This window comes from Gordonia caeni (genome assembly GCF_039537105.1).
Classification (GTDB): domain Bacteria; phylum Actinomycetota; class Actinomycetes; order Mycobacteriales; family Mycobacteriaceae; genus Gordonia; species Gordonia caeni.
On the sequence record NZ_BAAAZW010000002.1, the window covers coordinates 458,679 to 508,287 of the forward strand.

Genomic DNA, 49,609 nt, shown 5'->3' on the forward strand with positions numbered 1-49,609 from the left:
GGGTGGTCGCCTACGACCATCGTGGGCAAGGGGCGAGCAGCACCGCGACGCGAGCCGAACAGACGATGGACGAGCTCACCGCGGATGCTGCCGGGCTCATCGAGGCGCTCGATCTGCCGCGCGTGCATTTCGTGGGCAATTCGATGGGCGGATTCGTGGCCCTTCGGCTGGCGGCGCGGCGCCCCGACCTCCTCAAGAGCGTCGCTGCGCTCGGGTCCTCGGCCGAGGAGGAGTATCAGCTGGAGGCGTTCGCGCCGCTGGTGGAGCAGTTGGGTCTCCGCGGGGGTGCCCCCCTCATCGACAGCCTGCTGCACATCATGTTCGGGGACTCGAGCCTGGCCGCCGGCGGCAGCCTGATCGAGCACTGGAGCGGCAAGATGTCGGCGCTCACCGGTGCGATCGGCGACTCGGCCCACAATGTGATCTATCGCGAACGCATCGTCGAAGAACTCGCCGACTGCCCGGTTCCAGTGATCGCGATCGCCGGCGCCGAAGACCATGCCTACCCGCCCCCGATCTCCGACCGCAACATCGCGGCCGCCACCGGCGGCGAGCACCATGCGGTACCGGGGGCAGGGCACTCGGTGGCCCTGGAACAGCCCGGGCCGGTGGCGGAGATCCTGCTCGCGTCATTGCCCCGACGATCAGTTCAGGACTGACGGTCAACGCAGGTCGCGGCGGAGCGGATGGTCGTCGGGGATCTGCACCACGATCAGGCTCCGTCCGTCGGGGTCGTGCACGGTCATCTCGATCAGGCCCCACGGTTTGGTCTCCGGCTCGGCGGCGATCGGCACACCGGCCGCGGCCAGTTCGGCCCGGGCGGCGGCGACGTCGCGCACCTGCAGCCACAGCATGTCGCCGGCGGCCGGGGTGTCGGCGGCCAGGTGTGCGGGGATCTCGATCAAGCCGGCACCGGCGTAGAAGACGATTCCACCCGGGTACTCGCGGGCCACGGGCAGGCAGAGAACGTCGCGGTAGAAGTCGGTGAGGGCCTCGGGGTCGGCCGAGCGCAGCAGGACCCGGCTGGTCACGATCTCCATGTGTGCCACCGTAGGCGAGACCGGCGCCGGACTACGGTGGATCGCATGGCCGAGCACAGTGCGGGAATCCTGCTGTACCGCGGCAGCGGCGACGGACTGCGTCTGCTGCTGGTGCACCCGGGCGGCCCGTTCTGGGCGCGCAAGGACGAAGGGGCGTGGTCGATTCCGAAGGGGATCGTCGAGCCCGGTGAGGATCCGCTGACCGCGGCGCGGCGGGAGTTCGCCGAGGAGACCGGACAGGCGGCGCCCGTCGGGAAGGCTATCGACCTCGGACGGGTGCGGCTGCGCAGCGGCAAGTACGTGACCGGCTTCGCGTTGGAGGGTGACCTGGACCCGGCGGCCTTGCGCAGCAACACCTTCAGCATGATCTGGCCGCCCCGCTCGGGCACCGTCGCAACGTTCCCGGAAATCGATCGGGCCGAGTGGTTCGACGTCGAGGCCGCGGTCCGGAAGGTCAATCCGGCGCAGGTGGAGTTGATCGAGGCTTTGCTCAGCATCGTCGACGCCGCTCGGTAATATCGAGCCGCGAACGGTCGGGGGATCCGGCAGCGGGTCAGGGGAGGATCACACATGGCCCGGAGTGGACAGATCGGAGTTCCGGCGGCGACCGCGATCGGTGTCGGCGGCATGATGGGTGCCGGGCTGTACACCCTGGTCGGTCTGGCGGCCGGCACCGCCGGTGTGTGGATCTGGGTGTCGTTCTTGGTGGGCGGTCTGGTCTCACTGTTCAGCGTCTACTCCTACGCCAAGCTGGGTGCGCGCTTCCCCAGCCGCGGCGGCGCCGCCGAGTTCCTGATCCGCTGCTTCGGCGACGGCATCGTGGCCGGCGGCCTGAACGTCTTCCAGTTCCTCGGCTGGATCATCGCGATGGCGCTGTACGCGAGTGGTTTCGCCGGTTACATGCAGCACCTGACCGGACTCGACGACAACGAGTTGGCCGGCAAGGCCATCGGCGTCGGCCTGGTCCTGTTCCTGATGGGCGTCAACTTCATCGGCGCCAAGACCGTCGGCCGCACCGAGATGCTGGTGATCGGCGTCGAGCTGATCATCATCGTCGGCTTCGTGGTCTTCGCGTCGATGAAGGCGCAGCCGTCGAACTTCACCGATCAGGTCGGCGGGGACGGCGTGCTGGGCATCCTGATCGCCGCCGGCATGCTGTACGTCACCTACGAGGGATTCGGCGTGGTGACCAACTCGGCGGGCAACATGGCCGATCCGAAGAAGCAACTGCCGCGGGCGATGTACTCGTCGCTGGCGATCGTGATCGCGGTGTACGTGGCGGTGGCGGTGGTGCTGGTGATGGTGATGAGTCTGAAGCAGATCGACGCCGACGCCGGGCACGTGCTCTCCGATGCGGGCCGCGCGGTCCTGGGCCAGACCGGGTTCATCATCATCAGTGCCGCGGCGCTCCTCGCGACGGCCTCGGGCGTCAACGCGACCCTGTACGGCAACGCGAACCTGGCTTTCACCGTCGCCAAATCCGGGGAGATGCCGGCCGACTTCGCGCGCGGAGTGTGGCGTTCGGGCACCTGGGGCCTGGTGGCCGCGGGTGTTCTGACCTGCCTGTTCGTCGTCTTCTTTCCGCTCTCGGCGGTGGGTCAGATGGCCAGCTTGGCGTTCCTGATCGTCTACGGCTCGGTCAGCCTGGGCCACATCAAGGTGCGCAGGCAGACCGGCGCCAAGGCCTACCTGCTGATCGCCTCGGTGGTGCTCAACGCCGCGTTGTTCGGGCTGCTGCTCTACTACTCGATCACCTCCGGGGAGGCGAGCACCTGGATCACGTTGCTCGCGGTGCTGGTCCTGAGCTTCGTCTTCGAATACGTCTACCGACGGATCACCGGCCGGAAGCTGCGGATCAGTTCGGAGTCGCTCGCCGCCGAGGCCACGGTGGCTCAGGGGCAGTCGACGACGGCGCCGAAGCAGCCCGCGGTCGCCGCCTCGCCGCCGCCGACCACCCCGCCGACGACGCCGCCGGCCACCGGCTGACCGTCACAGGGCGGCGAGGAACCCGCCGAGGCGGGACAGGCCTTCGCGCAGGTCGTCCTCACCCGTCGCATACGACAACCGCACATAGGTCTCGGCGCCGATCTCGCCGAAGTCCTTGCCCGGGGTCAGCGCGACGTGCGCCTCCTCCAGCGCCCGGTCGCAGAACTGCGAGGCCGTCAGAGAAGTGCCCGAGACGTCGACGTACACGTAGAACGCCCCGTCCGGCGCCACCGGGACGGTCAGCCCGATCGCGGCCAGACCGTCGAGAACGAGCGCGCGGCGCCGCTGCAGGATCGCGCGGCGCTGCTCGGCGACGGCGATGGTCTCCGGGGTGAAACAGGCGAGCGCGGCCACCTGGGCGGCCGTCGGTGGGCAGATGTAGAAGTTCTGAGCGAGCTTCTCGGCGACGGGGATCATCTCTTCGGGCACCACCATCCAGCCGAGCCGCCAGCCGGTCATGCCGAAGTACTTGGAGAAGCTGTTGACCACGATCGCCCCCGGATCGGCCGCGGCGATGCTGCGGGGCGCGGTGCCGTCCGGGGCATCGTCGGCCAGGCCGAGGTAGATCTCGTCCACGATGCGCCAGCCCCCGCGATCGGCGACCGTCCCGGTCAGCGCCAGCAGGTCGTCGTAGGGGATCGACGTCCCGGTCGGATTGGCCGGAGTGGCGGTCATGACGCCGCGGGTGCGCGGCGACCAGGCGGCGGCGACGGCGTCGGCGTCGATCTGGAATCGGGTCTGCGGGCCGGTGGGCAGCAGCCGCACCCGCGCCCCGAAGCTCTCGGCGAAGCGCCGGTTGCACGGATACGACGGGTCGGCGACGAGCACCTCGTCGCCGGGATCGATCAGGGCCGCGCACGCCAGAAGCAGCGCCGCCGACGCGCCGGTGGTCACCACCACCCGTTCGGGGGCGATCGGCGCGCTCAGCCGGTCGCGACTGAACTCCGCGATCGCGGCGCGCAGTTCCGGGGTGCCCATCGCACCGGTGTAGGGCAGCGGGCGCCCGTCGCTGACCCGCCGGATCTCCTCGAGGAAGGCCGGCGGCGCACCGAAGTCGGGTTCGCCGATGTTGAACTTCACCACGTGGACGCCGCGGGCCTCGAGCTCGGCGGCCCGCCGGCCGTACTCCATCGCATAGAACGGGGTGACGGCGTCCGCACGCCGGGAGAACTCCATGGCAGCGAGTCTATTGTCCCGCGCCGACGCGCCGGGAGGCGCGCGGCGGCCCGCGATCAGCCGGGAATCCAGTTCATCTCGTCGGGGTCCGGCCCGCGGCGGCGGTCGATGTTGCAGGCGTCGACCCGCGCCACCTGCGCATCGGTCAGGGCGAAGTCGAAGATGTCGAAGTTCTCGGCCATGCGGGCGGGAGAGGTCGACTTGGGGAAGACGATGTCGCCGCGCTGGATGTGCCAGCGCAGAACCACCTGGGCCACGGTGCGCCCGGTCTCGCCGGCCAGCGCGAGCAACTCCGGATCGTCGAGAACGTCGCCCTGGGAGATCGGCGACCAGGCCTGCGTGGCGATGCCGTGCTCGCGGTTGAAGGCGCGCACCGCGTCCTGCCGCAGATACGGGTGCACCTCGATCTGGTTGACCGCCGGCACCGTCTCCGACTCGGCCAGCAGCCGCTCCAGGTGCGGGATCTGAAAGTTGGAGACACCGATGCTGCGGGTCTGCCCAGCGTCGCGGGCCGCCTCCATCGCATGCCAGGTCTGGACGTAGTCGCCGACCGCGGGCATCGGCCAATGCACCAGATACAGGTCCATCGGGCCGCCGAGGGCGTCCACCGAGCGGGCGGTGGCCTCGCGGGCCGCGGCGGGATCGTGGCTGTCGTTGTTGAGCTTGCTGGTGATGAAGAGTTCCTCGCGCGGCAGGCCGGATTCGGCGATCGCCTGCCCCACTTCACGCTCGTTGCCGTACATCTGCGCCGTGTCGATGTGGCGGTAGCCGACCTCGAAGGCCTCGAGCACCGCGCGGGCGGTGTCTTCGGGCTTGATCTGGAAGACGCCGAAACCGAGCTGGGGGATGGTGGCGCCGTCGTTCAGGGTGATGTCTGGAACCGTAGTCATATCCGGTTCAAGTCCCGCGCCGGGCGGGACTATTCCCCGCGGCGAGGTTTCCGCCGGTGACCCACCCGGCTCCGTTCGATCATCCGGGGCCGGCCCGCGTCGGGGTGGGGGAGGACCCCGATCTTTCACCGAGATCGGGCCCGTGCTGGTGACACCGGCACCGATGCAGGGCACGGTGGAGTCATGACTACTTCGACTCCCAACTCCACCGGCACTTCGTTCTGGAAGATCCTCGCGATCGTCATCGGCGTCCTGATCCTGGTCTCCATCGGCTGGTCACTGTTCAAGGCGGCCTTGTGGCTGCTGGTGGTGGCCCTGGTGGTGGTCGGCGCGTTCACTGTCCTCAAGGCCTTCACCAAGAGTTGACGCGCGTCGAGAGTCGACGCCTGCTACGCCGCTGATGCGGCCCGTGCCCTACGGGTGCAGGACGTACTTGCCGCGCGGATGCGGGCCGGCGACGGCCGCGAGCGCGGCCCCGGCCTCGGCGAGCGGGAACGTCCCGGCGATCTCCACGACGATCCGTCCGGCGGCCGCGTCGTCCAGCAGGCCGGGGATCGCCTCGCGGCGCTGGCGCCGGGACCGTTCGGTGCCGCCGCCGATCACGGTGATCCCGTCGCCGGTCCGCCCCCACGCGGCGATGCTGACGATCCGGTCGGGACGAACCAGAGCCAGCGACACGTCGATCGCCTGATCGGTGCCGGCGGTGTCGGACACCGCCGTCACCGGGGCCGGGGCCGCCGCGCGCACCGCGGCCGCCAGATCGCCGTCGTAGGAGACGGGGATCGCGCCGAGTGAGCGCAGATAGTCGTGGTTGGCCGGCGAGGCGGTCGCGATCACCGTCGCACCGCCCGCCAGCGCGCGGGCGGTGACGATCGATCCGACCGAGCCCGCGCCGCCGTGCACCAGCAGCACGTCGTCGCCGGTCACTTCCAGCGTCGCCAGTATGTCCGCCGCGGTGACCCCGGCCAGCAGAAGCGCCGCGGCCTGGTCCTCGCCCAGCCCCTCGGGGCGACGGTGCACGTTCGCCGCCGGGGCGAGCACGTACTCGGCGTAGGCGCCGGCGGCCGGATAGACCACCACGTCCTCACCGACGGCGAATCCGGACTCGGCGCCCGCGGCGTGGACCACGCCCGCCGCCTCTCCGCCGAGCGACAGCGGGAGCTTGTCCGGGTCGGCTCCCATCCGGCCGGTGACCTGCTTGGCGTCGAACGGATTCACCCCGGCCGCGGTCACCCGCACCACCACGTCGCCCGGACCCGGCTCGGGTTCGGGGACCTCGATCAGCTCCACCGATGCGGTGGGCTCTCCGTACTGCGTCGCGACGATCTTGTGGGCCATGCCCCGAGGTTAGCCTCCGCACCGGCGAGGACGGCGGGGGCTAACGTTGAGGCACTGACCGTTCACCGCGAGGAGAGTTCGCATGCTGCCACTGAGCATCCTGGGCTGGATCCTGATCGGCGGGCTCGCCGGCTGGGCCGCGTCCAAGCTGATGAAGCGCGCCGATTCGATGGGACTGCTGCTCAACATCGTCGTCGGCGTGATCGGCGGCCTGGTGGGCGGCTTCCTGCTCGCATGGATCGGCGTCAACGTCGACGAGGGCGGCTGGATCTTCAGCTTCCTCACCTGCCTCGGCGGTGCGTGCATTCTGCTGTGGCTGATGAGTTTGATCAACACCAAGCAATCCAGCTGAAGCGGCCGCCGTCGTGATCCGGCGGCGGCTCGCCGACCCCGTGCGGCCACCTGGCCGACCGATCGGATCCCGCACGCCGTCGACCCCGCGCAGATCTTCGATCCCGGGGTTCTGGGTCTGTGACCGCAGCCGTGACCTGAGTTACTGTGAAACAAAGTCACAGACAGTCCAGTCGTGGCCGCACACAGAAAGGCGGGTCTCGCATGACCAACCGGAAACCCGACTACGACGCAGTGATCGTCGGCGCAGGGTTCGGCGGCATGGGCGCAGGGATCGAACTCAAGCGGCAGGGGCTGACGGACTTGGCCATTCTGGAACGCGAGGACGACCTCGGCGGCACCTGGCACGTCAATCACTACCCGGGCCTGGCCGTCGACATCGCCTCGGTCACCTACTCGTACTCCTTCGCGCCGAACCCGTACTGGTCGCGGCTGTTCGCGCCCGGCGCCGAGCTCAAGAAGTACGCCGAACACATCGCCGACCAGTACGACCTGCGCCGGCACATGGAGTTCGGCACGGCCGTGCAGCGCGCCGAATGGGACGACGACGATCACCTCTGGACCGTCTACACCGATGACGGCGGCAGCCGCACCACGCGCTACCTGGTCACCGCCACCGGGTTCCTGTCGCAGCCGCACACGCCCGACTTCCCCGGGATCGACACCTTCGCCGGGGACATCATCCACACCACCGACTGGCAGGACGGGTACGACTTCACCGGCAAGCGCGCCGCCGTGATCGGCACCGGTGCCACCGCGGTGCAGCTGATTCCGGAGATCGCCCGCGACGCCGACGCGCTCACCGTCTTCCAGCGCACGCCGATCTGGGTGGTGCCCAAGGTCGACTTCCCGATTCCCGCGCCGGTGCAGAACCTGTTCGCCAAGGTCCCACTGACCCAGAAGGCCGCGCGCCTGGTGAACACCTCTCTGCTGGAGGCGCTCATGGTCTTCGGCGTCCTGCACTTCAAGCAGACCAAGCCGGGTAACAAGATGGCCGCGTTGCTGGCCAAGGCGCACCTGCGCGCCCAGGTCCGCGACGCCGGCACCCGCCGCAAGCTGACCCCGGCCTACGACTTCGGCTGCAAGCGGCCCACGTTCTCCAACGAGTACTTCCGGGTCTTCAACCGGCCGAACGTCACCCTGCAGACGTCGTCGATCGCGCGGGTGGAACCGGACGGCATCGTCACCGACGACGGCCACAAGACGATGATCGACACCCTGGTGCTGGCCACCGGATTCAATCTGTGGGACACCAACTTCCCGGCATTCCAGATCATCGGCCGCGAGGGCCGCGACCTGGGGCCCTGGTGGCGGGAGGGCCGGTTCCAGGCGTACGAGGGCATCACCGTCCCGAAGATGCCGAACCTCCTGAGCCTGAACAGCCCGTACTCCTACAGCGGGCTGAGCTACTTCACCACCATCGAGGGCCAGATGCGCCACATCGCGCGGCTCTTCGGTGAACTGCGACGCCGCAAGGCCGACACCTTCGAGGTGACCGAGGAGGCCAACACCGAGTTCCTCGACCGCTCCACGCACGCACTGGACTCGTCGGTGTTCTACGCCGGGGACTGCTCGGGGTCGCGCAGCTACTACTTCAACCAGCACGGCGAGGCCACGCTCCTGCGCCCGTCGTCGACCCGGTCCACCCTCCGGGAGATGGAGACCTTCCCCCTCGACGACTACACGTACGCCTGACCCACCTACGCCTGACCCACCTACGCCTGACCCATGTACGTCTGACCCGCCTACCCCGGATCCCTGTCCTACGACCGGCGGGGTGAGACGTGCGACGGGGCGGACTCGGCCGGTTCGACCACGACGCCCTCGATCTCCGGCGAGTCGACCCCGGGGGCGGCGGCGGGGACGTCGTACGGCGCCGACGACACCGAGGGGCGATGCTGGCGCCGGTAGAGCTCTTCGGCCTCGGACAGCCGGATGATCTTCACCTTGTCGGCCAGGCGCGGATCCAGCCCGTTGTTGCGCAGCAGGTGACGGCGGTAGATGTTCATCAGCGCCACCTGGAAGTAGATCAGCGGGATCGCGAGCAGCAGCACCATGCCGGCGCGCACCATCCACGACGCGGGCAGAAAGCACAGGGCCACGGCGATCGGAACGAACGGGATGAGGCCGCGCACGAAGTAGCGCCAGACGTGCCGGGGCCCGGTGATGTCGTTGGCCACCCAGTCCCGCATGGATTCGGGCAGGGGGCGGCCCAGCAGGTAGCCGACGCGCTGCAGCGGACCGGGGCGGGAGGTGCTCATGAGACGGGCTCCAACAGTTCGGGGCCGTTGTTGGCGACCCGATTGACCAGAGGGGAAACCTCTCGGATGTCGATGGCGTCGGCCAGTTCGGGGGCGGGCGGTTCCAGCAGCGCCGGGTCGACGGGCCGGTCCGGGTCCAGCCAGTCGTGCCAGTACTCGTACGGCATCACCAGCGGCATCCGGTCGTGGATCTCCCGGTGCGCACCCACCGACTCGGTGGTCAGGATGGTGGCCGACGAGATCCAGGCGTCGTCGTCGCCGGCTTCGCGCGCCTCGGGGGAGCGCCAGGCGGCCCACAGCCCGGCCATGTACAACCGGGAGCCGTCACGCGGCGACATGTAGTACGGGATCTTGGTGGGCTTGCCGTCGGGGCCGACCGGGCCCTTGCGCCACTCGTACCAGCCGTCCATCGGGAACAGGCAGCGCTTGTTCTTGGCGGCGGCGCGGAAGGCCGGTTTGGTGGCTGCGGTCTCGGCGCGCGCATTGAACAGCAGCGGACCCTTGCCGAACTCCTTGGTCCACGGCGGGATCAGGCCCCACCGCATCGCGCGCACCCGGCGGTCGACGGGCTCGGCGGCCTCGCCCCTCTCGTGCCGGTCGACGACGGTCAGCACGGTGGTCGACGGTGCGACGTTGTAGTCGGGCGTCACCTCGTCGGTGTCGGGCACCTCGTTGCGGGCGTCGATCTCGGCGGCGAGCTTCGCCGGATCCGTCGTCACCGCATACCGTCCGCACATGTCTGCATTGTCCCACGCCCGCCCGCGGTCCTCACCCCACGCCCGGCGGGGCGGTAACGGACGCGATCACCGACGGGCGGAACAACCGTGGGCACCGCGTTGTTGGGACAGGGGAAAGCCGATACCGGAGGTGAAGGACGTCGTGACTGCGGCAACTCTCGACACGACTGCCCCGCAGCACCCGCTGCGGGACTCGCTAGACTTGGTAGAGCATGTCTTCAGCGAAGGGATTGCGGTGTCGCCAGCCGATACGCCAGCCGAGCCGGCTCCGGAGGAGACTCCCGAGCAGCTCACCGCCCGGTTCGAGCGGGATGCGCTGCCCCTGCTCGACCAGCTCTACGGTGCCGCCCTGCGCATGACGCGCAATCCGGCCGATGCCGAAGATCTGGTCCAGGAAACCTATGTCAAGGCCTTCACGGCGTTCTCTTCGTTCCGGGAGGGCACCAACCTCAAGGCCTGGCTGTACCGGATCCTGACGAACACGTACATCAACTCGTACCGCAAGAAGCAGCGCCAGCCCGCGCAGTATCCGACCGACGAGATCACCGACTGGCAGCTCGCGGCGAGTGCCGAGCACACCTCCACCGGCCTGCGATCGGCCGAGATCGAGGCGCTGGATGCCTTGCCGGACAACGAGATCAAGGACGCCCTCGGACAGCTGCCGGAGGACTTCCGGATGGCCGTCTACTACGCCGACGTCGAGGGCCTCCCGTACAAGGAGATCGCCGAGATCATGGGCACGCCGATCGGCACCGTGATGTCGCGTCTGCACCGCGGCCGCAAGCAGCTGCGGGAACTACTGGCCGACGTCGCCCGTGAACGCGGGATCGGCCGCACCACCAGCGAGGCGACCCGATGAGCGCGAACGAGACACCGTCGTACGGAGAGCAGCTCGACTGCTCGGGGGTATTGGCCGACATCTTCCTGTTGCTGGACAACGAATGCGATGCCGGCGCCCGGGAGCGCCTGCAGGGCCACCTCGAGGAGTGCCCGTCGTGCTTCGAGCACTACGCGGTGCAGCGGGAACTGAAAGCGCTGCTGCAGCGCAAGTGCTGCGAGGCGGCGCCCGAGGGCCTGCGGGAGCGGCTGCGCGTGGAGATCCGCCGCACCGTGGTGGTCCGGCAGACCATCATCACCGACGGCGACCGCTGAGCCCCGATCACCTCGCGCCGCTCCGCTGATCCGTGATGCGCGTCGGCCCGGCCCCGAAAAGGGGGCCGGGCCGACGTGGTCCATGCTGAGCGGAAGGCTCAGGCGTTGGGCCGCTTGCCGTGGTTCGCGGCGTTCTTCTTCCGTGCACGCTTCTTGCGTCCGCGCTTACCCATGACGGGCCTCCTCGAGTCTAGGGGCGAAGTTCACCGTTGATTCTGTCACGACGCTGCAGATCAGCGGTAATCGGATGCCATACGATGAGGGCATGGTCGAAGACGTGGTCGCAGAAATCGTCGCTACGGTTCTCGAGGTCCCCGCCGAGCCGGGCCTGTCGGTGGCCGTCGGAGACACCATCGTCCTCCTGGACTCCATGAAGATGGAGATCCCCGTTCTCGCCGAGTACGCAGGCGTCCTCGCCGAGGTCAAAGTGGCCCCGGGCGACCAGGTCCAGGCCGGCGACGTCCTGGCCACCTACCGCGACTGACGCGGCCGGCGAGGACACCGAGACATGGCGACACTGCACGACCTCCTCGCCGAGCACACCGCGCTCTCCGATCCGGCCGCGCTGCATCTGCAGCGGCTGGTGGCCGAATGGCAGTTGCTCGCCGACCTGTCCTTCGCCGACTACGTGCTGGCCGTGCGCGGCTCCGACGGTCAGCTGGTCTACGTGGCCCAGGTGCGGCCGAACACCGCAGCCACCCTGTTCCAGCACGACGAGGTGGGTCACCGCGTCGACGCGCCCGCCAGCCCCCAGGGAGTCAATCCGCTGGTCGGCAAGGCATTCGCGAGCGGGCGGATCGAGCGCGACGACGTGCCCCGGCGGTTCGCGGGCATCCTGATCGACCGGATCGCGGTGCCGGTGACCTTCGACGGCCAGGTGATCGCGGTCCTGGGCCGCGCCGGCGACGCCGGTGACACGCTGCCGCCGTCCCCGCTGGAATCGGCCTACCGGGACGCCGCCCAGGCACTGTGCGAGATGGTGGTGGCCGGGAGCTTTCCGCTCGACGAGGCCAACTCGCTGGGCCTGTCGACCCCGCGGGCCGGGGACGGGTTCATCCGGCTGGGCCCGGACGGCCGGGTGGTGTACGCCAGCCCGAACGCGCTGTCGGCGGTGCACCGGATGGGCTGGACCGCCGACCTCGGATCGGTCCGGCTGCCCGACGTGGTCGCCGAACTGCTCACCGATCCGTTCGACGCGGTGGACGTCGCCGCCATGCTGACCGCGGCGTGCGGTGCTGCCGGGCAACCCGCCCTGCCCGCCGCCGAACTGCCGTTGCGCATGGAACTGGACGCCCGACGGGCCAGCGTGCTGCTCCGCGCGGTGCCGCTGCGGGGCGCGGGCACCACCCGGGGCGCGGTGGTGCTGATCCGCGACGTCACCGAGGTCAAGCGCCGCGACCTGGCCCTGCTCAGCAAGGACGCCACCATCCGGGAGATCCACCACCGGGTGAAGAACAATCTGCAGAGCGTCTCGGCGCTGCTGCGGCTGCAGGCGCGGCGGTCGGGCAGCACCGAGACCATCGTGGCGCTCAACGAGGCGGTCCGCCGCGTCTCATCGATCGCGCTGGTGCACGAGATGCTGTCGGGCAGCGTCGACGAAGAGGTGGACCTCGACGCCGTCGTCGACCGGCTGATCCCCACCCTGGTGGACGTCTGGTCGCCCGCGGGCGGCGCCGCGGCCCCTCAGGTGCGGCGCGGCAGTCGTCTCGGGGTGCTGCCGGCCGATCACGCCATGCCGTTGGTGCAGGTCCTCACCGAGGTGGTGCAGAACTCGATCGAGCACGGCTTCACCGAACCGGCGGCCGCCGATGCCTCGATCGTGATCGACGGCGAACGCGACCTGCGCGGGCTCACCGTGCGCGTCACCGACAACGGTGCCGGCGTGCCCCCGGATTTCGATCTGACGTCGTCGAACAGTCTCGGTCTGCAGATCGTGCGGATGCTGGTCTCCAACGATCTCGGCGGGCAGATCCGCATCGGACCGGGCCCCGGCGGGCGAGGGACCACCGTTGAACTCGAGATCCCCCTGCACTGACACCGCCGGATCCGGAGCCTGGCCACAGGTGAGGACAGGGATGCACAGAGCCCGGCCGTGAAGAGAACGGCCGGGCTCTATGTTCGTCTCCCGGGAACGGTGTCCGCGGGAAGTGCTCTCAGGGAGCGGAGATTCAGACGACGCTGCGGGCGCGGGTGCGGGCGTTGCGGCGCTTCAGCGCGCGGCGCTCGTCCTCGCTCATGCCGCCCCACACGCCGGCGTCCTGGCCGGTCTCGAGTGCCCAGCTCAGGCAGTCGGCGGTCACCGGGCAGCGCTGGCACACCAGCTTGGCATCGGCGACCTGCGCGATGGCCGGGCCGCTGGTGCCCACCGGGAAGAACAGTTCCGGATCCTCATCGCGACAGATGGCCTTGTGACGCCAGTCCATTTCTCTACTCCTTGGGGCATGACTTCAGGCGCACCACGGTCGTGGCACGATGAAGCTCGTTGGTTTACGGGCTGTGAAACAGCAGGTGCCTCACCTAGCAGGCGCAGTCCCAGGGGGCGCGCAGGGGGTGCTGTTTTGCTGTCTGTAACCGTTGTACTACCCTGTCGAGGGCTTTGGCTAGGGTTAATCCGCGATTGCCGGATAGATCACAAGGGGTTGGCAATCAGCTGAATCCATGCTTACCGGCGGGTAACGAGCCGGTGACCTGCGCCGATGGTGTGGCCGGGCTCACGGAAGTGCGGCGGCGACGTGCAGCACGTTCCGGCGGCAGCCGAAGTTCATCGAGGTGTGGAGACCCAGGTAGTCGCCGTCCATCTGCACGTCGGCGGGCTCGTCGCCGGTGAACCGGACCCACTCGACGTCGTCGTCGCGGAACAGGTGCGCGGCCTGCGGATCGTCGGATCCGCTGAGCAATTTCGATCCCAGCATGATGTTGCGCAGCACCCCGACGCTGGTGGCGGCGAAGACGCCGAGGTCGTGGTCGAAATCGGTGCCCGGATTGGTCGCGATCGGTCGCGCGCCGAAGTACGTCCACGGTCCGGTGTTGCTGACGAAACCGAACCGCACGCCCTCGATCGGCGCCCGGTCGGGCACCTGCACGGTGAACACCGGCGGCGTCACCGACGAGGAGAAGAACGACGAGACGGTGGTGAAGAAGTAGCGCTGCGCGGTGGCACGCTTGCCGGCCCGGCGCTTGTCCTCCATCCGGCGCACCACGATCGCATCCATGCCCATGCCCGCGTTGAACAGGAACCAGCGGTTCAGGGTGTGGCCGAGGCTGATCGGGCGGCGGCTGCCGGAGTCGAGAAGGTCGATCAGCTGGGCGGTCGCGACGATCGGATCGCGGTCGATCCCCAGAGCGCGGGCGAAGACGTTCGCGCTGCCGCCGGGAATCACGCCGACGGCGGGCAGCGCCGCCGGATCCACCGGATCGTTGCGGTCGGGGGTGCCCAGAATGCCGTTGACCACCTCGTTGACGGTGCCGTCGCCGCCGTGCACCACCACGGCGTCGTATCCTTCGGCGGCGGCCCGGGCGCCGAGCTCACCGGCGTGGCCGCGGTGGGTGGTGTGTTCGACATCGACGTCGTAGCGAGCACTCAGGGTGTTCGCCAGGGTGTCCCGACCCGCGGGGGTCGTGAAGGTGGCAAACGGATTGGTGACCAGCATGACGCGCACGAGGGTTCAGCCTACCGGTGATCCCGGGCGTGCCCGGCCCGGGTGTCGGCAATAGGCTGTCAGCGTGAGCGAATCCGAATCTCAGCCGCGCTGGTCCGCCGTGCCGCTGACCCTGCGCTGGGCCGGCGGGGTGATCGCCGTTCAGGGGGCGCTCGCCGTGGCGGTCGCCGTGTACCTCGTGATCCGTGCGGTGGGCGGCGACCACCATGAGGACTTCATCAGCGGCTACGGCACCGCGGTGTGGTTCGTGCTAATCGGGGGCGGTGTGCTGGCCGGCGGAATCGCGCTCTACCACGGGCGACGCTGGGGCCGCGCGATCGGCGTGATCACCCAGATCCTGCTGATCCCGGTCGCGTGGTCGCTGCTGACCGACAGCCATCAGCCGCTGCTCGGCGCACCCTTGCTGGCGGTGGTCGTGGTGGTGCTCGGCCTGCTGTTCGCGCCGGTGTCACTGCAGTATCTGGCCGCCGACTCGCTGCCGCCGGACGCCTGAGGGAGTCCGAGCAGGGCATTCCACTAGGGTGTGAGCATGACGCGCACGCTCGCCATCGCTAATCAGAAGGGCGGGGTGGCCAAGACCACCACGACTGCTTCCGTCGGTGCGGCTCTGGCCGACCTCGACGTCTCGGTCCTGGTGGTGGATCTGGATCCGCAGGGCTGCCTGACCTTCTCCCTGGGCCACGACCCCGACGCCATCACCGAATCGGTGCACGACGTCCTGCTCGGCGCCCAGGACATCGCCGACGTCCTGCTGGACACCGACGACAACGTGACCCTGCTCCCGGCCACCATCGACCTGGCCGGCGCCGAGGCGCTGCTGCTGATGCGGCCGGGCCGCGAGTACGCGCTCAAGCGTGCGCTGGCCGAGGTGGCGCAGGATTTCGACGTGATCCTGATCGACTGCCCGCCGTCGCTGGGCGTGCTCACCCTCAACGGGCTGACCGCCGCCGACGAGGTGGTGGTGCCGCTGCAGTGCGAGACGCTCGCGCACCGCGGCGTGGGGCAGCTGCTGCGCACCGTCACCGAGGTCCAGCAGATCACCAACCCCGAGCTCGCCATCCTCGGTGCGGTGGCCACGCTGTTCGATGCGCGCACCACGCACAGCCGGGACGTGCTCTCGGACATCTCCGACCGCTACGGCCTGCCGGTGGTCAACCCGCCGATCCCGCGGACCGTCCGCTTCGCGGAGGCCTCCGCCTCCGGTGCGTCGGTGATGCGCGGCCGCAAGAACAAGGGCGCCACCGCCTATCGCGAACTCGCCGAGAACCTGTGGGGCCACTGGAACGGCAAGCCGCTGCAGACCTTCGAACTGTCCCTCTGACTCGCCGCCGGCCCGGTGATCATTCGGGCCGGGGGCCCAGGGCCACCACTTCGTCGCCGCGCTGCTCGATCACGTACGGGCCCAGCACGCGCAGCGAGACGATCCCGGTGTAGTCGCCGCGGTCGACGGGGATGCGGCGCAGTTCGCGGCCGCTCACCGGGTCGCGGACGCTGACCGCGCCGGCCACCGGGACCAGCAGCCCGGTGGCCACCTCACCCGGTCCGATGGTGTCGCTGATCTGGATGCGCGGCTGGCCGGTGCCGCCGTCGAGCACCACCGTGGACCGCCCGGTCCAGTACGTCACCAGGGCGCGGGCGGTGAGCGGGAGACTGCCGGTCGGGGGAGTGGCCTCGCCCTCCACCGTGCGCGCGCTCTGCTGCACGGCGTCGACGCCGAAGAGGCGGACGGTCGGTCCGGCGTCGGCGCCGGAGTCGGCACCGCCGTCGTAGACCGAGACGGTGTCGTCGGTGACCGCCACGACCACCGGCGGCGCGCCGTGGCTGGTGTCGGTGATCTGGTGCGAGCCCCACTCGCGGACCTTCTCCTCGCTGGTCAGCGTGGACGACAGGACCGTCAGGCGATAGCCGGTGTCGGGGGCGCAGCGTTCGATCACCGCGACGCGATCACCGCCGGAGGCCGCCGAGAACAGCCGGCACCGGTCTCGCTCCGGGGCCACATCGGGATTCACCGGGGCGTCCACGCGGCCGTACTCGATGCCGCGGACCAGATTGCTGCCCCAGGTCTCCAGTCGGGTGTCGCCGGCGGCCAGGGCGAAGGTCTTGTCGTAGGAGAGGGTGATCTCGGCGTCGGCGTCGCTGCTGCGATTGCCCTTGCGGGCGCCGGTGCCCGCATCCAGTGCGGTCACCTCGCTGCAGCCGCGGCTGTTGCGGTAGACCCCGAGCGCGTCGTTCTCGCCGCCCGGCCAGGCCGCCACCGCCGCACACAGCTCGGCGTCGCGGGTGTAGTGCCACAGTTCGTCGCCGGTGGCCGGATCGCGGCCGGTCATGGTGCCGCCGTCTCCGGTGACGACGGTGGCTTTGCCCACCGACGGCACCTGTGTGGCCCCCGACGGCGCCCGCCACAGCTCATGGAGTTCGGTGGGCAGGCTCTCGGTGGGCAGCGGAGTGGCGGGCTCCTGCTCGGCGGTGACCGATTCGGTGCTGCGCGCCGGCGCGGTCCACCAGAGGATCAGCGCGGCCGCCAGCGCCGCGACGACGAGCAGCGCCGTGATCACCAGGTCGAGCCGGGTGCGGCGCTCGGGCGCGATGCGGGCGGCCAACGCGGACGGGTGCCTGCGGTGCTATTCGGCGGTGCCGGTGGCCGGTGCGCTCGAGGCGGCACCGTCACCGGCGGGCTTGCCGCCCGAGCGGCGACGACGACGCCGGCGCGGACGCGAAGCGCCGCCTTCGGCGGTCTGGGCTCCGGAGTCGCCGGCGGTGGGGGCCGAGCCGCCGGACTGGCCGTCGGCGGCGTTCTCGCCGGACCCGCCTCCGCGGGTGCGGCGGCGGTTGCGCGCGGGGCGGTCGCTGCGGGCCTCGCGCTCGCGGCGGGCCTGCTGGCGGTCGACCGAGGAGGTGCCGGCGGGGCGGCCGATCCGGCCGGTCGCCGAGGCCGGGATGCCCAGCTCCTCGGACAGGTGCGCGGACGTCGAGTAGGTCTCGGCGGCCTCGGGCATGCCCAGTCCCAGGGCCTTGTCGATCAGCGCCCAGCGGTGCAGCTCGTCCCAGTCGACCAGGGTGATGGCGATGCCGGTGCGTCCCGCGCGGCCGGTGCGGCCGATGCGGTGCACGTAGGTCTTGTCGTCGTCGGGGCACTGGTAGTTGATGACGTGCGTGACGTCGTCGATGTCGATGCCGCGGGCGGCCACGTCGGTGGCGACCAGAACGTCGATCGTGCCGTCGCGGAACTTGCCGAGCGCCTTCTCGCGGGCCACCTGGCCCAGGTCGCCGTGCACGGCGCCGACGGAGAAGCCGCGCTCGGCCAGGTCGTCGGCCACCTTCTGCGCGGTGCGCTTGGTGCGGGTGAAGATCATCGTCGCGCCGCGGCCGTCGGCCTGCAGGATGCGGGCCACCAGTTCGGCCTTGTCCAGCGCGTGGGCGCGGTAGACGTACTGGGTGGTGCGCTCGTGGACGGCCGAGTCGTTGGCCTGCTCGGCGCGGATGTGCGTCGGCTGCGTCAGGAAGGTGCGCGCCAGGGTCACGATCGGTCCCGGCATGGTGGCCGAGAACAGCATGGTCTGGCGGGGGGTGGGCAGTGCGCCCATGATGCGCTCGATGTCGGGCAGGAAGCCCAGGTCGAGCATCTCGTCGGCCTCGTCGAGCACCAGGATCTGCACCTTGCCCAGCACCAGGTGACCCTGCTGGGCCAGGTCCAGGAGGCGGCCCGGGGTGCCGACCACCACGTCGACGCCGGACTGCAGTTCGGCGATCTGCGACTCGTAGGGTCGACCGCCGTAGATGGCGGTCAGGGCCAGCGGGCGGTCGGCGCCGTCGGCGGTGGTGACCCGCACGCCCTTGGCGGCCACCTGCAGGTCCTCGTAGACCTGGACGCACAGCTCACGGGTCGGGACGATCACCAGGGCGCGCGGGGTGCCGTCGGGCTGGCGCAGGCCGAAGTCCGCGGCGTGGACCAGGCGGTGCAGCAGCGGAACGCCGAAGCCGTAGGTCTTGCCCATGCCGGTGCGGGCCTGACCGATCAGGTCGCTGCCGGCGAGCGCCAGCGGCAGGGTGAGTTCCTGGATGGCGAAGGTGTGGGTCTTGCCGTCGGCCTCCAGGGCGGCGACGATCGCGGCGTCGACGCCGAGCTCGGCGAAGGTAGGCGACCGGTGGTCCTCGGCGAGGATGGTGGTCTGGACGTCGTCGTCCGGGTCGACGGCGGCGTCGACGGTGATTTCCGTGGTCATATGCTTTCGGGGTGCCTCTCGTGTGCGTCGTGCACGCACTCGCAAGGCTCCACGGGTCCGGCGGGACGAGTAGTCGCGATCGCCGGCGCGAGCGAATTCGGTGCGCGCTCAATGTGACGGGCACAGCGGATCTTCACCCGGCTGCGGCCTACGTCTGGTCACAGTGTAGCGCTTTGCTTACGCTTGCTCCCATGCCGAACACCCCCGAAGCCCCGGAAAGCCCCGCCGTGCTCAAGCTGTACGAGATCTTTCTGGCCGGTGAGTACTCCGCCGTGCGTCGCCTGGTCCACGACGCGGAGAAGGCGCCCACCACGGCCGACCGGGTGGCCGTGATGCGGATGACCGGCTCGGAGATCGCCCACTTCGAGGTGCTGGCCGATCAGGTGACGCGCGCCGGCGGCGGCGTGGACGCGGCCATCGACGCGCACCGGGAGGTCTTCGACAAGTACCACCGCGTCACCGATCCCAGTTCGTGGCTGGAGGTGCTGGTGAAGCTGTACATCGGCGACGGCATGACCGCCGACTTCTTCTCCGAGATGGTGCAGACGCTGCCCGAGGAGGCCCGCGAGGTGTTCCGCGAGGTGATGGCGAGCACCACGTCGTCGGACTGGGTGCGCGACGAGGTCCGGGCGGCCGTGGCCGCCGATCCGCGCATCGCGTCCCCGCTGGCCCTGTGGGGACGCCGGCTCCTCGGCGAGGCGATCACCCACATGCAGTGGGTGCTGGCCGAGGACGAGGACGTGATGGATCTGCTGTTCGCGGGGACCGGTTCGCTGGCCACCGCCTCGGTCTTCTTCGACGCCATCGCCGAGCGGCACTCCGAACGGATGGCGGCGCTGTCGCTCGCTTGACGCGGTCGCCCGGCCCGGTGGCCCCCGGGCCGCGCTGCGCCCTGGGCGAACGCGGCGAGCGGGGGCGCGGCACCGGGCCGGTGCTGCAGTAGGATTCGTCCTCATGAGCGTTGAGGTCAAGATCGGTGTCGAGAACAGCCCCCGCGAACTGTCGCTGACGTCCAAGGACGGCGCCGACAAGGTGTACAAGTCGGTCGCGGCCGCCTTGGAGGCCGGCGACGGTGTGCTGGAACTGACCGACGACAAGGGCACCCGCGTGCTGGTGCCCACCGCCAAGATCGTCTACGTCGAGGTGGGCAACCCGGAGGGCCGCAAGGTCGGGTTCGGCGCGGCCTGAGCCGGCTCCGCCGGGGCCGCGGCCCCGAGTGTCAGTCGTCCTCGCCGGTTTCCGGCGAGGAGATGCGCGGTACCCCGGACAGGCCCTGCCACAGCAGGGCGACGGTGGTCTCGACCGCTTGTTCCTTCGCGATCGGACGGCTGGCCTCGAGCCAGTAGCGCGCGTTCACCTGGCTGGCGCCCACCAGGCCGGCGGCCAGCATGCGGGAGCGGTGCGGGTCCAGACCCGAGTCGGTCATCACCAGGCCGTAGACCGCGTCCACGCAGGCCTCGGTGGCCCCCTCCACCCGGCGGATCACCGCCGGATCCTTCGCATCGGAGGAGAAGATCAGCCGGTAGCCGGAGTTGTCCTCGTCGATGAAGTCGAAGAAGGCGCCCACCGCCGCGCGCACGCGCTGATGGTTGTCGGTGGTGGTCAGCAGCGCCCGGTTCACATCGGAGACCAGCTTCTCGGCGTGGCTGTCGACCACGGCGATGTACAGGTCGAGCTTGGACGGGAAGTGCTGGTACAGCACCGGTTTGCTGACTCCGGCCGCCGAGGCGATCTCGTCCATGCCCGCGGAGTGGTATCCGCGCTCGACGAAGATCTCGCTGGCCGCGTCGAGCAACTGACGACGGCGCGCGCTGCGCGGCAGGCGGGTACTGGTCCGGTTGTGCGCGGGGGAATCGTCCCCGCGCGTGGCGGGGACATCGGCGGCTGGCATGGCTAGCAGAGTACTCGGCGCCCGCCGGCGGGTGTGCGGGTGCTCACCGTTGCGGCAGGGGTGGATGCACGGTGCAGGGGCGCCGTTATGAGACAGTTGTGACGTGACCGGTACTCCACCGCCCGGGCCCACGCGGCCCCGGCGCCCGCGGCCCGACCAGCCGCTGCGCGCACGCTGGGACCCGATCGCCGACCGCGAGGAGGACGCCGACAAGCGCCCGCGCGGGGCGATCGGGAGCTTTGTGCGCTCCTACGGCTGGCGCGCCTACGCCATCGCCGTCCTGGCCGTCCTGACCGTCGCTCTGCTGGTGGTGACCATCACCGACGACGGCGGAGGCGACGAGGAGACGGCGGCGCCGATCGACCCGAGATCGCGCAACGTCGAAGTCACCAAGGAGACCACCCCGATCGGCGCACCGCACAACGACATCGCCGCCGCCGCACTGCCGGCCGGTGCGCTGCCCGGCGGTGGCCCGTTCACCACCAAGGGCGAGCGCGTCTTCTCCGTGGTGCCCGGCACCACCGACAAGGTCGGCTCCGGCGACGAGGTGTACACCTACACCGTCGAGGTGGAGGACGGCCTCAACCGGCAGGACTACGGCGGCAACCAGACCTTCGCCAAACTGGTCGACGCGACGCTGGCCAACCCGAAGAGCTGGATCGGCGGCGACAAGGTGGCCTTCCGCCGCATCGACAGGGGTGAGCCGGATCTGCGGATCTCGCTGACCTCCACCGACACCGCCCGGGAACTGTGCGGCTACCAGATCAAGCTCGAGACCTCGTGCTTCTACCCGCCGGACGGCCGGGTGGTGCTCAACGAGGCCCGCTGGATCCGCGGCGCCTCCGCGTTCGGCGGCGACGACCTGACCTACCGCCAGTACCTGATCAATCACGAGGTCGGACACGGCATCGGCTACGAGCACCACCTGCCGTGCGAACAGAACGGGGCCCTGGCGCCGGTGATGATGCAGCAGACCTTCGGGACCGCCAACAGCGAGATCATGGCGCTCGACCCGGACATGGAGGCCAACCGCACGTTCACCTGCCGCGCCAACGCCTGGCCGTACCCCGACAAGTGAGCGTGCCGTGAGCCTCCCGACGGGACCGCTGCCGCCGCTGGTGGCCCCCGGCGACGAACTCACCCGGGACGAGATCGCCCGCTACAGCCGGCACCTGATCATCCCCGACATCGGGACCACCGGGCAGCGCCGCCTGAAGAACGCCCGCGTCCTGGTGATGGGCGCCGGCGGGCTGGGCTCGCCGACGCTGCTGTACCTGGCCGCGGCCGGAGTGGGCACGATCGGCATCGTCGACTTCGACGTGGTCGACGAGTCGAACCTGCAGCGGCAGGTGATCCACGGCGTCGCCGACGTGGGCCGGCCCAAGACCGCCTCGGCCGTGGACTCCATCGCCGCGATCAATCCGCTGGTGCGGGTGCAGGTGCACGAGACCCGGCTGACCGCCGAGAACGCCGTCGAGCTGTTCCGCGGCTACGACCTGATCGTCGACGGCACCGACAACTTCGCCACCCGTTACCTGGTCAACGACGCGGCGGCGCTGGCCCACAAGCCGTACGTGTGGGGCTCGATCTTCCGGTTCTCCGGCCAGGTGACCGTCTTCTACCAGGACGCTCCCGACGGGCGCGGCCTCAACTACCGCGACCTGTACCCGCAGGCACCGCCGCCCGGGTCGGTCCCGTCGTGCGCCGAGGGCGGGGTGCTGGGGCTGCTCTGCGCCACCGTCGGCTCCCTGATGGGCACCGAGGCGGTCAAGCTGATCTGCGGGATCGGCGAGCCGCTGCTGGGCCGGCTGCTGGTGTACGACGCGCTGGCGATGACTCACCGGACGGTGCGCTTCGGTCAGGATCCGGCGCGCGAGCCGATCACCGGGCTGATCGACTACGACGAGTTCTGCGGTGTGGTCAGCGACGAGGCCGTCGCGGTGGCCGCGGATGCGACGATCAGCCCCGCCGAGCTGCGCGCCGCAATCGACGGCCCCGCGCCGCCGGTGCTGATCGACGTCCGCGAGCCGGTGGAGTTCGACATCGTGGCGCTGCCCGGGGCCAGGCTGGTGCCGCTGGGCGGCATCGTCTCCGGAACCGCGATCGCCGACATCCCGCACGACGGTCCCGTGGTCCTCTACTGCAAGACCGGTATCCGCTCGGCGGAGGCGCTCGCCGCGTTGCGCCGGGCCGGATTGGACCGGCCGGTGCACCTGGCCGGCGGCATCACCGCCTGGGCGCACCAGATCGATCCGGAGCTGCCGACCTACTGAGAGCGCCCGCGCGGCCGCCGCAGTGGCGCTCCTCTCGCGTGTTCGACGGTGTGGCACCCCGGCGATCGGCCAGGTCGTAGGTAGTGTTCTGCATCGTGACCACGATCGCCGCGCCACCGGAACAGGTGCTGACCACTTTCGGTCTGACCGCGCATCCCCCCATCGCCATGGACGGCAGCGGAGTAGTCGGCTGGCGCGTCGGGGAAGTGGTGCTGTCGCTGGTGCCCGATCACGCCCGCGCGGCCTGGTCGGCGGCCGCCCGCGAGAACCTGTACGTGGAGGGCATGCGGATCTCCCGGCCCCTGCGCGCCACCGACGGCCGCTACGTGGTCTCCGGCTGGCGCGCGGACACCTACGTGGCCGGCAGCCCGGAGCCGCGGTACGACGAGGTGCTCGCCGTGGCCGACCGGCTGCACGGGGCGCTGGCCAAACTGGACCGGCCGCGGTTCATGCTGCAGCCGCCGGCCCCGCCGTTCAACGACGTCGACGTCTTCAACGCCGCCGATCGCGCCGCCTGGGAAGACGTGCCGCTGCGCTCCGCCCGCGCCGCCGGGATGGCCGAACCGAGCGGCGAGGACGGTGAGCAGTCCGTCGCCGCGCTCAAGACCCTCGCCGGGCTGCGCCGCCCGGTGAAGCTCGCGCCGCAGGTGGTGCACGGCGACCTGTTCGGCACCGTGCTGTTCGCCGGGGCCGCCGCACCGGCGATCACCGACATCGTCCCCTACTGGCGGCCGGCCCCGTGGGCCTCGGCAGTGGTGGTGATCGACGCACTCGCCTGGGGCGGCGCCGACGACGAACTGATCGAGCGCTGGGCCGATCAGGAGGAGTGGCCGCAGATGCTGCTGCGCGCCGCCATGTTCCGGCTGGCCGTGCACGCGCTGCATCCGCGCTCCACCTCCGGGGCGCTACCCGGACTGCTCCGGGTGGTCGACCAGGTCCGGCTCCTCGTCTGACGTCAGCCGGCAGCGCCGCAGCAGGACGCGGCCGTCGTCGATCGGAACCCCCTCCTCAGCGAGTCGGGTCAGCTGCAGGGCGGCCTGCGGGGCGCTGGGCCGGCCCGACGCCGGCACCACCCGATGCCACGGCAGGTCGGCGCCGTCGGTGCGCAGGATCCAGCCCACGATCCGCGGACTGGACAGACCGGCCCGCTCGGCCAGATCCCCGTAGGTGGTGACGCGGCCGGGTGGGACCGCCGCGATCATCGACCGCACCAGTTCCACCTGCGCATCGGTCACCTTGCCCGCCCGCCGCGCGGTCACGGCGCCAGCACCTCCCGGATCAGGCCGGCGACCGTGTCGGGGGCCAGGAAGGGCACCATGTGCTCGGTGTCCACGTGCTGCACCCGCACGGTGTCCGGGCGCTCGGCGGCGCAGCGGGCCAGATAGTCGGCGCCCACGAACGGCGGCTGCACGCGGTCGGCCACCACGATCCGGGTGGGCACGCCCGCAGGCGGCAGCAGCGCCGGGCGTGCCATCTCGCTCCACGCGGTCGCCGCGGCCGGGACGCTGACGCGCCAGGCGACACCGCCGTCGTGCTCGACCAGATGGTCGGCCAGCTCGCCGGACAGGATCTCCGGCGGCACCGCGGCCCAGCCCTCCGCGCACTTGGCGGCGCGGGCGGCCTCGGCATCCGGGTAACCCCAGTGCGCCACCGAGGCCTCGGCCATCGCCATCGCCCGCTCCGGCGCCAGCCCGTGCGCCGGGTCCAGCAGCACCAGCGCCTTCACCAGATCGGGACGCGTGTGCGCCAGGCGCAGAGCCACGGCGCTGCCGAAGGAATGGGCCACCACCACCAGCGGCCGCTGCGCCGGGTGCACCTCCCGGTCGACGACGGCGGCCACCGCGGCGGCGTGATCGTCGATCGACCACGGCGGCGTCCAGGGGGAGTGGCCGTGGCCCAGCAGGTCGGGGGCCAGAACGTGCAGGTCCGGCAGGTGGTCTTGGGCCAGCAGCCCCCACCGTTTGCCGTGACCGGTCAGGCCGTGCAGGGCCAGCACCGTCGGTGCACCGGCCGGTCCGAACCGATGGGTGTGCAGGGCGGAGATCATGCGGTTCAGCCTATCGAGGGCCGTCGGGCGGCGGCCGCGGCCCGCGGGCGGAGGGGGAACCGGCGACGGTGTCGGGGGCGCGTGCTTCCATGGGCACATGGGCACCGCACAGACTCGATTGATCGCCTCGGAGGCGTCGTTCGTGCTGCCCTCGCGCACCTGGCCGGAGGCCGCCGGACCGCTGTTGAGTCCGGCTCGCCAGGCCGCCCCCGACCGTCCGTGGCATCCCTATCGGGTGCGCGGCGGACCGGGCACCGGGAAGACCTCACTCCTGGTCGACGCCGCCGTCGCCCGGCTGCTCGACGAGGACGCCGATCCCGAGTCGGTGCTGGTGCTGACCGCCGACCGCGCCGCGGCGGTCCGGGTGCGCACCGAGATCACCCGGCGCGTGCTGGCGGCGGGCGGTCCGCGATCGGGGGCGGTGCTGCGCGAGCCGCTGGTGCGGACCGTGCACTCCTACGCCTTCGCGGTGCTGCGGCTGCAGGCCGCCGACCACGGCAATCCGCCGCCGCGGCTGATCACCGGTTCCGAGCAGGACGTGATCCTGCGGGAACTGCTGGCCGGAGACATCGAGGACGGCGCCGCCTACTGGCCCCCCACGCTGCGCCCGGCGCTGGCCACCGACGGCTTCGCGCAGGCGCTGCGCGACCTGCTGATGCGGGCGGCCGAACGGGGTCTGGGCCCGGAGGACCTGACGGCGATGGGGCGCAAGCACTCCCGCCCCGAATGGGTCGCGGCCGGCACCCTCTTCGCGCAGTACGAGCAGACCATGCTGCTGCGCGGTGCGGTGGGGGTGGACGCGACGGAGTCGGTGCCGCACGCCGTCGACGCCGCCGAACTGGTGGGCTCGGCGCTGTCCGCGTTCGCCGTGGACCCGCACTTGCTGGCCGCCCAGCGCTCGCGCATCCGCTGCCTGCTGGTCGACGACGCCCAGCACCTGGATCCGCAGGCGGCCCGGCTGGTGCAGCTGATCGGCACGGGCACCGACCTGACGGTGATCGCCGCCGACCCGGACCAGTCGATCTACGGTTTCCGCGGGGCCAGCCCCCGCTTCTTCGCCGATCTGCCCGAGGGGCGCGACGTGGTACTGACCGACGGTCACCGCGGCGCCGGCGAGGTGAGCGTGGTCGGGAAGACCCTCGCCGCCCGTCTCCCGGGAGCCCGCTCCCAGCCGTACCCGGCGGCCGCCGACGGCGAGGGCACGGCCGCTGTGCGCGTCTTCTCGTCGGCGGCCAAGGAGGCCACGGCGGTCGCCGACCTGCTGCGGCGCGCCCACCTGTTCGACGGGGTGCCGTGGTCGCAGATGGCGGTGATCGTGCGCTCGGTGCCGCGGGCGCTGCCGGCGCTGCGCCGCGCCTTCTCCTCGGCGGGGGTGCCGGTGGTGACCCCGGTCAGCGATCTTCCGCTGCACCGGCAGCGGGCCGTCGAGGCCTTCGTCCTGGGGCTGCGCGCCAGCAGCGCGACCGACCCGCTCGGCCCGGACGAGGTGGTGACGCTGCTGTCGGGGCCGATCGGTGCCGCCGGCCCCGGTCAGCTGCGTCGCCTGCGCCGGGGTATCCGGCGCCTGCACGAACAGGACGCGGCCGGTGAGCCGCCCGATTCGCTGACCGCGCTGGCCGCCGCCCTCACCGACCCGGCACTCGGCGAGCGCTACCTGACCGGCCTCACCGAGTTCGAGGCCGAGCCGCTGGTGCGGGCGCTGACGGTGGTGCAGGCGGCGCGGGCCGCCGACGCCTCCGGGGTGGGGGTGGAGGAGACGCTGTGGCGCGCCTGGCAGGCCTCCGGGCTCGAACGCACCTGGCTGCGCCGGTCGCTGCGCGGGGACCGTTCGGGTGAGCAGGCCGACCGTGATCTGGACGCGATGCTGGCGCTGTTCGAGGCCGCCGCCTCCTACACCGACAATCTGCCCGCCGGCGGTGTGGAGGGCTTTCTGCACTACCTGCGCCAGCTGCAGATCCCGCGCGAATCCCGCACTCCCGCGGCCGGCGGTGAGGCCGTGCAGCTGCTCTCCGCGCACTCGGCGGCCGGGCGCGAATGGGACGTGGTGGCCGTCGCCGGGGTGCTCGACGGACTGTGGCCGTCGCTGCGCAGCCGGGGCAGCGTGCTGGGCACCCCCGCACTGGTGGACCTGCTCGACGGACTCGACGCGCAGGCGGTGGACACGCTCTCCCGCAACGCCCAGTTGCTGGCCGACGAGCGGCGCCTGCTGCTGGTGGCGTGTTCGCGGGCCCGGCGACAGCTGCTGGTGACCGCCGTGGAGGACGGCACCGGCGATGCCTCACCGTCCCGATTCGTCCCGGAGATCGCCGACGCCCTCGGCGGCTACGGCGCCGATCACCTCCTGCACGGCGATGCCGCCGACGAGGTGCCGCTCGACGGCGGCATCCGGCGGCTGCTGTCGCTGCCGTCGATGGTGGCCGAGCTGCGCGCGGCCCTGGTGGACCCGGACACCTCGGCCGAGCGGCGCGCGGCGGCCGCCGAACTGCTGGCCACCCTCGCCGAAGCGGAGGTGCCCGGTGCCGACCCGGCGCAGTGGTACGGACTGCTCGACCCGTCGACCAGCGCCCCGCTGTGGACTCCCGAGTCGGGCCCGCGCACGCTGTCGCCGTCCACGGTGGAATCGCTGAGCCGCTGCTCGCTGCGCTGGATGCTGGAACGGCACGGTGGCCGCGACGGCGATGCCGAGCCGGCGATCACCGGCACCCTGGTGCACACCCTGGTGCAGGCGGTCGCCGGGCAACTCGACCACGCCGACGTCACCACCGCCCTGCACGACATCTGGGACCGCGTGTCCTCGCCGGCGGCCTGGTTCAGCGAGCGGGAACTGCAGCGCGCCGAGTCCATGCTGGTCAACTTCCGCGACTGGCTGGAGTTCTCGCGGTCGGAGCTGACCGAGGCGGCCGTCGAGGTCGACATCGAAGCCGAGGTCCCGCCCGGCACCGGCGACGACGGGCGCCCCGACGACCTGCCAGTGAAGCTCACCGGCCGCATCGACCGGCTGGAGACCGACGACCTGGGCCGCCCCGTGGTGATCGACGTGAAGACCGGCAAGACGGTGATCACCGCCGCCGACGCCGCCGAGCACCCGCAGCTGGCCGCCTATCAGCTGGCGCTGCTGCTCGGCGGGGTGGAGGGCCTGCCGGCGGGCACCACCGGCGGGGGCCGGCTCGTCTACGTGGCCACCCCGAACCGCAAGACCGGCGCCGCCGAACGCGCGCAGGAGGCGCTCACCCCCGAGCAGGTGACCGAGTGGATCGGTGTGGTCCGCCGCGCCGCCCGCGCGAGCATCGGGCCCGGCTTCGTGGCCGCCACCAACCCGGGGTGTCAGCACTGCGGACTGGTGACCAGTTGCCCGGCACAGTTGCGGGGCAAGGCGGTGACCGATGACTGATTCCGGTGCCGAACTGATCGGCGCCCGTTCGCTGGCCGCCGCCCTCGGGCTGCCGTCGCCCACCGACGAGCAGGTCGACGTGATCGAGGCCCCGCTGGAACCGATGCTGGTGGTCGCCGGGGCGGGGGCGGGAAAGACCGAGACGATGGCCTCGCGCGTGGTGTGGCTGGTGGCCAACGGGCTGGTGGCCCCGGACGAGATCCTGGGCCTCACCTTCACCCGCAAGGCGGCCAGCGAACTCGGGGCCCGGATCCGCCGCCGGCTCGCGATGCTGGCCGGTTCGCCCGCCCTGCTCGAGTGGGACCCGGGCGGTGAGCTCGCGCGGGTGCTGCGCAGCGCCGACGCCGAGGTGAGCACCTACCACGCCTACGCCGGACGGCTGATCGCCGACTACGGTCTTCTGCTGCCGGTGGAGCCGTCATCCACGCTGCTCAGCGAGACCGAGCTGTGGCAGCTCGCCTTCGGCGTCGTCGCCGCGTGGCCGCACCGGCTCAACACCGCCAAGGTGCCCGCCAGTGTCACCGAAGCGGTGCTGAACCTGTACTCGGAGATGGCCGAGCATCTGGTCGACGACACCGACCTCGCCGCGGCGGGCGGCGACCTGTACTCGATGATCGACACCCTGCCCAAAGGGCCGCGCCAGCGAGCCGAGCCGAGCCAGGCGCTGCGCGGGGTGCAGACGGTGATCGACGAGCGCCGAGAGTTCCTGCCGCTGGTGGCGGCCCTGCGCGCGGAGATGACCGAACAGGGCGCCCTCGACTTCGGGAGCCAGATGTCACTGGCCGCACGCCTGGTGACCACCCGCCCCGAGGTGGTGGACGCCGAGCGCACCGGGATCAAGGCGGTGCTGCTGGACGAGTATCAGGACACCGGCCACTCCCAGCGGCTGCTGCTCTCGGCGCTGTTCGGCGGGGCCGGCCGGACGCCGATCGCGGTGACCGCCGTCGGTGACCCCATCCAATCGATCTACGGCTGGCGCGGTGCGTCGGCGGCCAACCTGCCGCGGTTCGCCACCGACTTCCCGCGGCGCGACGGCACCCCGGCACCCCGCCGGGAACTGCTGACCAGCTGGCGCAACTGCGCCGGGACGCTCTATCTGGCCAATGAGGTGTCCGCGCAGTTGCGCGCCCGCGGCGTGCCCGTGTCGACGCTGCGCCCGCGCGACGGCGCCGGGGAGGGCACGGTGCGGCTGGCGCTCACCGAGACCGTCGCCGACGAACGCGCGTGGATCGCCGGGCACGTCGAGGATGCCTACCGGGCCGCCGAGGACGAGGGCCGGCCGCCGCCCACGGTCGCCGTCCTGGTGCGCCGCAACGAGGACTCGGCGCCGCTCGCCGACGAGATCTCCTCGCGCGGCATTCCGGTGGAGGTGGTCGGCATCGGCGGCCTGCTGCACGTCCCGGAGATCACCGACATCGTCGCCACGCTGCGCCTGATGGCCGACCCGATGGCCGGCGCCGCCGCCATGCGGCTGCTCACCGGCGCACGCTGGCAACTCGGTGCCGCCGATCTGGCGGCCCTGTGGCGGCGCGCCCGCGAACTCGCCGCGGCCCGGGTCGAGCCGGTCGCCGGGGCCGTCGCCACCCGCGAGGATCTGGACGAGGCCCTCGCCGCGGCGCTGCCCGCCGAATCGGTCGATGCCGCCGGGCTGGGCGACGCCCTCGTCGATCCGGGCCGGGCCGAGCGCTACACGCCGGCCGGCCACCAGCGCATCCGCGCCTTCGGCCGGGAACTGGAAGGCCTGCGCCGCCGGATCGGTCAGCCGCTGCCGGAGCTGGTGGCCGACGTGGAGCAGACCATCGGCGTCGCCGTGGAGGCGCAGCTGCGGGCCCGGCGGATGCGCGGCGCCATCACCGGCCGCGAACATCTCGACGCCTTCGCCGAGTACGTGGCCTCCTACGCCGAGCGTCCTGGGGCCACGCTGCCCGGACTGCTGGGTTTCCTCGATGCCGCCGAGGCCGTGGAGAAGGGGCTGGAGGCCGGGCAGGTGGAGGTCGCCGAGGACCGCGTCCAGATCCTCACCGTGCACGCGGCCAAGGGCCTCGAGTGGGACGTCGTGGCCGTGCCGCACCTGGCGCGCGGCATCTTCCCCAGCGCCAAAGCGGACACCACGTGGCTGGGTTCGGCCCGCGAACTGCCGGCCGCGCTGCGCGGCGACCTCGCCGGTGACGGCGGCGAAGGTTTCCCGGCGCTCGCGCTGGGCGGGGTCGGGGACCGCAAGGAACTCGAGGAGGCGCTCGCCGCGCACAAGGAGGCCATCAAGCAGCGGCGCCTGGACGAGGACCGCCGGCTGCTCTACGTCGCCCTCACGCGGGCGAAGGACACGCTGCTGGTGTCGGCGCACCACTGGTCGGCCACCGGCGACAAACCGCGCGGCGGCTCGGAGTTCTTCACCGAACTGGTGGAGCTGGTCCGCGCCGCGGATTCGGCCGCGCTGAGTGTGGATCTGGATGCGCCTGCTCCCGAGGACGGCGCCCAGAACCCGCTGACGGTGGAGCCGGTCAGCGCGCAGTGGCCGGTGGACCGGCTCGGGGACCGGCGCGCCGGGATGATCGAGGCGGCCCGCGCGGTGGCGCAGGCCCGCGCCGAGCGTGCGCTGGTGCCGCTCCCGCCGCCGGACACCGACGACGTGGAGATCGCGGCCTGGCGTGAGGAGGTCGGGGCGCTGCTGGACGAACGCACGCGCTCGGGCGCTGAGGCCGTGGATGTGGAACTGCCGGGGCAGCTGTCGGTGAGCCAGCTGGTGGAGCTGGGCACCGATGAGACGGCGTTCGCCGCGCGCCTGCGCCGCCCGGTCCCGTTCCGCCCGAACCCGACGGCCCGCCGCGGCACGGCCTTCCACGCGTGGGTGGAGCGCCGCTTCGGCGCGACCCGGCTGCTGGACCTGGACGAGCTGCCCGGCGCCGCCGACGAGACGGCTGGCGACGACGACCTGGATCTGCTGCGCGCGGCCTTCCTGAACTCCGAATGGGCCGACCGCACCCCGCTGGAAGTGGAGGTGGGCTTCGAGACTGTCATCGGGTCGACGGTGCTGCGCGGACGCATGGACGCCGTCTTCGCCGACGGCGACGACTTCCTGGTGGTGGACTGGAAGACCGGCGCGGTGCCCGAACCGGCCCGGCGTCGCCCCCTGGAGCTGCAGCTGGCCGCCTACCGCATCGCGTGGGCGCGGCTGCGCGGGGTGGACGTGCACCGAGTCCGGGCCGCCTTCGTCTATGTCCGGCACGGCTACACGCTGGAACCGGACAATCTGCCGGACGTGCCGGAACTGACGGAGCTGTTGGCCGTCGGGCCACCTCCGATCGAGTAGCCTTCGCAGGGTGAGGACGTGCACTCCCAGGACGCGCGATGCGTAAACGGCTGCGGCGCGGTCAGCAGGGCACCGGCGACCTGGTCGGCAAGCCCGATCACGCACTCGTGGGCATCATCCGCATCCCCGAGCTCGAGACCAGCCCGGCGCGCGCGATCGGCCGGCGCATCCTGTGGGCGCTGGCGGCCCTGTTCGTCTGCTCGATCGTGGTCTACCTCGATCGCAACGGCTACCGCGACACCAAGGGCGGCACGCTCACCTACCTCGACGCGCTGTACTACTCGGCGGTCACCCTCTCGACCACGGGATACGGTGACATCGCCCCGGTCAGCGAATCCGCCCGGCTGATCAACGTCATCTTCGTCACCCCGCTGCGCGTGCTCTTCCTGATCGTGCTGATCGGTACCACGCTGGAAGTCCTCACCGAGCGGTCGCGGCAGGCGATCAAGATCCAGAACTGGAGGAATCGGGTGCGCAACCACACCGTCGTCGTCGGATACGGCACCAAGGGCCGGACCGCCACCGCGGCCGTCGTCGCCGACGGCGTCCGCCCCAGCGAGGTGGTGGTGGTCGACGACGATCAGGCCGCGCTCGACGCGGCCGCCGCCGACGGTCTGGTGACCGTCCGCGGTGACGCCACCAAGTCCGACGTCCTGCGTCTGGCCGGCGTTCAGCACGCCTCCGCGCTGGTGATCGCCGCCAACCGAGACGACACCGCGGTGATGGTGACGCTCACCGCGCGGGAGTTGAATCCGCGCGCCAAGATCGTCGTCGCCATCCGCGAGTCGGAGAACACCCACCTGATGCGCCAGTCCGGCGCCAACTCGGTGGTGGTGTCCTCGGAGACGGCGGGACGTCTGCTCGGCATCGCCACCATCACCCCGTCGGTGGTGGAGGTGGTCGAAGACCTGCTCAGCCCCGAGGAGGGCTACGCCATCGCCGAGCGCGAGGTGGAGCCCACCGAAACCGGCGGCTCGCCGGCGCACACGCGCGACCTGGTACTGGGCGTGGTGCGCGACGGCGTCCTGTACCGGGTGGGCGACGCGGAGGTCGAGGAGATCGAAGTGGGCGACCGGCTGCTGTACGTCCGGCAGGGCGAGCGGGGCTGACTGCGCTGTGGCCGCCTTCGAGTTCCTCACACCGCCGCTGCTGTCTCAGGCCCACTTCGATCGTGCCGATCACCTGCGGGCCGAGCACGCACAACTCGCCGCGGGCTGGGAGCAGGCCCGGGTGCTGCTGATCGATCCGCGCGGCCGCTACCCGGTCGACCCCGGGCCCGGACCGACCACCGGTGCCCTGCGGTGGTCGCCGGCGGCCGAGCTGGCGGCGACTCCGCCGGAGGAGGCCGTCTTCCTCGGCGTCTCCGGCGAGACGCACCTGTGGGCGCTGCGCGGCGACGAGGTGCCCGGGCCGCTGAGCGATCCTCGCGCCGGCGCGCACCTGCTCTCCCCGGACGAGGCGGGTCTGCTGGCCACCGCCCTGGGGATGCTCAACTGGCATCGGTCGGCGCTGTTCTCGCCGGTGGACGGTGCGCCGACGATCATCGACCGCGCGGGCTGGGTGCGGCGCAACGCCGACGGCACCGAGGAGTACCCGCGCACCGACCCCGCGGTGATCATGGTGGTCCACGACGGCGCCGACGCCATCCTGCTGGGACGGCAGCACGCCTGGCCGTACCCGTGGTTCTCCACCCTCGCCGGTTTCGTGGAGCCGGGGGAGTCGCTGGAGCAGTGCGTGATCCGCGAAGTGGCCGAAGAGGCCGGCATCGTCGCCCATTCGCCGCACTATCTCGGGTCGCAGCCGTGGCCGTTCCCGCGATCGCTGATGCTCGGCTTCGAGGTGATCGCCGATCCGGACCAGCCGCTGGCGCTGCTGGACGGGGAACTGGCGCAGGCACAGTGGTTCACTCGAGACGAGGTGAACCGGGCGCTGGAGCGGGAGGCGGACTGGGGTGCGGACGTGGACGGCGAACCGGATCGGCCGGTGACCCTGATGCTTCCGCCGCAAGTGTCCATCGCCCGGTCGCTGATCACCAGCTGGGCGGCTGCCCGGACCCGGCCCCTAGAATGGCCGGTATGGCCGATCTGACTGTGTACACCACCTCGTGGTGCCCGTTCTGCAAACGTCTCAAGTCCAGCCTGGACCGCAACGAGATCGAGTACACCGAGATCGACATCGAGGCCGATCCGGCTGCGGCCGAGTTCGTCGGCAGCGTCAACGGCGGCAACCACGTGGTGCCCACGGTCAAGTTCGCCGACGGTTCCACCAAGACCAACCCGGGCATCGGTGAGGTCATGTCCGAACTGGGTCTGCTCTGACCCCGAGCCGTACACCGGCGCCCCGCCCCGCCGGGCCCGATTCTTCGTCGCCTGAGGCGGTGGTGTCGGGTGGGGGTGCCGGGCCTGGTTCTTCGCTGCCTGAGCCGGTGGTGTCGGGTGGCGGTGCCGGGCCTGGTTCTTCGCTGCCTGAGCCGGTCCTGAACGCAGTGAAGGGCTGTGTCGAAGGCATCGCGTATCGCGTTCCGCGGAACGCGGATGATGCGGTGTTGTCGTCGTGACTTCGACTCGGACCTCCTTCCTCGGCCCCGCTCAGCCGGCGGACGAAACGGCCCTGTCGGGGGTGCATGGGACCGTGAGGCCATGACCGCTCGACCGAGTTCCGCCGGTATCACCGACGGCCTCGACCCGCAGCAACTCGAAGCCGTCCTGGCCCCGCGCGGGCCGGTCTGCGTGCTCGCCGGCGCGGGCACCGGCAAGACCCGCACCATCACCCGCCGCATCGCCGCGCTGGTGGACTCGGGGCAGGTGAACCCGAGCCAGGTCCTCGCCGTCACCTTCACCGCCCGCGCCGCCGCCGAGATGCGCCAGCGTCTGGCCGCCCTGGGCATCGCCGGGCCCGGCAGCCGGGTCTCGGCGCTCACCTTCCACGCGGCCGCCTTGCGCCAGCTCCGCTACTTCTGGCCGCTGGCGGTGGGGCAGACCCGCTGGGAGCTGATGAGTAGCAAGTTCCCGATGGTCGCCCGCGCCGCCCGGGACGCCGGTCTGGACACCGCCGACCGCGAACTGATCCGCGACCTGGCCGCGGAGATCGAATGGGCCAAGTCGTGCATGATCGGTCCGGACGGCTACGTGCAGCACGCCCCCGGGCGCGACCTGCCGACGCGCGCCGAGACGGTCGCGCAGGTCTTCGCCGCCTACGAGGAGGCCAAACTCGGGTCGCCGGGGGAGCGGTTCTTCGATTTCGAGGACCTGATCATCTACACCGCCGAGATTCTGGGCGGGGACCCGGCGATCGCCGAAGAGTTCCGGTCGCGGTACCGGTGTTTCGTCGTCGACGAGTACCAGGACGTCACCCCGATTCAGCAGCATCTGCTGCAGGCGTGGCTGGGCGGCCGCGACGATCTGACCGTGGTCGGCGACGCCAACCAGACCATCTACAGCTTCACCGGCGCCACCCCCGACTACCTGCTCGGCTTCACGCGCACCTACCCGGACGCGGCGCTGGTCCGCCTGGAACGCGACTACCGCTCGACGCCGCAGGTGGTGGCGCTGGCCAACGGTGTCATCGGGCAGGCGAAGGGACGGGTGGCCGGGAGCCGGCTCGAGCTGGTCGGCATGCGCGCCGACGGCCCGGAGCCGGTCCTCGCCGAGCTTCCGGATGAGAACGCCGAGGTGGTGACGGTGGTCGCCGAGGTCAAACGCCTGCTGCGCGCCGGGGTGCCGGCCGGCGAGATCGCCGTGCTCTACCGCATCAACGTGCAGTCCGAGGCCTACGAGGAGGCTCTGGCCGCGGCCGGCGTCGACTATCGCGTGCGCGGTGACAAAGGATTCTTCGAGCGTCCCCAGGTGGCGGCCGCGCTGCGGAGGCTGGCGGGCCTGGCCCGCCAGGACCCGCCGCCGATGGAACCCGGCGAGGCGGTACGGGCGGCGCTGCGGCCGTTCGGCTACGCCGACGCCGCGCCGCCGGGCGCGCAGGCCCGCGCCAACTGGCAGCAGATGGCCAAGCTGGCCGAGCTGGCCGACGAGGTGATCGCCGAACGGTCGACGCCGACCTTCGCCGAGGTGGTCGGTGCGCTCACCGACCGGGCACGAACCGGCGGTGATGCCGGGAGCGGCGTCACCCTGGCCACCCTGCACGCGGCCAAGGGCCTGGAATGGGATGCCGTGCTGCTCACCGGTCTGCATGAGGGCTCGGTGCCGCTCGGCCGGGCCAGCAGCACGCCGGACGAGCTCGAAGAGGAGCGGCGGCTGCTGTACGTCGGCGTCACCCGCGCCCGCGAGCACCTGCACCTGTCGTGGAGCCTGGCCCGGAGCGAGGGCCGTCCGGCCACCCGCCGCCGGTCCCGCTTCCTCGACGGGCTGGTGGCCGCCGATCCGAGAGGGTCTCGACTGCGCTCGACCGGCGGGACGGGCTCGACCGGCGGGACCGGCGAGGGGGGTGTGCCCGCGCCGCCGTCGGGGCCGGACAAGGCGGTCTACGAGGCGCTGAAGGACTGGCGCACGGGCTACGCGGACGACAACGATCTGCACGAGGTCAACGTCTGTAGTAGCAACGCCCTCAAACAACTCGCGCGGGTGCTGCCGGCCGGCACCGACGACCTGAGGCGGATCAGCGGGATGACGCCTGAGCGCATCGAGATGATCGGACCGGCCGTCCTCGAGGTGATCGCCGCGCACCGCAGCCGGGCCTGACCGGAGTAACTGCAGGTCGAAAATGGTTTGTGCGCCTATCGTCTGCGGCGTAACCTGGTCGTCGTTCACTCGCTGATCGATTTGAGAAAGGAATCGCCCCGATGAAGAGCATCTGGCACGGCGCCCATCTGGCTGCAGCACGCGTACCCGCCGCTGCACGAGCGCGCCGGCGATTCCCCGAGGCCTTCGGCCCGTCGATCCTTCACGAGTATCCGACGGACTGATCCAGTCACCACCCGGCCTCGGCGAATCGCGTCAGCGACTCCCCGGGGCCGTCTCTTCTGCTCCGCCCGGGGTATCGCGCAAGGACTCCCATGCCCATTCCTCGCGAAAGCCCACCGTATGACTATCACCGACCTGAACTCCCCGCTGATGGGAGACACCAGGGATCTGACGATCCCGCAACGCATAGAACTGCCGTGTCAGAGCGGCGACGCGGACCTGTGGTTCGCGGAAGAGCCCGCCGATCTGGAGGCCGCCAAGGCCCTGTGCCGCGAGTGTCCGCTGCAGCAGCCGTGCCTGGCCGAGGCCATCGACCGCGGCGAACCCTGGGGGGTCTGGGGCGGCGAGATCTTCGATCGCGGCACCGTCATCGCCCGTAAGCGCCCGCGCGGCCGGCCGCGCAAGAACGCCGGCTGAACGCTCGCCGATCGGCGAGCGCTCAGCCGGTCTCGCCTGGCAGCCAGTTGCCGTGGAAGCCGGGCGGCACCCGCTGTGGAAGATGTACGGCGGCAACGTCTTCCAGCGTCTGAGCATCCAGGACGGCGAGCCGGGACCGGTCCTGCGCCAGATCGGTGACCAACCCCATCACGAAGCCATCACCCTCCGGGGCCGTGTCCGAACGCGGCACGAAAACGAACTCGCCCGCCGCGGTGCCCGGCCCGAAACTGCGGGTGGCGGCCGCACCGTCGTCGCCGATCCGGACGATGTTTCCGGAGAAGAACCGGTCGCCCTCGGTGACGACCGCCCATCCGGTCCGGTGGGCGCGGCCGGTGACCCGCTCGTCGCCGCGCGGGAACTCCACTTCACGATCCCAGCGCGGGGTGCGCCGGCAGGTGCCGGCGGCCGGATCGAGCGTCCACCGTTCCAGACCCGGATGCCCCTCGGTGGGCCCGTGCAGGTCCTGATCGAAGGTGCGCTGGTGCACCACCAGATCGATCACCACCTCGCCGCCGTGATCGAAGGCATTGAGCGGGTGGTAGACGTAGCAGGGCTCCACCTCGATCCATCGGACGTCCGCATCGGAGCCGTCGCGGGGAAGCACGCCGACGCGCGCCGGGTAGCTCCGGTCCCACCGGTACGGCAGCGCACCGGCGCCGCCCGGCGGCCTCCGCCCGATCAGCGCGTGCGGGAGAGGCAGCCGACCGACCGCGGCGCTCAGGGCCCTGCGGGCCAGCGGCCGGAAGGGGCCGGGGACAGTGTCGGTCGCCTGGCGGGCGTCGAAGACCACCGGCAGGTCGTAGATGATCACCGACGATTCGGTGAGCGAGAAGGCGTGCATCATCGGGCTGCCGCCGACGGTGATGTCCACCGTCCGCCGGGCCCGGCCGTCGGTGCCGATCACCGTGTAGCGCACCTTGTCGCCGAGCCCGAAGTGGTAGCTGATCGCGTGCAGTTCGCCGGTGGCGGAGTCCTCGATCGGGTGCGCGGTGAATCCGTCCCGGACGGTGCCGTCGAAATCGCAGACGTCCAGCGTGTCGAGCTCGGTGCCCAGCTCGGCGCAGCCCAGCCCGGCCTCGACCAGTGCCAGGGTGCGCCCGCCGAAGCCGATGACATTGGTGTTGGCGCCCGGACCGCGCAGGAACGATCGTCCGGCCCCGTCCGGTGGCGTGCGGTGGATGCCGCGGTCGGCAAGCGCGGCCGAGGTGGCCTCCGAATCGACCCACCGGCTCCGGTACCAGCGGGCGGTGCCCGCTTCCAGGGCGATCCCGTGCACCATGCCGTCGCCGGTGAACCAGTTGTAGGTGTCCGGATCCACGTCCGCGACGGGGTTGGGGCCGTTGCGCAGGTAGCGCCCGGTCAACTGTTCGGGCAGGGTGCCGGTGACCGGCAGATCGAAGACGGTGTATTCGGCGCGCGTCGGCGCGAACTCGCCGGACAGGAACTGGTTGGCTGCCATGACTCTCGCCTCCGGGTGATCCATGCGACAGGCTATAACCACGTTATAGGACTAGCATAACGGTGTTATGGAAATGCGCAAGGGGCAGTCGGACGGCGAAGCCGGCACCGATTCAGATCCGATCCGGTCCCGTCTGGTCGACGAGGCCTACCGGATCATCAGTCAGTCCGGCGTCGCCGCGCTCACGGTGCGCGGCCTCGCGGCGGCCTCCGGGGTCTCGACGATGGCCGTCTACACCCGGTTCGGCAGTGTCGGTGCGGTGGCCGGCGCGGTCTGCGAGCGCGGCTTCACCGAGTTCGCCGAGGTGCTGGAATCATTCGCGGCCAGCGACGATCCGGTCGCCGACCTGCAGCTGCTGGGGCTCGCCTACCTGGATTTCGCGACCGCGCATCCGCAGCTGTACACGCTGATGTTCCAGCACACCTCGCCGGAGTGGGACGAGCTGCGGCGGAGCAATCTGGTCGTCGAGGGGCGGCCGACCGATTCGCCCGCCGGCCGGCGGGCGTTCGAGGCGATGATGGCGACGCTGCAGCGCGGGGTGGACGCCGACGGCGGGAACCTGCTGCTGATGGCGGGTGAGGTGTGGAGCGCCGTGCACGGGCTGGCCATGCTCTCGATCGCCGGGCATCTGAGCGGCGCGCACGACCTGGTGGCCGAGTCGCTGCTGGTGACCCTGGCCGTCGGACGGGGTGTGGACCGGAAGACCGCGCGCGCCGGCCTGCAGGCGGCGAAAGACCGGCTGGCCGCCGGCGGCCTCACTCCGCCGCGGGCAGCTGCTCCTCCAGTCCGGGCACCCAGCGATACATGATCGCGCGGTAGGGCGCCTCCGCGTCGAGTTGCGCCGCGATACCGACGCAGCCCAGCAGCACCCGGAAGACCATCACGTATTCCTTGGGCAGGTTCAGGTGCCGGGACGTCTTGTAGACGTCACCGCTGACGTCGGTGGCCCGCCCGGCCGCGCGCTGGAGCCACTTGCGGGTGAAGTGGAAGGAGTCGCTGTACAGCGGGTCGACGTAGGGCTGCAGATAGTTCGCCAGGTCCTCGGCGGTGACCCGGTCGGCGTAGGTGGCACGGATGAAGTCGTGCTCCACCAGCTTGTCGCGGAGTTCGTCGTAGCGCCGGTCCCGCGCCAACGCCAGGATCGGTCCGGTCTGCGGCGGCAGGCCGTTCGGGTACCGGCCGATCGCCCCGAAGTCCAGGATCCCGAAGCGGCCGTCGTCGAGCACGAAGAAGTTGCCCGGATGCGGATCGCCGTGCAGCAGTCCCACCCGCGAAGGGGAGCTGAACTCGAAAGTGGTCATCTTGGTGGCGGCGTCGTTGCGCTGCTCGCGGGTGCCGTCGGTGATGATCTTGCTCAGCCGGGTGCCGGTGATCCACTCCGCAACGATCACCTTGGGTGCGCTGGCCACCACTTTGGGGACCACGAAGTCCGGGTCGCCGTCGAAGGCCTTGGCGAAGGCCCGCTGGTTGTCGGCCTCGGCGGTGTAGTCGAGCTCGTCTTCGGTGCGATCGATCAGTTCGTCGATCATCGCCTTGGCGTCGGTGCCCGGCGACAGCTTCTGAATCAGCCCCGACATGCGGCTGAGCGTCTTGAGGTCGGCTTTGAGAGCGTGGTCGGCGCCCGGGTACTGCACTTTCACGGCCACCGGCCGACCGTCCGCCCAGACGGCCCGGTGCACCTGACCGATGCTGGCCGAGGCGGCCGGCTCGTCGTCGAAGGAGGTGAAGCGCTCGCGCCAGCGGGTGCCGAGCTGCTGGTCGAGGACCTTGTGCACGGTCTCGATGGGCATCGGCGGGGCTTCGGCCTGCAGTTTGGTCAGGGCATCGCGGAAGGGCTCGCCGAACTCCTCGGGGACGGCGGCCTCCATGATCGACAGGGCCTGGCCCACCTTCATGGCGCCGCCCTTGAGCTCGCCGAGGACCGCGAACAGCTGTTCGGCGGTCTTCTCCATCAGCTCAGCGCTGACCTCGTCCTTGCTTTTACCGGCCAGTCGTTTGCCGAATCCTGCCGCTGCTCGCCCCGCCATGCCGAGGGGAAGCGCGGCCAGTTTTGCATTGCGGCGGCCCTGCCCCCGTGTGATGTCGCTCAACGCTGTCCTTTCGCCTGTCTTGAGGATAGTGGACCCGGGCGGCAGTTGGCAGGGGCGCCGGGGTGGACCGGCAGTCGCAGCGCGGATGGGCAGGGGCCGGGGCCAGCCGGGTGCCGGCCGGTCGCGCATGGACCTGCAGCCGGTGATCGACGGTCTGCGGCGGTGCACCGTCCGGTGCGGCCAGCTGCCGCGCGATGCCGATGATCTCCCGACAGGCCAGGGCGGCGGTCACCGAAATCGTCTCCGGGTCGGCGCCACCGGTGCTCGCGGCGAGCCGGGCGGCCAGCACCGGCCATTCCGGATCTACCTCGGTGCGATACAGGTCCGCGCAGCGAAGGCAGCTGGAGTGCCCGGGCAGCACCAGCGGGCCGATCACACCGATCCCGTCCAGCACACGGACGGGCAGATGCGGTGTGCGCGCAGCCATCAGCGCCAGTCGCACCGCAGGATCCACCAGCAGCCGATCGGCCAGCACCAGCAGATTGCAGTCCAGCCGCCGGGTCTGGGTGAGCGCCGCCGGACCGAGCGGATCGGTCATCACCGGCAGGCCCGCGGCGATCAGCCCGGAGGCCAGATGCCGGGCGAGGTCGCCCAGTCCGTGAACGCGCACCCGCAGCCGCGTGGACTGGGTGACCTCCGGATCGATCGCTTTGCCGGCCGCCACCAGGCGGTCGAGCAGGGTGGTGAAAGCGGCACCGGTCAGGCCGGCTGCGCGCAGCCGGCCGCCCAGTTGGGCCCGGGTGATCGGGGTTCGCAGTTCTTCGAGGAGCCGGGCCACCGCCTTCGGCACCGCCGGCGGCTCCAGGCGCAGGATCAGTGCCGAGGCCGGCTCGCAGCCGATGTGCAGACTGTCGTCTCCGCGCGTGAGCACCGGGGTGCCGGCCGTGAGAATCGGTAACCGCCGATGCGGATTCGTGTGCCCCATGCAGTCACGCTGTCACCGCCGGCGGCCGGCGTCGAGGGCGTTGTCCACAGATGCCCGATGTCCACAGATGCCCGATGTCCACAGATGCCCGATGTCCACAGGGGCCCGCGGACGCGGAGTCAGCCGGCGTCGTCGTCGCCGCGTTCCTCGCGCTCGATGCGTTCCTGCTCGATGGTGCGTTCCAGCTCGGCCATCGGGTCGTCGAAGCTGCCGGTGCTTCCGCCGATCACCCGGTCGATGAACCCGGCCGGGTTGTCCAGATCCTCGGCGTCGGGCAACAGGTCGGGGTGCGCCCACACGCCGTCGCGGATCGCGGCGCCGGCCGGGACACCGGTGTCGTCGCCGTCGGCGGCGGCCGCCTCGCCCAGACGGCGCCACAGGTCGGCGGCCTCGCGCACCTTCCGGGGCCGCAGGTCCAGGCCGATGAGAGTGGCGAAGGTCTGTTCGGCGGGGCCGCCGGTGGCGCGGCGGCGGCGCATGGTCTCGGTGAGTGCCGCCGTGGACGGGATGCGGTCGCCCAGTGCGTCGGCGACGGTGAGCTCCACCCAGCCCTCGATGAGGGCCAGCAGCGTCTCCAGCCGGCTGAGCGCGGCCTGCTGTTCTGGCGTCGGCTGCGGTTCGAAGGCCGCCGCCTGGCCCATCAGCTCTTCCATCTTGCCGGGGTTGCTGAGCAACTCCTGCGGGTCGACGCCGGCGCCGAGCTGTTCCAGACCGCTCATGTCCAGTTTGATGCCGCGGGCGTAGTCCTCCACCGTCGACAGCAGCCGCTGCCGCAGCCAGCCGACCCCGGAGAACAGCCGCTGGTGCGCGGCCTCCCGGGCGGCCAGGAAGACGACGATGTCCTGCCCGGGCAGGTCCAGGCCCTCGGCGAACTTCGCGATCGCCTCGGGAAGTAGCGCCCCGGTGCCCTGCGGAGCCAGCGGCAGACCGATGTCGGTGGAGGTCAGGACACCGTTGGCCAGATGGCCAAGGCCCTGGCCCAGCTGCGTGCCGAACATCATCCCGCCGAGCCCTGACATCATGCCGAGCATCGGGCCGGCCATCGACTTGGCTTCTTCGGGGAGCCCGTCCTGCCAGGTGTTCTCCAGCGAGGCGGCGATCGGATCGCACAGCGACTGCCAGGTCGGCAGGGTCTGCTCCAGCCAGTCGACGGGAGTCCACGCGTGGGCCGCGGTCATGCCGGCCGGCAGCGTCGTCTGCTCGTCGAGCCACAGTTCGGCCAGGCGCACGGCGTCGGCGACGGCGCGTTCCTCGGCGTCGAGCATGGGGCGGAAGTCGCCGATCTGCTGGCGGGCCAGCCGGGCGGCGACGTCGTAGTTCACCGGGCCCGAACCGGCGGCGCCGGGCGTGCCCATGCCGCTGAACATCTGGCCGAGCTGGCTGAACATCTGGCCGAGCATGGACGGGTCGAAACCGGCGCCGCCCAGCATGGACGGGTCGAAACCGGCCCCGCCGAGGTTCCCGAACGGGTTCGCGGGATCACCGGCGGCGCCGTCGTCGCGGCGCGCGCGATCACGGTCGTCGTCGCTGCCGTCTGACGAGGAGAAACCGAAGGGCAAGTCGCTCATGCCACCACGGTACCGGGCGAAAGCCCGGCGCGGCGGGGTCGATTACCCTGTGCCGAATGAGGCTCAACCCTTCGCGCCGGCGACTGATCACCATCGGCGTCGCCGCGGTCATCCTGATCGTCTTCGTGCTCGTCGGCCGCAACGCCCGCGTGCCGTACGTGGCGCTCAGCCCGGGGCCGACGGTGAACACCCTCGGCGAGCTCGACGGCAAGCCCGTGGTGGAGGTGTCCGGGGGAGTGGATGCCGATCCCAGCGGGAACCTGAACCTGACCACCGTCTCGCTCACCGACGGGCTGACCCTGTTCGACGCGCTCGGCATGTGGGTCTCCAGCAAGTATCAGCTGCAGCCGCGGGAGCTGTACTTCCCCAAGGGCACGTCCGACGAGGAGGTGCGCCAGGAGAACACCCGGCAGATGTCGAGCTCGGAGGACAACGCGACCGGCGCGGCGCTGACCTACCTGAAGCGGCCCACCGCCGTGGGCGTGGGACCGGTCGCCGACGGCAGTCCCGCCGCCGGGAAGCTGGAGGTCAACGACGTGATCGTCGCGGTCGACGGCACCGGGGTCAGCACGGTCGCCGACGTCCAGGAGCAGGTCCGGGCCAAGGCACCGGGCTCCGAGATCGCGGTGACCGTCAATCGCGGCGGGGACGAGCAGGTGGTGGACGTCACCCTCGCCCCCCGGCCCGACGATCCCGAGGCCGGCTACCTGGGCGTGACCCCGAAGGTGGTCAGCGCCGACCCGAACGTCCAGATCACCTACAACGTCGGCGACATCGGCGGGCCGTCGGCCGGGCTGATGTTGACTCTCGCGGTGATCGACCACATGACCGAGGACGACCTGGCCGGCGGCCGGTTCATCGCCGGGACCGGCACGATCGTGCCGGACGGCTCGGTGGGCCCGATCGGCGGAATCACGCACAAGCTGAAGGCGGCCCGCGAGGCCGGGGCCACCGCCTTCCTGGTGCCCGCCGACAACTGCGCAGAGGCCACCGGGGATGCGCCCGACGGTCTGGAGCTGATCAAGGTGGACCGGCTCAGCGGGGCCGTCGACTCCCTCGAGGCACTCGAGAGCGGCGCCGAGCGCCCGCACTGCTGACCGGCGGGTCCGGGGCCGTCCTGGTCGGTGGACCCCGATTCGGTCAGTCGGTCGACCCCGCTTCGGGGCCGGGGGCCTCGTCGAAGGTGGCGGCCAGCGCGTCGAGCAATTCCGGGGCCAGCTCGGGGTGGGTGCGCAGGTGACCCGGATCGTCGTCGTCATCAGCGACGGGATCGACCGCCAGCAGAGCCAGTCGTGATCCCGTCCGCAGAACGCCGCCGAACAGCCGCGCGCGCCGTCCGTCGCCCTCGTCGCCGTCGGGCGGCACCACCGTGATCTCGGTGATCAGTGCGCATCCGGCCACCGGGTCGGGCCAGCCGATGGTGGCCAGCAGGGTCGCGGTGTCGGCGTAGGGATCCTCGGGGTCCTGCAGCACCGGGCTGAGTGCGGAATCGTCGCCGTCGCCGACCAGATCCGGGGCCTGCTGCACCAGTACCTCGGTGGGGACGAGGGCGAAGAGAAGGTCGGGGGAGCCCCAGGGAAGCTCGGCCGCGTAGGCGGCGCATTGGGCGAGGGCGTTGCCGAGATCGGCCTGCGAGAACGTCACTCGACCATTGTGACCGGTGCCGGTTCTGGGCGTTTCAGTAAGGTGGAGGCAATTGCTGTCCCTCGACCCCCAATTGGAGTTACGAACGTGGTGGGTATGCGCAGTCCGATCGGACGGCCGTCGTTGTCTCGCAGAACCAAGATCCTGATCGCCGTCGTGGTGGTTCTGCTGCTGTTGCTCCTGATAGGGCCACGTCTGGTGGGACTGACCACCGACTGGCTCTGGTATTCGGATCTCGGCTATTCGTCGGTCATGTCGACCATGGTGGTCACGAGGCTGATCGTGTTCTTGGTGACGGCACTGGTGGTGGGCGCCGTCATCTTCGCCTGTATCTACTTCGCGTACCGGTCCCGCCCGCCGTACGCGATGGCGGCCGCGCCCAACGATCCGCTGGCCCGCTACCGCGAGACCGTCGGCAAGCGCCCGCGGCTCGGGGTGCTGGCACCGTCGATCATCATCGGTCTGCTCGCCGGCCTGGTGGCGCAGGCCTCCTGGGCCACCGTGCAGACCTTCCTGCACGGGGAGGCGTTCGGGGTCAAGGACCCGCAGTTCGGGATCGACATCGGCTTCTACGCCTTCACCCTCCCGTTCATCCGGCTGGTGCTCGACCTGCTGTTCGTGGCGCTGGGCATCGGCTTCGTCGCGAACCTGCTGACCCAGTACGTGTTCGGCGGGATCCGTCTTGGCGGCGGCGGCCGCCGCGGCATGATCAGCGGCCCGGCCCGCATCCAGCTCGCGGTGATCGCCGGGTTGTTCGTCGCGCTCAAGGCGGTGGCGTACTGGTTCGACCGCTACAACCTGCTGACCAGCGACCGGCGCGGCGACATCTTCACCGGTGCCACCTACACCGACATCAACTACGTGCTGCCGTCGAAGCTGATCCTGATGGCGATCGCGATCGTCTGCGCGCTGGCCTTCTTCTCGGCGATCTTCCTGCGTGACTTGCGGATTCCGGCGCTCAGCGCGGTGCTGCTGCTGTTGTCGTCGCTGATCATCGGCGTCGTCTGGCCGGCCGCCATGGAGCAGTTCGCGGTGAAGCCGAGCGCGGCCGACCGGGAAGCCGAATACATCCAGCGCAACCTCACCGCCACCCGGGATGCCTATCGGATACGTCAGGGCCTCGACGTCACCTACGACAACGAGTGGACCCGGACGCAGGCGATTCCGGCGGAGGTGAACTCGGACGAGGCGACGCTCAGTAACATCCGCATCCTCGACCCCAACGTGCTCACCCGGGCCTTCTATCAGCGTCAGGCGCTGAAGAACCTGTACGGCTTCCCGTCGCAGCTGGCGGTGGACCGCTACGAGGTGGACGGTGAGCAGCGCGACTTCGTCGTCGCCGCCCGTGAACTCGATCCGGAGCGGCTGGGCGAGAACCAGACCAACTGGATCAACAAGCACACCGTCTTCACGCACGGCAACGGCTTCATCGCCGCGCAGGCCAACACGGTGGACGAGGCCTCGTCGAACGACACCTCGTCCGACCGCGGCGGCATGCCGGTGTTCATCGTCGCCGACACCCAGACGGTGGACAATCCGGATTTCCAGAAGAACGCCCCGTTCCAGGTGAAGCAGCCGCGGATCTACTTCGGCGAGCTGATCGCCAAGGTGACCCCCGACTACGCGATCGTCGGATCCACCGACGGCGACCGCGAGTACGACGGCGACGGCGCCCAGTACTCGTACACCTCCGACGACTCCGGCGTCCCGCTGAGCAACTGGGGCACGCGGATGCTGTACGCGATGAAGTACGGCGAGCGGAACTTCCTGCTGTCGAACGCGCTGAACGAGAACTCGCGCATCCTCTACAACCGGGATCCGCGCGACCGCGTCAAGAAGGCCGCGCCGTGGCTGACCGTGGACTCGCGGACCTACCCGGCGGTGATGGGCGACGGCTCCATCAAGTGGATCGTCGACGGCTACACGACGCTGAAGAACTACCCGTACGCGCAGCGGACGTCCCTGCAGGACGCCACCGCCGACTCCCGTCAGGCCAACAGCGGCACCACCGGGCGCACCCAGGTGAACGAGGAGGTGTCGTACGTCCGCAACTCGGTGAAGGCCACCGTGGACGCCTACACCGGCGACGTGGAGATGTACCAGGCCGACGACACCGATCCGGTGCTCAAGACCTGGATGAAGGTGTTCCCGGGCACGGTCAAGACCAAGGCCGAACTGGACGCCAAACCGGATCTGCGCAGCCATCTGCGGTACCCGGAGGACTTGTTCAAGCTGCAGCGTTCACTGTTGACGCGGTACCACGTCAACGATGCCCAGACGTTCTTCCGGGCGAACAACTTCTGGTCGGTGCCCGCCGATCCGGGGACCGACGCGGATCTGAATCTGAAGCAGCCGCCGTACTACTTCACCGCCTCGGCGCCGAACCGGGAGAACCTGGCGCAGTTCCAGCTGACCGGTGTGATGAACGCGCTGAATCGGCCGAACATGGCCGCCTACATGACGGCGAACTCCGACCCGGACAACTACGGGCAGTTGACGGTCAAGACGCTGCCGACCGATACGCAGACCGTCGGCCCGCGCCAGGCGTCGGAGAACATGAAGACCAACGCCCGGGTGCAGCAGGAGCTCAAACTCCTGGAGAACACCAACGTGATCTACGGGAACCTGCTCGCCCTGCCGGTCGGTGGCAACGGACTGCTGTACGTGCAGCCGATCTACACCGAGGCCAAGTCCGGTGACTCGGCCATGCCCAAGCTGTACCGCGTGCTGACCTACTACAACGCGGCCGGAGGTGTCGACGGTGTGCGCGTCGGCTTCGCGCCGACGGTGGGCGAGGCCCTGAGTCAGGTCGGAATCAACCCGAGTGCGGCGACGCCGACGCTCGCGGGCGAGACCGCCGAGCCGGGCAGCGAACAGCAGGCCGCGGACGACGGCGACGATAAGCCGGACACCAACGGCGCCACGGCGCCGTCGACCGGAACCGGTGACTCCGCCGAGCGTGCCGAGGCGGTCAAGGAACTCGGTTCGGCGTTGGCCGCGGTCAAGGAGGCACAGTCCAGCGGTGATCTCGGCCGGCTTGGCGACGCGCTCAACAGGCTCGACGCCGCGGTGAACAAGTACGAATCGCTCGGCGGCTGAGCGAGGCCCGGCGACCGTGGGTGCGGTCGCCGGGCGCAGCACGATGACGCGGGTCCTGTCGGTGGTGACAGGGCCCGCGCCATCTTCTGCAGGGGCGTGACCCGTGCCGCCGTCTGGACTGCGTCTCGGCGCTTCGGGTGTACCCCGGCTCTTCGGTCCGCTAGCGGCGAACCTTGGCCAGATACCGCTTGATCTCGGACGGGGTGTTGTCCGGAATCATCGGCGAGTGGTGCAGTGTGCGGGTGAGCCAGGTGAAGATCACCGCGGTGGTCACCAGCAGGGTCAGTGCGATCACGCCGTAGGCGATGTTCATCGGCTTGTTGTCGGGCAGGTCCGCCAGGGTGATCACCCAGAGCGCGGAGAAGCACGCTCCGACCATCAGGGTGGTGAACCCGACCATGCTCATCGGGTGCCAGCCGTGGCTTTCGTGAGCGGTATGGGTGGCCATGACTCCTCCTTCGCCGTGGTCGTGCATCCCCAATCTAGCCCATCAGTGAGGAAAATCACATGGATGACGGAGGCGAACGACGCCGGGGAAGCGCGGTGTGCGGTAACGGTCGGCGTCTGGGATGGGGTCGGGCGGCGTATGTGTCGTCGTCGGGCCGGCGTCGTGACCAGCGCCGCGGCGTCGTCGTCACCAGCACTTTGTGCCGTCGATCACCCTGCGGCAGAAGCGATTTGCTTTGGCCGTCGCGCCGTGTGTAACGTAGTCCCTGCAACGCGGGGTGGAGCAGCTCGGTAGCTCGCTGGGCTCATAACCCAGAGGTCGTAGGTTCAAATCCTGCCCCCGCTACCACGAGAAGGCCCCCACCAGACATGACGTCTGGCGGGGGCCTTCTTCTTGTCGTGTGCCTCACTGACCTACCGCACATTGTGACCATCGTCTGGTCACAATCTGCGGAAGGTGGGCGAAGAGGAGAAAAGGGGGCGGCACTCTCGAGGGCCGCGAGAGGGGCTGTCAGGCCTGGCTGCGGAACGGGTTCCGGAGGGGCCTGACTGCTGTCTCGGCCCTCCCGCGGTGCCCCGCCGGACCATGCCACTATCTTTCAGAGGTGACCGTCACCGTTCTCTCCGCTGCGGCCGTCGTGCTGCTGGTCGTCCGTCTCGTCCTGTTCGTTCACCTGCACCTCGTCCGCCGCGATCTCAGCCTGTGGAGTCATACGGTCAGCGACCTTGGCACCGGAAGCTCCCGCGCCGAGTTCACGGTCATGGGGGTGCTCACGGCGGTCGCCTACGGGCTCGTCCTCGTCGCCTGCGTGCTGCGGGACATCGGTCCCGATGTCCCGCGGGTGTTCTTCGGGGTCGGGATCGTCGCATTGCTCGTCATGCTGTGCTTCCCCACTGATCCGACCGGCCGGAGCCGCACCGCCGTCGGCGCCGTCCACTGGGTGCTGGCCGTCATCCAGTTCGCCGGGCTGTTCGTGGCGATGGTGAACCTCGACCTCACCCCGGTGCTGCCAGCGGAGGCGATGGGGGTCATGCGCTGGGTAGTGCGGATCAGCTTCTACGCCTTCCTCGCCGCATTGTTGCTGCCCGCACTCCGGCGACGCTGCCTCGGCGTCACCGAGCGAGTCTTTCTCACCGTCACCCCGCTGTGGTTCATCGTTCTCGGCACAGCGCTCGCGGCGTCCTGAGTCCGGGATCGTCATGTTCGCAGAGAGGTAGACGAACAGGGGCGGCCCCCGACCGGTGAGGCGGATTCTAGGGGTCCTTGCAACACCTGATGGTTAATTGGCTGTCAGTAGATC

At 70.7% G+C, this 49,609-nt stretch carries 49 protein-coding genes and 1 tRNA gene (1 of these 50 running past the window's edge); 30 read left to right on the forward strand and 20 right to left on the reverse strand.

Features of this window, described 5'->3' with window-relative positions; all coding sequences use genetic code 11:
• Positions 1 to 659: the 3' portion of an alpha/beta fold hydrolase gene (locus tag ABD732_RS04890; protein ID WP_344781154.1), read on the forward strand. Its footprint begins 157 nt before the window's first position; only the last 659 of its 816 coding nucleotides appear in the window; its start codon lies off the left edge, out of view; the stop codon is at positions 657 to 659.
• 3 nt (positions 660 to 662) lie between these two features.
• Here the strand turns inward: ABD732_RS04890 and ABD732_RS04895 are convergent, their stop codons facing one another.
• Positions 663 to 1,040 (reverse strand): VOC family protein, encoded by a 378-nt coding sequence (locus ABD732_RS04895; RefSeq protein WP_344781156.1) that lies wholly within the window; start codon positions 1,038 to 1,040, stop codon positions 663 to 665.
• A 45-nt stretch (positions 1,041 to 1,085) separates the two neighbouring features.
• Here ABD732_RS04895 and ABD732_RS04900 point away from each other — a divergent pair, with 45 nt between their 5' ends.
• Both ABD732_RS04900 and ABD732_RS04905 read left to right on the forward strand, forming a co-directional pair.
• On the forward strand, positions 1,086 to 1,556 hold the full coding sequence (locus ABD732_RS04900; protein WP_344781158.1) for an NUDIX hydrolase: 471 nt from the start codon (positions 1,086 to 1,088) through the stop codon (positions 1,554 to 1,556).
• A 54-nt stretch (positions 1,557 to 1,610) separates the two neighbouring features.
• Positions 1,611 to 3,026: an APC family permease gene (locus ABD732_RS04905; RefSeq protein WP_344781160.1), complete on the forward strand. Its 1,416-nt coding sequence runs from the start codon at positions 1,611 to 1,613 to the stop codon at positions 3,024 to 3,026.
• 3 nt (positions 3,027 to 3,029) lie between these two features.
• On the opposite strand, the gene ABD732_RS04910 is transcribed toward ABD732_RS04905, so the two are convergent.
• Both ABD732_RS04910 and ABD732_RS04915 read right to left on the reverse strand, forming a co-directional pair.
• Entirely contained in the window at positions 3,030 to 4,202 is a 1,173-nt protein-coding gene (locus ABD732_RS04910; protein WP_344781161.1) for an aminotransferase class I/II-fold pyridoxal phosphate-dependent enzyme, read from the reverse strand.
• A gap of 56 nt (positions 4,203 to 4,258) precedes the next feature.
• On the reverse strand, positions 4,259 to 5,092 hold the full coding sequence (locus tag ABD732_RS04915; protein WP_344781163.1) for an aldo/keto reductase: 834 nt from the start codon (positions 5,090 to 5,092) through the stop codon (positions 4,259 to 4,261).
• A 183-nt stretch (positions 5,093 to 5,275) separates the two neighbouring features.
• On the opposite strand from ABD732_RS04915, the gene ABD732_RS04920 reads away from it, so the two are divergent.
• Positions 5,276 to 5,458 carry a hypothetical protein gene (locus ABD732_RS04920; protein WP_344781165.1) on the forward strand — a complete coding sequence of 61 codons (183 nt, stop codon included), beginning with the start codon at positions 5,276 to 5,278 and terminating at the stop codon, positions 5,456 to 5,458.
• A 48-nt stretch (positions 5,459 to 5,506) separates the two neighbouring features.
• On the opposite strand, the gene ABD732_RS04925 is transcribed toward ABD732_RS04920, so the two are convergent.
• On the reverse strand, positions 5,507 to 6,430 hold the full coding sequence (locus tag ABD732_RS04925; RefSeq protein ID WP_344781167.1) for an alcohol dehydrogenase catalytic domain-containing protein: 924 nt from the start codon (positions 6,428 to 6,430) through the stop codon (positions 5,507 to 5,509).
• A gap of 82 nt (positions 6,431 to 6,512) precedes the next feature.
• Here ABD732_RS04925 and ABD732_RS04930 point away from each other — a divergent pair, with 82 nt between their 5' ends.
• Together ABD732_RS04930 and ABD732_RS04935 are read left to right on the forward strand one after the other, a co-directional pair.
• A complete protein-coding gene (locus ABD732_RS04930) occupies positions 6,513 to 6,782 on the forward strand; it encodes a GlsB/YeaQ/YmgE family stress response membrane protein (protein ID WP_344781169.1) in 270 nt (89 codons plus the stop codon).
• A 203-nt stretch (positions 6,783 to 6,985) separates the two neighbouring features.
• Positions 6,986 to 8,476, forward strand: a complete 1,491-nt coding sequence (locus ABD732_RS04935; RefSeq protein ID WP_344781171.1) for a flavin-containing monooxygenase — start codon at positions 6,986 to 6,988, stop codon at positions 8,474 to 8,476.
• A gap of 68 nt (positions 8,477 to 8,544) precedes the next feature.
• On the opposite strand, the gene ABD732_RS04940 is transcribed toward ABD732_RS04935, so the two are convergent.
• Both ABD732_RS04940 and ABD732_RS04945 read right to left on the reverse strand, forming a co-directional pair.
• On the reverse strand, positions 8,545 to 9,042 hold the full coding sequence (locus tag ABD732_RS04940) for a DUF5313 family protein (protein ID WP_344781173.1): 498 nt from the start codon (positions 9,040 to 9,042) through the stop codon (positions 8,545 to 8,547).
• Complete coding sequence (locus ABD732_RS04945) at positions 9,039 to 9,779, reverse strand: SOS response-associated peptidase (RefSeq protein ID WP_344781175.1); 741 nt, start codon at positions 9,777 to 9,779, stop codon at positions 9,039 to 9,041. Before ABD732_RS04945 ends, ABD732_RS04940 begins: the two co-directional genes overlap by 4 nt.
• A 121-nt stretch (positions 9,780 to 9,900) precedes the next feature.
• Between ABD732_RS04945 and ABD732_RS04950 the strand changes: the two genes are divergently transcribed.
• Positions 9,901 to 10,638 carry a sigma-70 family RNA polymerase sigma factor gene (locus ABD732_RS04950; protein WP_425552984.1) on the forward strand — a complete coding sequence of 246 codons (738 nt, stop codon included), beginning with the start codon at positions 9,901 to 9,903 and terminating at the stop codon, positions 10,636 to 10,638.
• A complete protein-coding gene (gene rsrA, locus ABD732_RS04955; RefSeq protein ID WP_344781177.1) occupies positions 10,635 to 10,931 on the forward strand; it encodes a mycothiol system anti-sigma-R factor in 297 nt (98 codons plus the stop codon). Before ABD732_RS04950 ends, rsrA begins: the two co-directional genes overlap by 4 nt.
• Positions 10,932 to 11,029: 98 nt before the next feature.
• Here the strand turns inward: rsrA and ABD732_RS18740 are convergent, their stop codons facing one another.
• Positions 11,030 to 11,104 (reverse strand): 50S ribosomal protein bL37, encoded by a 75-nt coding sequence (locus ABD732_RS18740; protein WP_369758845.1) that lies wholly within the window; start codon positions 11,102 to 11,104, stop codon positions 11,030 to 11,032.
• A gap of 92 nt (positions 11,105 to 11,196) precedes the next feature.
• Between ABD732_RS18740 and ABD732_RS04960 the strand changes: the two genes are divergently transcribed.
• The gene (locus tag ABD732_RS04960; protein WP_344781179.1) at positions 11,197 to 11,415 is read left to right on the forward strand and encodes a biotin/lipoyl-binding carrier protein; all 219 of its coding nucleotides are present in this window, start codon (positions 11,197 to 11,199) and stop codon (positions 11,413 to 11,415) included.
• Positions 11,416 to 11,439: 24 nt separating this feature from the next.
• The gene (locus ABD732_RS04965) at positions 11,440 to 12,966 is read left to right on the forward strand and encodes a sensor histidine kinase (RefSeq protein WP_344781182.1); all 1,527 of its coding nucleotides are present in this window, start codon (positions 11,440 to 11,442) and stop codon (positions 12,964 to 12,966) included.
• Positions 12,967 to 13,099: 133 nt separating this feature from the next.
• Here ABD732_RS04965 and ABD732_RS04970 read toward each other — a convergent pair whose 3' ends face one another.
• Both ABD732_RS04970 and ABD732_RS04975 read right to left on the reverse strand, forming a co-directional pair.
• On the reverse strand, positions 13,100 to 13,354 hold the full coding sequence (locus ABD732_RS04970; RefSeq protein WP_205329241.1) for a WhiB family transcriptional regulator: 255 nt from the start codon (positions 13,352 to 13,354) through the stop codon (positions 13,100 to 13,102).
• Positions 13,355 to 13,642: 288 nt separating this feature from the next.
• A complete protein-coding gene (locus ABD732_RS04975; RefSeq protein ID WP_344781186.1) occupies positions 13,643 to 14,590 on the reverse strand; it encodes a diacylglycerol/lipid kinase family protein in 948 nt (315 codons plus the stop codon).
• A gap of 64 nt (positions 14,591 to 14,654) precedes the next feature.
• On the opposite strand from ABD732_RS04975, the gene ABD732_RS04980 reads away from it, so the two are divergent.
• The gene (locus ABD732_RS04980) at positions 14,655 to 15,083 is read left to right on the forward strand and encodes a hypothetical protein (protein ID WP_344781188.1); all 429 of its coding nucleotides are present in this window, start codon (positions 14,655 to 14,657) and stop codon (positions 15,081 to 15,083) included.
• Positions 15,084 to 15,119: 36 nt separating this feature from the next.
• Positions 15,120 to 15,911 carry a ParA family protein gene (locus tag ABD732_RS04985; RefSeq protein ID WP_344781190.1) on the forward strand — a complete coding sequence of 264 codons (792 nt, stop codon included), beginning with the start codon at positions 15,120 to 15,122 and terminating at the stop codon, positions 15,909 to 15,911.
• 19 nt (positions 15,912 to 15,930) lie between these two features.
• Here ABD732_RS04985 and ABD732_RS04990 read toward each other — a convergent pair whose 3' ends face one another.
• Both ABD732_RS04990 and ABD732_RS04995 read right to left on the reverse strand, forming a co-directional pair.
• The gene (locus ABD732_RS04990) at positions 15,931 to 17,190 is read right to left on the reverse strand and encodes an Rv3212 family protein (RefSeq protein WP_344781192.1); all 1,260 of its coding nucleotides are present in this window, start codon (positions 17,188 to 17,190) and stop codon (positions 15,931 to 15,933) included.
• 21 nt (positions 17,191 to 17,211) lie between these two features.
• Positions 17,212 to 18,813, reverse strand: a complete 1,602-nt coding sequence (locus tag ABD732_RS04995) for a DEAD/DEAH box helicase (RefSeq protein WP_344781194.1) — start codon at positions 18,811 to 18,813, stop codon at positions 17,212 to 17,214.
• A 191-nt stretch (positions 18,814 to 19,004) separates the two neighbouring features.
• Here ABD732_RS04995 and ABD732_RS05000 point away from each other — a divergent pair, with 191 nt between their 5' ends.
• Positions 19,005 to 19,664, forward strand: coding sequence for a ferritin-like fold-containing protein (locus tag ABD732_RS05000; protein WP_344781196.1), 660 nt, complete (start codon positions 19,005 to 19,007; stop codon positions 19,662 to 19,664).
• A gap of 103 nt (positions 19,665 to 19,767) precedes the next feature.
• Entirely contained in the window at positions 19,768 to 20,001 is a 234-nt protein-coding gene (locus ABD732_RS05005; RefSeq protein WP_344781198.1) for a DUF3107 domain-containing protein, read from the forward strand.
• A gap of 31 nt (positions 20,002 to 20,032) precedes the next feature.
• Here the strand turns inward: ABD732_RS05005 and fasR are convergent, their stop codons facing one another.
• Positions 20,033 to 20,704 carry an HTH-type transcriptional activator FasR gene (gene fasR, locus ABD732_RS05010; RefSeq protein ID WP_344781200.1) on the reverse strand — a complete coding sequence of 224 codons (672 nt, stop codon included), beginning with the start codon at positions 20,702 to 20,704 and terminating at the stop codon, positions 20,033 to 20,035.
• A gap of 103 nt (positions 20,705 to 20,807) precedes the next feature.
• Here fasR and ABD732_RS05015 point away from each other — a divergent pair, with 103 nt between their 5' ends.
• The 3 genes from ABD732_RS05015 to ABD732_RS05025 all read left to right on the forward strand — a co-directional run bounded on the left by ABD732_RS05015 (position 20,808) and on the right by ABD732_RS05025 (position 23,930).
• Complete coding sequence (locus tag ABD732_RS05015) at positions 20,808 to 21,782, forward strand: DUF3152 domain-containing protein (RefSeq protein WP_344781202.1); 975 nt, start codon at positions 20,808 to 20,810, stop codon at positions 21,780 to 21,782.
• Between the two features lie 7 nt (positions 21,783 to 21,789).
• Positions 21,790 to 22,977, forward strand: coding sequence for an adenylyltransferase/sulfurtransferase MoeZ (gene moeZ / locus ABD732_RS05020; protein ID WP_344781204.1), 1,188 nt, complete (start codon positions 21,790 to 21,792; stop codon positions 22,975 to 22,977).
• A 95-nt stretch (positions 22,978 to 23,072) separates the two neighbouring features.
• A complete protein-coding gene (locus ABD732_RS05025) occupies positions 23,073 to 23,930 on the forward strand; it encodes a TIGR02569 family protein (protein ID WP_344781206.1) in 858 nt (285 codons plus the stop codon).
• Here ABD732_RS05025 and ABD732_RS05030 read toward each other — a convergent pair.
• On the reverse strand, positions 23,883 to 24,179 hold the full coding sequence (locus ABD732_RS05030) for an MGMT family protein (RefSeq protein WP_344781284.1): 297 nt from the start codon (positions 24,177 to 24,179) through the stop codon (positions 23,883 to 23,885). The genes ABD732_RS05025 and ABD732_RS05030 overlap by 48 nt on opposite strands.
• 53 nt (positions 24,180 to 24,232) lie before the next feature.
• Positions 24,233 to 25,021, reverse strand: coding sequence for an alpha/beta fold hydrolase (locus ABD732_RS05035; protein ID WP_344781286.1), 789 nt, complete (start codon positions 25,019 to 25,021; stop codon positions 24,233 to 24,235).
• Positions 25,022 to 25,121: 100 nt separating this feature from the next.
• On the opposite strand from ABD732_RS05035, the gene ABD732_RS05040 reads away from it, so the two are divergent.
• From ABD732_RS05040 to ABD732_RS05075, 8 genes are all read left to right on the forward strand, one after another.
• Positions 25,122 to 28,415 (forward strand): ATP-dependent helicase, encoded by a 3,294-nt coding sequence (locus ABD732_RS05040; RefSeq protein WP_344781208.1) that lies wholly within the window; start codon positions 25,122 to 25,124, stop codon positions 28,413 to 28,415.
• Positions 28,408 to 31,725 carry an ATP-dependent helicase gene (locus tag ABD732_RS05045; RefSeq protein WP_344781210.1) on the forward strand — a complete coding sequence of 1,106 codons (3,318 nt, stop codon included), beginning with the start codon at positions 28,408 to 28,410 and terminating at the stop codon, positions 31,723 to 31,725. The genes ABD732_RS05040 and ABD732_RS05045 overlap by 8 nt, the downstream gene beginning before the upstream one ends.
• Positions 31,726 to 31,763: 38 nt before the next feature.
• A complete protein-coding gene (locus tag ABD732_RS05050; RefSeq protein ID WP_344781212.1) occupies positions 31,764 to 32,834 on the forward strand; it encodes a potassium channel family protein in 1,071 nt (356 codons plus the stop codon).
• A gap of 7 nt (positions 32,835 to 32,841) precedes the next feature.
• The gene (nudC, locus tag ABD732_RS05055) at positions 32,842 to 33,813 is read left to right on the forward strand and encodes an NAD(+) diphosphatase (protein WP_344781214.1); all 972 of its coding nucleotides are present in this window, start codon (positions 32,842 to 32,844) and stop codon (positions 33,811 to 33,813) included.
• A complete protein-coding gene (locus tag ABD732_RS05060) occupies positions 33,792 to 34,043 on the forward strand; it encodes a mycoredoxin (RefSeq protein ID WP_344781216.1) in 252 nt (83 codons plus the stop codon). Before nudC ends, ABD732_RS05060 begins: the two co-directional genes overlap by 22 nt.
• Before the next feature lie 321 nt (positions 34,044 to 34,364).
• Positions 34,365 to 36,416, forward strand: coding sequence for an ATP-dependent DNA helicase UvrD2 (locus tag ABD732_RS05065; RefSeq protein WP_344781218.1), 2,052 nt, complete (start codon positions 34,365 to 34,367; stop codon positions 36,414 to 36,416).
• A gap of 101 nt (positions 36,417 to 36,517) precedes the next feature.
• A complete protein-coding gene (locus ABD732_RS05070) occupies positions 36,518 to 36,640 on the forward strand; it encodes a hypothetical protein (RefSeq protein WP_344781220.1) in 123 nt (40 codons plus the stop codon).
• 148 nt (positions 36,641 to 36,788) lie between these two features.
• Complete coding sequence (locus ABD732_RS05075; RefSeq protein ID WP_344781288.1) at positions 36,789 to 37,055, forward strand: WhiB family transcriptional regulator; 267 nt, start codon at positions 36,789 to 36,791, stop codon at positions 37,053 to 37,055.
• 22 nt (positions 37,056 to 37,077) lie between these two features.
• Here the strand turns inward: ABD732_RS05075 and ABD732_RS05080 are convergent, their stop codons facing one another.
• A complete protein-coding gene (locus ABD732_RS05080; RefSeq protein ID WP_344781222.1) occupies positions 37,078 to 38,535 on the reverse strand; it encodes a carotenoid oxygenase family protein in 1,458 nt (485 codons plus the stop codon).
• A gap of 67 nt (positions 38,536 to 38,602) precedes the next feature.
• Between ABD732_RS05080 and ABD732_RS05085 the strand changes: the two genes are divergently transcribed.
• Positions 38,603 to 39,343, forward strand: coding sequence for a TetR/AcrR family transcriptional regulator (locus tag ABD732_RS05085; protein ID WP_344781224.1), 741 nt, complete (start codon positions 38,603 to 38,605; stop codon positions 39,341 to 39,343).
• Here the strand turns inward: ABD732_RS05085 and ABD732_RS05090 are convergent.
• From ABD732_RS05090 to ABD732_RS05100, 3 genes are all read right to left on the reverse strand, one after another.
• Positions 39,291 to 40,625, reverse strand: a complete 1,335-nt coding sequence (locus ABD732_RS05090; protein WP_344781226.1) for an ABC1 kinase family protein — start codon at positions 40,623 to 40,625, stop codon at positions 39,291 to 39,293. The genes ABD732_RS05085 and ABD732_RS05090 overlap by 53 nt on opposite strands.
• Positions 40,516 to 41,550, reverse strand: coding sequence for a hypothetical protein (locus tag ABD732_RS05095; protein WP_344781228.1), 1,035 nt, complete (start codon positions 41,548 to 41,550; stop codon positions 40,516 to 40,518). Before ABD732_RS05095 ends, ABD732_RS05090 begins: the two co-directional genes overlap by 110 nt.
• Before the next feature lie 119 nt (positions 41,551 to 41,669).
• Entirely contained in the window at positions 41,670 to 43,118 is a 1,449-nt protein-coding gene (locus tag ABD732_RS05100; RefSeq protein ID WP_344781230.1) for a zinc-dependent metalloprotease, read from the reverse strand.
• A 56-nt stretch (positions 43,119 to 43,174) separates the two neighbouring features.
• On the opposite strand from ABD732_RS05100, the gene ABD732_RS05105 reads away from it, so the two are divergent.
• On the forward strand, positions 43,175 to 44,215 hold the full coding sequence (locus tag ABD732_RS05105) for a YlbL family protein (RefSeq protein WP_344781232.1): 1,041 nt from the start codon (positions 43,175 to 43,177) through the stop codon (positions 44,213 to 44,215).
• A 43-nt stretch (positions 44,216 to 44,258) separates the two neighbouring features.
• Here ABD732_RS05105 and ABD732_RS05110 read toward each other — a convergent pair whose 3' ends face one another.
• Positions 44,259 to 44,762 (reverse strand): PPA1309 family protein, encoded by a 504-nt coding sequence (locus tag ABD732_RS05110; protein WP_344781234.1) that lies wholly within the window; start codon positions 44,760 to 44,762, stop codon positions 44,259 to 44,261.
• A 96-nt stretch (positions 44,763 to 44,858) separates the two neighbouring features.
• Between ABD732_RS05110 and ABD732_RS05115 the strand changes: the two genes are divergently transcribed.
• Positions 44,859 to 47,861: a UPF0182 family protein gene (locus ABD732_RS05115; RefSeq protein WP_344781236.1), complete on the forward strand. Its 3,003-nt coding sequence runs from the start codon at positions 44,859 to 44,861 to the stop codon at positions 47,859 to 47,861.
• A gap of 160 nt (positions 47,862 to 48,021) precedes the next feature.
• Here the strand turns inward: ABD732_RS05115 and ABD732_RS05120 are convergent, their stop codons facing one another.
• Positions 48,022 to 48,309 carry a hypothetical protein gene (locus ABD732_RS05120; RefSeq protein WP_344781238.1) on the reverse strand — a complete coding sequence of 96 codons (288 nt, stop codon included), beginning with the start codon at positions 48,307 to 48,309 and terminating at the stop codon, positions 48,022 to 48,024.
• A 271-nt stretch (positions 48,310 to 48,580) separates the two neighbouring features.
• On the opposite strand from ABD732_RS05120, the gene ABD732_RS05125 reads away from it, so the two are divergent.
• Both ABD732_RS05125 and ABD732_RS05130 read left to right on the forward strand, forming a co-directional pair.
• Positions 48,581 to 48,657 (forward strand) — tRNA-Met (locus ABD732_RS05125).
• 256 nt (positions 48,658 to 48,913) lie between these two features.
• Positions 48,914 to 49,495, forward strand: a complete 582-nt coding sequence (locus tag ABD732_RS05130; RefSeq protein WP_344781240.1) for a DUF998 domain-containing protein — start codon at positions 48,914 to 48,916, stop codon at positions 49,493 to 49,495.
• The last annotated feature ends 114 nt before the right edge of the window (positions 49,496 to 49,609 follow it).

What these genes read in the sequence shown, in the direction of transcription:
- ABD732_RS04895 (WP_344781156.1), bottom strand. Translation starts at nt 1,040, where the DNA reads ATGGAGATCGTGACCAGCCGGGTCCTGCTGCGCTCGGCCGACCCCGAG.
- ABD732_RS04900 (WP_344781158.1), top strand. Translation starts at nt 1,086, where the DNA reads ATGGCCGAGCACAGTGCGGGAATCCTGCTGTACCGCGGCAGCGGCGAC.
- ABD732_RS04905 (WP_344781160.1), top strand. Translation starts at nt 1,611, where the DNA reads ATGGCCCGGAGTGGACAGATCGGAGTTCCGGCGGCGACCGCGATCGGT.
- ABD732_RS04910 (WP_344781161.1), bottom strand. Translation starts at nt 4,202, where the DNA reads ATGGAGTTCTCCCGGCGTGCGGACGCCGTCACCCCGTTCTATGCGATG.
- ABD732_RS04915 (WP_344781163.1), bottom strand. Translation starts at nt 5,092, where the DNA reads ATGACTACGGTTCCAGACATCACCCTGAACGACGGCGCCACCATCCCC.
- ABD732_RS04920 (WP_344781165.1), top strand. Translation starts at nt 5,276, where the DNA reads ATGACTACTTCGACTCCCAACTCCACCGGCACTTCGTTCTGGAAGATC.
- ABD732_RS04925 (WP_344781167.1), bottom strand. Translation starts at nt 6,430, where the DNA reads ATGGCCCACAAGATCGTCGCGACGCAGTACGGAGAGCCCACCGCATCG.
- ABD732_RS04930 (WP_344781169.1), top strand. Translation starts at nt 6,513, where the DNA reads ATGCTGCCACTGAGCATCCTGGGCTGGATCCTGATCGGCGGGCTCGCC.
- ABD732_RS04935 (WP_344781171.1), top strand. Translation starts at nt 6,986, where the DNA reads ATGACCAACCGGAAACCCGACTACGACGCAGTGATCGTCGGCGCAGGG.
- ABD732_RS04940 (WP_344781173.1), bottom strand. Translation starts at nt 9,042, where the DNA reads ATGAGCACCTCCCGCCCCGGTCCGCTGCAGCGCGTCGGCTACCTGCTG.
- ABD732_RS04945 (WP_344781175.1), bottom strand. Translation starts at nt 9,779, where the DNA reads ATGTGCGGACGGTATGCGGTGACGACGGATCCGGCGAAGCTCGCCGCC.
- rsrA (WP_344781177.1), top strand. Translation starts at nt 10,635, where the DNA reads ATGAGCGCGAACGAGACACCGTCGTACGGAGAGCAGCTCGACTGCTCG.
- ABD732_RS04960 (WP_344781179.1), top strand. Translation starts at nt 11,197, where the DNA reads ATGGTCGAAGACGTGGTCGCAGAAATCGTCGCTACGGTTCTCGAGGTC.
- ABD732_RS04965 (WP_344781182.1), top strand. Translation starts at nt 11,440, where the DNA reads ATGGCGACACTGCACGACCTCCTCGCCGAGCACACCGCGCTCTCCGAT.
- ABD732_RS04970 (WP_205329241.1), bottom strand. Translation starts at nt 13,354, where the DNA reads ATGGACTGGCGTCACAAGGCCATCTGTCGCGATGAGGATCCGGAACTG.
- ABD732_RS04985 (WP_344781190.1), top strand. Translation starts at nt 15,120, where the DNA reads ATGACGCGCACGCTCGCCATCGCTAATCAGAAGGGCGGGGTGGCCAAG.
- ABD732_RS04995 (WP_344781194.1), bottom strand. Translation starts at nt 18,813, where the DNA reads ATGACCACGGAAATCACCGTCGACGCCGCCGTCGACCCGGACGACGAC.
- ABD732_RS05000 (WP_344781196.1), top strand. Translation starts at nt 19,005, where the DNA reads ATGCCGAACACCCCCGAAGCCCCGGAAAGCCCCGCCGTGCTCAAGCTG.
- ABD732_RS05005 (WP_344781198.1), top strand. Translation starts at nt 19,768, where the DNA reads ATGAGCGTTGAGGTCAAGATCGGTGTCGAGAACAGCCCCCGCGAACTG.
- fasR (WP_344781200.1), bottom strand. Translation starts at nt 20,704, where the DNA reads ATGCCAGCCGCCGATGTCCCCGCCACGCGCGGGGACGATTCCCCCGCG.
- ABD732_RS05030 (WP_344781284.1), bottom strand. Translation starts at nt 24,179, where the DNA reads ATGATCGCGGCGGTCCCACCCGGCCGCGTCACCACCTACGGGGATCTG.
- ABD732_RS05040 (WP_344781208.1), top strand. Translation starts at nt 25,122, where the DNA reads ATGGGCACCGCACAGACTCGATTGATCGCCTCGGAGGCGTCGTTCGTG.
- ABD732_RS05045 (WP_344781210.1), top strand. Translation starts at nt 28,408, where the DNA reads ATGACTGATTCCGGTGCCGAACTGATCGGCGCCCGTTCGCTGGCCGCC.
- ABD732_RS05050 (WP_344781212.1), top strand. Translation starts at nt 31,764, where the DNA reads ATGCGTAAACGGCTGCGGCGCGGTCAGCAGGGCACCGGCGACCTGGTC.
- ABD732_RS05060 (WP_344781216.1), top strand. Translation starts at nt 33,792, where the DNA reads ATGGCCGGTATGGCCGATCTGACTGTGTACACCACCTCGTGGTGCCCG.
- ABD732_RS05065 (WP_344781218.1), top strand. Translation starts at nt 34,365, where the DNA reads ATGACCGCTCGACCGAGTTCCGCCGGTATCACCGACGGCCTCGACCCG.
- ABD732_RS05070 (WP_344781220.1), top strand. Translation starts at nt 36,518, where the DNA reads ATGAAGAGCATCTGGCACGGCGCCCATCTGGCTGCAGCACGCGTACCC.
- ABD732_RS05075 (WP_344781288.1), top strand. Translation starts at nt 36,789, where the DNA reads ATGGGAGACACCAGGGATCTGACGATCCCGCAACGCATAGAACTGCCG.
- ABD732_RS05080 (WP_344781222.1), bottom strand. Translation starts at nt 38,535, where the DNA reads ATGGCAGCCAACCAGTTCCTGTCCGGCGAGTTCGCGCCGACGCGCGCC.
- ABD732_RS05085 (WP_344781224.1), top strand. Translation starts at nt 38,603, where the DNA reads ATGGAAATGCGCAAGGGGCAGTCGGACGGCGAAGCCGGCACCGATTCA.
- ABD732_RS05095 (WP_344781228.1), bottom strand. Translation starts at nt 41,550, where the DNA reads ATGGGGCACACGAATCCGCATCGGCGGTTACCGATTCTCACGGCCGGC.
- ABD732_RS05100 (WP_344781230.1), bottom strand. Translation starts at nt 43,118, where the DNA reads ATGAGCGACTTGCCCTTCGGTTTCTCCTCGTCAGACGGCAGCGACGAC.
- ABD732_RS05105 (WP_344781232.1), top strand. Translation starts at nt 43,175, where the DNA reads ATGAGGCTCAACCCTTCGCGCCGGCGACTGATCACCATCGGCGTCGCC.
- ABD732_RS05115 (WP_344781236.1), top strand. Translation starts at nt 44,859, where the DNA reads ATGCGCAGTCCGATCGGACGGCCGTCGTTGTCTCGCAGAACCAAGATC.
- ABD732_RS05120 (WP_344781238.1), bottom strand. Translation starts at nt 48,309, where the DNA reads ATGGCCACCCATACCGCTCACGAAAGCCACGGCTGGCACCCGATGAGC.